General features: G+C 63.8%; 48 protein-coding genes. 15 read left to right on the forward strand and 33 right to left on the reverse strand.

Annotated features, from left to right (window positions below; all coding sequences use genetic code 11):
* Positions 1-356 precede the first annotated feature (356 nt).
* The gene (locus ACE1EY_RS06075; protein WP_291515090.1) at positions 357-836 is read left to right on the forward strand and encodes a cupin domain-containing protein; all 480 of its coding nucleotides are present in this window, start codon (positions 357-359) and stop codon (positions 834-836) included.
* A 54-nt stretch (positions 837-890) separates the two neighbouring features.
* Here ACE1EY_RS06075 and ACE1EY_RS06080 read toward each other — a convergent pair whose 3' ends face one another.
* Complete coding sequence (locus ACE1EY_RS06080) at positions 891-2147, reverse strand: peptidoglycan-binding protein (RefSeq protein WP_291515091.1); 1257 nt, start codon at positions 2145-2147, stop codon at positions 891-893.
* Between the two features lie 205 nt (positions 2148-2352).
* Between ACE1EY_RS06080 and ACE1EY_RS06085 the strand changes: the two genes are divergently transcribed.
* Entirely contained in the window at positions 2353-3675 is a 1323-nt protein-coding gene (locus tag ACE1EY_RS06085; RefSeq protein ID WP_291515092.1) for an MATE family efflux transporter, read from the forward strand.
* Positions 3676-3823: 148 nt separating this feature from the next.
* On the opposite strand, the gene ACE1EY_RS06090 is transcribed toward ACE1EY_RS06085, so the two are convergent.
* The 6 genes from ACE1EY_RS06090 to ACE1EY_RS06115 all read right to left on the reverse strand — a co-directional run bounded on the left by ACE1EY_RS06090 (position 3824) and on the right by ACE1EY_RS06115 (position 11215).
* Positions 3824-5245 carry a response regulator gene (locus ACE1EY_RS06090; protein ID WP_370299710.1) on the reverse strand — a complete coding sequence of 474 codons (1422 nt, stop codon included), beginning with the start codon at positions 5243-5245 and terminating at the stop codon, positions 3824-3826.
* Between the two features lie 55 nt (positions 5246-5300).
* Positions 5301-6464 (reverse strand): fatty acid desaturase, encoded by a 1164-nt coding sequence (locus ACE1EY_RS06095; RefSeq protein WP_291515094.1) that lies wholly within the window; start codon positions 6462-6464, stop codon positions 5301-5303.
* A gap of 129 nt (positions 6465-6593) precedes the next feature.
* Positions 6594-8207 carry a peptide chain release factor 3 gene (locus ACE1EY_RS06100; RefSeq protein ID WP_370299711.1) on the reverse strand — a complete coding sequence of 538 codons (1614 nt, stop codon included), beginning with the start codon at positions 8205-8207 and terminating at the stop codon, positions 6594-6596.
* Between the two features lie 95 nt (positions 8208-8302).
* Positions 8303-9427 (reverse strand): acyl-CoA desaturase, encoded by a 1125-nt coding sequence (locus ACE1EY_RS06105; RefSeq protein ID WP_291512635.1) that lies wholly within the window; start codon positions 9425-9427, stop codon positions 8303-8305.
* A 7-nt stretch (positions 9428-9434) separates the two neighbouring features.
* A complete protein-coding gene (locus ACE1EY_RS06110) occupies positions 9435-10523 on the reverse strand; it encodes a flavin reductase family protein (protein ID WP_370299712.1) in 1089 nt (362 codons plus the stop codon).
* Between the two features lie 134 nt (positions 10524-10657).
* Positions 10658-11215, reverse strand: coding sequence for an NnrU family protein (locus ACE1EY_RS06115; RefSeq protein WP_291512634.1), 558 nt, complete (start codon positions 11213-11215; stop codon positions 10658-10660).
* Positions 11216-11255: 40 nt separating this feature from the next.
* On the opposite strand from ACE1EY_RS06115, the gene ACE1EY_RS06120 reads away from it, so the two are divergent.
* Positions 11256-11672 (forward strand): hotdog fold thioesterase, encoded by a 417-nt coding sequence (locus ACE1EY_RS06120; RefSeq protein ID WP_291512633.1) that lies wholly within the window; start codon positions 11256-11258, stop codon positions 11670-11672.
* Here the strand turns inward: ACE1EY_RS06120 and ACE1EY_RS06125 are convergent.
* A complete protein-coding gene (locus ACE1EY_RS06125; RefSeq protein WP_370299713.1) occupies positions 11650-15891 on the reverse strand; it encodes an Ig-like domain-containing protein in 4242 nt (1413 codons plus the stop codon). The two genes, ACE1EY_RS06120 and ACE1EY_RS06125, sit on opposite strands and share 23 nt — an antisense overlap.
* Before the next feature lie 120 nt (positions 15892-16011).
* Here ACE1EY_RS06125 and ACE1EY_RS06130 point away from each other — a divergent pair, with 120 nt between their 5' ends.
* Both ACE1EY_RS06130 and ACE1EY_RS06135 read left to right on the forward strand, forming a co-directional pair.
* On the forward strand, positions 16012-17958 hold the full coding sequence (locus ACE1EY_RS06130; protein ID WP_291512631.1) for an acetyl-CoA hydrolase/transferase C-terminal domain-containing protein: 1947 nt from the start codon (positions 16012-16014) through the stop codon (positions 17956-17958).
* On the forward strand, positions 17955-18257 hold the full coding sequence (locus ACE1EY_RS06135) for a DUF2288 domain-containing protein (RefSeq protein WP_291512630.1): 303 nt from the start codon (positions 17955-17957) through the stop codon (positions 18255-18257). Before ACE1EY_RS06130 ends, ACE1EY_RS06135 begins: the two co-directional genes overlap by 4 nt.
* Before the next feature lie 11 nt (positions 18258-18268).
* Here the strand turns inward: ACE1EY_RS06135 and ACE1EY_RS06140 are convergent, their stop codons facing one another.
* Entirely contained in the window at positions 18269-18856 is a 588-nt protein-coding gene (locus tag ACE1EY_RS06140) for an HNH endonuclease (protein ID WP_291512629.1), read from the reverse strand.
* A 170-nt stretch (positions 18857-19026) separates the two neighbouring features.
* Between ACE1EY_RS06140 and ACE1EY_RS06145 the strand changes: the two genes are divergently transcribed.
* Positions 19027-19596, forward strand: coding sequence for a DNA-3-methyladenine glycosylase I (locus tag ACE1EY_RS06145; RefSeq protein WP_291512628.1), 570 nt, complete (start codon positions 19027-19029; stop codon positions 19594-19596).
* A gap of 81 nt (positions 19597-19677) precedes the next feature.
* Complete coding sequence (locus ACE1EY_RS06150) at positions 19678-22377, forward strand: fused MFS/spermidine synthase (protein WP_370299714.1); 2700 nt, start codon at positions 19678-19680, stop codon at positions 22375-22377.
* Between the two features lie 10 nt (positions 22378-22387).
* Here the strand turns inward: ACE1EY_RS06150 and ACE1EY_RS06155 are convergent, their stop codons facing one another.
* Positions 22388-23713, reverse strand: a complete 1326-nt coding sequence (locus ACE1EY_RS06155; protein WP_291512626.1) for a YhjD/YihY/BrkB family envelope integrity protein — start codon at positions 23711-23713, stop codon at positions 22388-22390.
* Between the two features lie 107 nt (positions 23714-23820).
* Entirely contained in the window at positions 23821-25620 is a 1800-nt protein-coding gene (locus ACE1EY_RS06160) for a peptide MFS transporter (protein ID WP_291512625.1), read from the reverse strand.
* A gap of 313 nt (positions 25621-25933) precedes the next feature.
* On the opposite strand from ACE1EY_RS06160, the gene ACE1EY_RS06165 reads away from it, so the two are divergent.
* Both ACE1EY_RS06165 and ACE1EY_RS06170 read left to right on the forward strand, forming a co-directional pair.
* A complete protein-coding gene (locus ACE1EY_RS06165; RefSeq protein WP_291512624.1) occupies positions 25934-26494 on the forward strand; it encodes a phasin family protein in 561 nt (186 codons plus the stop codon).
* Positions 26495-26630: 136 nt separating this feature from the next.
* On the forward strand, positions 26631-26930 hold the full coding sequence (locus ACE1EY_RS06170; RefSeq protein ID WP_291512623.1) for a hypothetical protein: 300 nt from the start codon (positions 26631-26633) through the stop codon (positions 26928-26930).
* 11 nt (positions 26931-26941) lie between these two features.
* Here ACE1EY_RS06170 and ACE1EY_RS06175 read toward each other — a convergent pair whose 3' ends face one another.
* From ACE1EY_RS06175 to ACE1EY_RS06195, 5 genes are all read right to left on the reverse strand, one after another.
* Positions 26942-27247, reverse strand: a complete 306-nt coding sequence (locus ACE1EY_RS06175) for a DUF6489 family protein (RefSeq protein WP_291512622.1) — start codon at positions 27245-27247, stop codon at positions 26942-26944.
* 83 nt (positions 27248-27330) lie between these two features.
* Complete coding sequence (locus tag ACE1EY_RS06180; protein ID WP_291512621.1) at positions 27331-28449, reverse strand: osmoprotectant NAGGN system M42 family peptidase; 1119 nt, start codon at positions 28447-28449, stop codon at positions 27331-27333.
* 18 nt (positions 28450-28467) lie between these two features.
* Positions 28468-30234, reverse strand: coding sequence for an N-acetylglutaminylglutamine synthetase (gene ngg / locus ACE1EY_RS06185; protein ID WP_291512620.1), 1767 nt, complete (start codon positions 30232-30234; stop codon positions 28468-28470).
* Positions 30235-30251: 17 nt separating this feature from the next.
* Complete coding sequence (locus tag ACE1EY_RS06190) at positions 30252-32018, reverse strand: N-acetylglutaminylglutamine amidotransferase (protein ID WP_370299715.1); 1767 nt, start codon at positions 32016-32018, stop codon at positions 30252-30254.
* 110 nt (positions 32019-32128) lie between these two features.
* Positions 32129-32989 carry an SDR family oxidoreductase gene (locus ACE1EY_RS06195; protein WP_370299716.1) on the reverse strand — a complete coding sequence of 287 codons (861 nt, stop codon included), beginning with the start codon at positions 32987-32989 and terminating at the stop codon, positions 32129-32131.
* Between the two features lie 83 nt (positions 32990-33072).
* Between ACE1EY_RS06195 and ACE1EY_RS06200 the strand changes: the two genes are divergently transcribed.
* A complete protein-coding gene (locus ACE1EY_RS06200) occupies positions 33073-34107 on the forward strand; it encodes a CDP-6-deoxy-delta-3,4-glucoseen reductase (RefSeq protein ID WP_291512617.1) in 1035 nt (344 codons plus the stop codon).
* Between the two features lie 51 nt (positions 34108-34158).
* The gene (locus tag ACE1EY_RS06205; protein WP_291512616.1) at positions 34159-36654 is read left to right on the forward strand and encodes an MMPL family transporter; all 2496 of its coding nucleotides are present in this window, start codon (positions 34159-34161) and stop codon (positions 36652-36654) included.
* Between the two features lie 4 nt (positions 36655-36658).
* Here ACE1EY_RS06205 and ACE1EY_RS06210 read toward each other — a convergent pair whose 3' ends face one another.
* From ACE1EY_RS06210 to ACE1EY_RS06245, 8 genes are all read right to left on the reverse strand, one after another.
* Positions 36659-37072, reverse strand: coding sequence for a DUF1330 domain-containing protein (locus tag ACE1EY_RS06210; protein WP_291512615.1), 414 nt, complete (start codon positions 37070-37072; stop codon positions 36659-36661).
* A 68-nt stretch (positions 37073-37140) separates the two neighbouring features.
* The gene (locus ACE1EY_RS06215) at positions 37141-37443 is read right to left on the reverse strand and encodes a ferritin-like domain-containing protein (RefSeq protein ID WP_291512614.1); all 303 of its coding nucleotides are present in this window, start codon (positions 37441-37443) and stop codon (positions 37141-37143) included.
* Between the two features lie 70 nt (positions 37444-37513).
* Entirely contained in the window at positions 37514-38698 is a 1185-nt protein-coding gene (locus ACE1EY_RS06220; protein WP_291512613.1) for a heme biosynthesis HemY N-terminal domain-containing protein, read from the reverse strand.
* A complete protein-coding gene (locus tag ACE1EY_RS06225; protein ID WP_291512612.1) occupies positions 38695-39825 on the reverse strand; it encodes a uroporphyrinogen-III C-methyltransferase in 1131 nt (376 codons plus the stop codon). Before ACE1EY_RS06225 ends, ACE1EY_RS06220 begins: the two co-directional genes overlap by 4 nt.
* Positions 39818-40603: a uroporphyrinogen-III synthase gene (locus ACE1EY_RS06230; protein WP_291512611.1), complete on the reverse strand. Its 786-nt coding sequence runs from the start codon at positions 40601-40603 to the stop codon at positions 39818-39820. Before ACE1EY_RS06230 ends, ACE1EY_RS06225 begins: the two co-directional genes overlap by 8 nt.
* The gene (gene hemC, locus ACE1EY_RS06235) at positions 40600-41523 is read right to left on the reverse strand and encodes a hydroxymethylbilane synthase (RefSeq protein ID WP_370299717.1); all 924 of its coding nucleotides are present in this window, start codon (positions 41521-41523) and stop codon (positions 40600-40602) included. Before hemC ends, ACE1EY_RS06230 begins: the two co-directional genes overlap by 4 nt.
* Before the next feature lie 87 nt (positions 41524-41610).
* Complete coding sequence (locus tag ACE1EY_RS06240; RefSeq protein ID WP_291512609.1) at positions 41611-42378, reverse strand: LytTR family DNA-binding domain-containing protein; 768 nt, start codon at positions 42376-42378, stop codon at positions 41611-41613.
* A complete protein-coding gene (locus ACE1EY_RS06245; protein WP_291512608.1) occupies positions 42375-43454 on the reverse strand; it encodes a histidine kinase in 1080 nt (359 codons plus the stop codon). Before ACE1EY_RS06245 ends, ACE1EY_RS06240 begins: the two co-directional genes overlap by 4 nt.
* 78 nt (positions 43455-43532) lie before the next feature.
* Here ACE1EY_RS06245 and argH point away from each other — a divergent pair, with 78 nt between their 5' ends.
* Positions 43533-44909, forward strand: coding sequence for an argininosuccinate lyase (argH, locus tag ACE1EY_RS06250; RefSeq protein WP_291512607.1), 1377 nt, complete (start codon positions 43533-43535; stop codon positions 44907-44909).
* Here the strand turns inward: argH and ACE1EY_RS06255 are convergent.
* Both ACE1EY_RS06255 and speA read right to left on the reverse strand, forming a co-directional pair.
* Entirely contained in the window at positions 44898-45788 is an 891-nt protein-coding gene (locus ACE1EY_RS06255; protein WP_370299718.1) for an NAD(P)-dependent oxidoreductase, read from the reverse strand. The genes argH and ACE1EY_RS06255 overlap by 12 nt on opposite strands.
* Positions 45785-47707, reverse strand: coding sequence for a biosynthetic arginine decarboxylase (gene speA, locus ACE1EY_RS06260; protein WP_370299719.1), 1923 nt, complete (start codon positions 47705-47707; stop codon positions 45785-45787). The genes ACE1EY_RS06255 and speA overlap by 4 nt, the downstream gene beginning before the upstream one ends.
* Positions 47708-47773: 66 nt before the next feature.
* Between speA and speE the strand changes: the two genes are divergently transcribed.
* Positions 47774-48625: a polyamine aminopropyltransferase gene (gene speE, locus ACE1EY_RS06265; RefSeq protein ID WP_370299720.1), complete on the forward strand. Its 852-nt coding sequence runs from the start codon at positions 47774-47776 to the stop codon at positions 48623-48625.
* Here speE and ACE1EY_RS06270 read toward each other — a convergent pair.
* The 6 genes from ACE1EY_RS06270 to glnK form a co-directional block, all read right to left on the reverse strand.
* Positions 48612-49112 carry a DUF4124 domain-containing protein gene (locus ACE1EY_RS06270; protein WP_373928055.1) on the reverse strand — a complete coding sequence of 167 codons (501 nt, stop codon included), beginning with the start codon at positions 49110-49112 and terminating at the stop codon, positions 48612-48614. The genes speE and ACE1EY_RS06270 overlap by 14 nt on opposite strands.
* On the reverse strand, positions 49109-49480 hold the full coding sequence (locus ACE1EY_RS06275; protein ID WP_291512602.1) for a DUF4124 domain-containing protein: 372 nt from the start codon (positions 49478-49480) through the stop codon (positions 49109-49111). Before ACE1EY_RS06275 ends, ACE1EY_RS06270 begins: the two co-directional genes overlap by 4 nt.
* Before the next feature lie 71 nt (positions 49481-49551).
* Positions 49552-49890, reverse strand: coding sequence for a P-II family nitrogen regulator (locus ACE1EY_RS06280; RefSeq protein ID WP_291512601.1), 339 nt, complete (start codon positions 49888-49890; stop codon positions 49552-49554).
* A 170-nt stretch (positions 49891-50060) separates the two neighbouring features.
* The gene (locus ACE1EY_RS06285; RefSeq protein ID WP_370299722.1) at positions 50061-52982 is read right to left on the reverse strand and encodes a PKD domain-containing protein; all 2922 of its coding nucleotides are present in this window, start codon (positions 52980-52982) and stop codon (positions 50061-50063) included.
* 248 nt (positions 52983-53230) lie between these two features.
* Entirely contained in the window at positions 53231-54502 is a 1272-nt protein-coding gene (locus tag ACE1EY_RS06290; RefSeq protein ID WP_291512599.1) for an ammonium transporter, read from the reverse strand.
* 50 nt (positions 54503-54552) lie between these two features.
* Positions 54553-54891: a P-II family nitrogen regulator gene (gene glnK / locus ACE1EY_RS06295; RefSeq protein WP_109720120.1), complete on the reverse strand. Its 339-nt coding sequence runs from the start codon at positions 54889-54891 to the stop codon at positions 54553-54555.
* A 168-nt stretch (positions 54892-55059) separates the two neighbouring features.
* Here glnK and ACE1EY_RS06300 point away from each other — a divergent pair, with 168 nt between their 5' ends.
* Both ACE1EY_RS06300 and ACE1EY_RS06305 read left to right on the forward strand, forming a co-directional pair.
* Entirely contained in the window at positions 55060-55311 is a 252-nt protein-coding gene (locus ACE1EY_RS06300) for an accessory factor UbiK family protein (RefSeq protein WP_291512598.1), read from the forward strand.
* A gap of 3 nt (positions 55312-55314) precedes the next feature.
* Positions 55315-56811, forward strand: a complete 1497-nt coding sequence (locus ACE1EY_RS06305) for a YifB family Mg chelatase-like AAA ATPase (protein WP_370299723.1) — start codon at positions 55315-55317, stop codon at positions 56809-56811.
* Between the two features lie 113 nt (positions 56812-56924).
* Here the strand turns inward: ACE1EY_RS06305 and ACE1EY_RS06310 are convergent, their stop codons facing one another.
* Positions 56925-57608, reverse strand: coding sequence for a TorF family putative porin (locus ACE1EY_RS06310; RefSeq protein WP_291512596.1), 684 nt, complete (start codon positions 57606-57608; stop codon positions 56925-56927).
* Positions 57609-57671 lie beyond the last annotated feature (63 nt).

A 57671-nucleotide genomic window follows, 5' to 3' on the forward strand; every position in this document is an offset into this window, starting at 1 on the left:
GCGGAGTGAGCGCGGTTTGGTCATTCCAAATTAGCGAACGACACGAATGCGTATGGAACGTATTCGGACGTCCGGAGGCCGGCCCGAAGGGCGAAGCGCATGGACGCGCTTCGCAACGCAGGCTTGAGGGAAAACCGGCCCGTTCCGTACGGATGGCGCCTGACACCAGGCCATGCGGCGTTAGTAGGCGCGTGCATGCGCCTCCCCCTGCGGGCCCGCCTTCGGCGGTTTCAATTCGCTCCCGGCGAATGGGTCCTCGTCGCTCATCTGGAATGACCAAACTTCACTTCTCGCGCCTTGCCTGGCCTGTTGTCAGGCGGCAAATTGGCGGCGTGAATAACTCAGTGGTTCCTTAAATGAACGGATACATCATCAAGCGCAGCGAAATCGAGACACTGGCCGGAACCGACAAGACTCATTTCCTGAACGCCAACGCACGACGGATCAACAAATCCTTGGGCGACCTCACGGGGCTCACCGGGCTGGGTGTCCATCTGATCGAGATTCCGCCCGGCGCTGAGTCCACGGAGTTCCACGTGCATTCAGATGAGGACGAATGCGTTTATGTGCTGGCCGGAACGGCCGACGTGGACATCGGCGACAAGCGTTACGCGGTCGAGGCCGGCGACTTTATCGGCTACCGCGCCGGCGGGCTGCCGCACAGCATGCGCAACACCGGATCAGACACGTTGCGCTGCCTGGTGGCCGGGCAACGGCTGGCGTTCGACGCAGGCGACTATCCGCGCCAGGGCAAGCGCATCTATCGACGCACCGGGCATCCACCCGACCTCGTCGAGATCGCACAGATTCAGCATCCGACCATGGGCGGCAAGTAATCAGGCATGAAAAAGCCGGGCAGTTGCCCGGCTTTTTCGTGTCGCTGCGCGACCCTACATCACGCCCAGACGGCGGATGGTTTCCATGGTCAGTCCGCCCGAGGACAGCCCGTTGTCACGCTGGAAACGACTGACCGCCGCCATGGTCTGCTGACCAATGCGCCCATCAATCGGACCCGGGTTGTAACCGCGGGTATCCAGCGCCTGCTGCAACTTGCGCACGACACCCGGCGTGGTGTTGGTTTCACAGAGAATCGAACGCCAGGCGATCTTGGAATCGGTCACCTTCACCGACTTGGTCACCGTGTCGTACTCGGCGGGGATCGTCTTGCGAATCTCGCGAGACGGCTCGACCAGGCGTCGGACACGCACGGTCTCGTACTCGGCCGGCGTTGCCACCTTCCTCACCTCAGCCGGGCGCTCAAGCACCTTCTTGCGCACTGTGGTGTATTCGGCAGGAATCGTGATCTTGCGCGTGGTTGCCGGTGTCACGAGAACGCGTTTTTCCACATTCTTGTATTCGGCGGGCACTTCAACCAGGCAGAGAATTTCGCCAGTGGATTCGTCTAGCTTCTCGATCGGACCCCGGCCCTTCTTCCATGTCGTATAAGCCGGCCGCACGAGCTGACGCTCGGTGACAGTCTTGTAGACGGCCGGGACGGTATCGACCTTTTCGGTCGCAGGCTTGACCAGGATGCGCTCCTCGACCGTGCGGTAGACCGGCGGTGACACCTCGACGATCTTTTCCCCGGCTTCCTGAATCACGACGCGTTGCTCCGCCCACTCGTAGCGCGCAGGAATCACATCGATCTGCTCACCGGATGGCTTGACCAGGACGCGCTCGTCACGCTCCTCGTACTTGGGTGGCGTGACGACGCGGGCATAGCACTCGCCTGGCTTGGGGTTGGGGGGCAGCATTTCGTTGCCACCGACCGGACTGCTGGTCTGCACGGCTGGCGACGGCTGCTCCGCGTAGCGGCGCGCGGTTTCGGCCTGCTGAGCCTGGACGCGGCGTTGCGCTTCCAACTCTTGAGCCAGCGCCTGATTGCGGGCCCGCTGTGTGGCCAACTCACGCTCCAGATCGGGATCGCGGCTAGCTGGCGGCATCTGCGGCGGTACCACCCGGCTCTGGCGCTCCTGATCCAGTTCGGCCGACAACGACCGATTGGCGGCGCGCTCGGCGGCGAGTTCGCGCTCCAACGCCGCCACGTCAGCGTCATCGCCGGTAGACGAGGCAAACGGATTGGATGCACATGCTGTGAACAAGGCAGTCGCGGACACGACTACCAGCAGACCTGCGTTACGATTCATTGTTACTCCCTGAAGACGGCTAACCGCATGCGTCGATTACAAATCGTACGCGGACCGGCGCTGATTATCTCGTTGTTCACGTGAACGCTTCGTTAATTCCCCGAGACACCTGGAAAATTTTCGTGAATGCCGCGCGAATCAGCCCTAGGGCACACGCTCGTGTCACCGCCTTGGTAGCCGTCGAAGGCTCGTCGCATTGCTCCACATGACCGCTGACCGACGGCGGATCATCCTGCGGCTAGCCTGGCCGATCATCGGCGGGATGACGTCGCAAAACATCCTCAATTTGATCGATATCGCCATGGTCGGTCGCCTCGGCGCAGCGGCACTTGCGGGCGTGGGACTGGCGGGCTTCCTGAATTTCATGGCGGTGGGCGCGATCATGGGGTTGTCGGCTGGCGTCCAGGCGACGTCGGCACGACGTGTAGGAGAAGGCCGGGACGACGAATCGGCCGTGCCGCTAAACAACGGCCTGTTGCTTGCCCTGGCAGCCGGTTTGCCGCTGTCGATCCTGCTCTGGTGGTTTGCGCCGATGATCGTCGCCACGCTGGTCGATGACCCCGCGGTCGTCGGAGAGGGCACCGCGTATTGGCAGGGGCGCCTGGTGGGGGTCGTGGCGATCGGCGCCAACTTCTGCTTCCGCGGCTTCTGGAGCGGCGTCGGCCACACCCAGGTCTATCTGCGCACGCTGGTGACGACCCATATTCTGAACGTGCCGATCAGCTATTGCCTGATCTTCGGCAAACTCGGTCTGCCGGAACTCGGCGCGCTCGGAGCGGGCATCGGCACGAGCCTCGCTGTGTGGATCGGCACGGGAATCTACCTGACCGTGGCTTGGCGTCACGCACAGCGACGCGGCTTTCTGCACGAACGAGGGCAACCCGGTGATTTCGCACGCCTGATTCGACTGGCCCTGCCGAACTCGCTACAGCAGTCGCTATTCGCCGCCGGGTTTGCGGTGCTGTTCTGGATGATCGGGCAGGTCGGAACGCCGGAGCTGGCCGTTTCCACGGTGCTGATCAACGTGATGCTGGTCGCCATTCTCCCGGCCATTGGCTTCGGGCTGGCGGCCGGGACGCTGGCCGGCCAGTCGCTGGGCCGCAAGGATGCCGACGACGCGCAGCGCTGGGCCTGGGATGTGATTCGCATCGGCTGTTTGTGGCTGGCCTTGCTGGGGCTGCCGATGTGCGTCGTCCCGAGGCTGTTGCTAGGCGTATTTCTCGACGAAGCTGCATTGGTCGAGCTTGGCAAGATCCCGCTGCAGCTGTTTGGCGTAGGGCTGATCATCGACGGAGCCGGAATCATTCTGATGCAGGCGCTGTTGGGCGTCGGTGCCAGCCGCAGCGTGATGTTTGTCGCGGTCGGCTTGCAGTGGCTGCTATTCCTGCCCGTGGTCTATGTCCTCGGACCCATCCTGCAATACGGCCTGATCGCGATCTGGCTGGCGATGTTCGTTTGGCGCGGCCTGCAGACCGGTCTGTTCATCTGGCTTTGGCAACGGGGTGGCTGGCGTCATTCGCGTGTCTAAGAAAACACTGATCTATGCACGCCGCCAAGCTGCTGCCTGAAAACGGGCCAGGCAAAGCGCGAGAAGTGAAGTTGGTCATTCCGAATGAGCGGCGAGTGATGCCGCATGGCCTGTTTTCAGGCGCAATCCGTATGGAACGGGCCGTGTTTCAGACAGCGATCAGGTGCACAGCGGAGGGGTTTTCGTCAGACCGTGCGATTTGCAGCGCGCGCTGAGCCAGATCAATGAATTCGGACACGCTGCCCAAGTCGCTAGGCTTGCCGACCGCGATGCCCGCATTGACCAGGGAGTGACCGACCGGAGACCGTGGGTCATGAATGCTTGCGGTGCGCACCTGCCCACGGAGGCGGTCCGCCAAGCCCCGAGCGGCAACTTCGTCTCCACCGGTTGCGATCACCGCGAACCGGCCGTCCTCCAGCCGCCCGACAAATTCATTCGAGCGCCGCACCGTCCCCAGCAACGCCTGCCCCACCTGCACCAACCGATCGGGCGTGGCCTCGCCTGCTTGCCCTGCAATGTCCGCCATCGCGAGCACGATCAACACCAGCGCGGTGTCATCGTTCATCGCCCAGTTCCAGCAACGGTCCAACTCGGCCTGGAAGGCATCCGCGGAGGGCAGCCCGGTCTCCAGGTCCGGATCTCGCAGGCGAATCACCTCCCTCGCCAAACCCCGCTCACGTGACACCTCGCGCCCCACGCAGATGATGTACTGACGCGGACCGTAGGTGACGCGACGTGCCCGAATCTCGATGGGCATCCGTCGTCCGGGCCCATTAAACATCTCGAGCTCCACGGTCGCGTGCCCGTAGTACTCGATCGATGCCCGAAGCCGCTGCCAGCCAACCGGCCCGGCCGCAAACAGACGTTGCGCGTTAAGCGACCCGCGGTGGACCTCGGGTCGATCGGTGCCCGTGATCCTGCGGACCTCGATATTGGCCTCGACGATATAGCCGGTGCTCATGTCGACAACAAACAGATAGTCGCGACACTCATCAGCCAAGGCGAAGAACAACTCCAGCCGCTGCGCGTGTTCGGCCATCTGCGCACGGACTCGCGCGCTGCCAACGGCCGCGTGAATTGATAGCGACAGACGGGCAGGGTCCAGGTCGTCCTTGGCCAGCACGTCGTGCGCGCCCTGCCGAATCGCATCGCGGGATAACGCGACGTCCATCCCGCCGGAGATCAGCACCAAACCGACTGGTTCGATGTTGGCGAGCATGTTGAGCAGGTCCAGGCCCGTCATATCTGGCAGCCCCTGATCGATCACCATGCAAGCGACACGGTGACTGCGCAGCAACTCCAGGGCATCCTGCGCGGTTTCCGCCTCGACAAGCTTAAGGCCGACGGTCGCACCATCGGCCAGCATACGGCGAATCAGCAGGCGGTCAGACGCGCTGTCGTCGACCACCAGAAGCTGATCGCGGTCTGCTGAATCCTCGCCAGATGGACCGGATCCGCGGCGCGGTCCGCGCTGCGCAGGCGCCTGAGAACTCGCGGTGGAATCCACTCGTTTCTGCATGGCCGCAGCATACATCGGCGGACGGGCATCACGGGCCGCGGCGCGAGACACCGAAGTGGTGTCGAAATCAGGCCGCCAGCAACGATTGCTGGCGGCCCGCAGGCAACTAAGCCGGTGTCGCCAACCGAGTGGAGACAGCCTCGCCCAGCATCAGCCGGGCGCGCAGCACAATGTCGTCCATGGATGGCGACCGCGCGAACATCTTGTGTGCCCGCGCGCGCACTTCGTCCACCGATGGCAACTCGGGCAGCTCGGGCAACTCGAAGTGCTGGATCGCGTCCCTACCGCGGTCGATACGGGCAGCCAGATTGCGCTTGAAGTCCTCGACGGCGATGCCGCTTTTCGTCAACCGGGCATGCACGCTGTCGGTGAGCGTGTCCGCGCAGAATGTGGCGGCCAGCTGCGCCGCCACCCGGTCCTTAAGCTCGGAGGACAGCTTGCGCTCGCCGGCGAGCACATGCTTTGGCGGCTGCTTGAGATCCCAGACGACCCCCACCCACGACAGCATTTTGAGGATGTAGAACGTCGGGTCCCACTCATACCAGCGGAAGCCCTGGCGGGTGCTGGACATGAAGTAGTGATGGTTGTTGTGCCAGCCCTCGCCCATGGTCAGGAAGGCCAGCACGGCGTTGTTGCGCGAATCGTCGCCGGTCAAATAACGCTGCCTGCCCCAGACGTGGCAAAGCGAATTGATCGTGAACGTCGAGTGATAGACCAGCACCGTGGAGAAGAAGAACCCGAACCACAGGCCGGACCAACCGAACAGCGCCAACACGGCCACACCCAGCACGATGGCGGGCATGAACCGGTTGTTGTCCAGCCAGACCAGCTCAGGGAACTTGGTCAGATCCTGCACGTTATCGTAGTTCGCATCCTGGGCCTGGTTGTTCCAGATCCAGCCCATATGGGAGAACCAGAACCCATACTGCCGCGGGCTGTGCATGTCCTTCGCGGTATCGGAGTAGCGATGATGATCGCGGTGCTTCGATGCCCACCAGATCAGTCCGGACTGCGCGGTCGACTGCGCCACGAATCCGAGCATGAACTGGAACACGCGACCGGTCTTGTAAGAGCGATGCGCGAAAAAGCGGTGATAGCCGGCGCCGATGGCGAAGATGCGCACCCAGTACAGGGTGACGCAGACCACGATGTCCGTCGTGGAAATGCCGGTAAAAAAGGCACCCAGCGCCGCGATATGCACGCCGAAGAAGCCGAGCATCGCGCCCACACTGGCGGGAGTGAATTTCTTGTCGTACGTCAGTTCAGCCATGAGTCTCGTCGTTTGTCTGTCCCCGGCCACCGCCCTGTTGCAGCGTGCCGCGCACCGGTAGGGACCTGCCATCGTCAGACAGGCAAGTTTGGTGCCCCGAACCAACCAGCACGTTTACTGCCGTGCTACTCAGTTCGTTCCGTGCTCACGAGTCGATGCGAACCGGATGCCGGGCCACCGCTCTTCCGTGAGCTGAAGATTCACGCGGGAGTTCGCGAGATAAACATGCGCGCCTGCGTGATCCACTGCGATTCTAGACACATTCTTGTTAAGGAAGTCTTTCAGTATCGACGGATCGGCCGCTGTAACCCAACGAGCGGTCGCCACCGGCGCCTGATCGTACTTGCAGTTCACGCCGTATTCGTCCGCCAGCCGCTGACGAACCACGTCGAACTGCAGCACCCCCACCGCGCCCAGAATCACATCGTTGTTGCTCTTCGGGCGAAAGACCTGGGTCGCGCCCTCCTCGCAGAGCTGATCCAGCCCCTTGTTGAGCGCCTTCGCCTTGAGCGGATCGGCCAACACCACACGCTGGAACAGTTCCGGCGCAAAGTTCGGCACACCGCTGTAGATCATCGCCGTGCCTTCCGAAAACGAATCCCCGATGGAAATCGTGCCGTGGTTATGCAGGCCGATAATGTCACCCGGCCAAGCCTCTCGTGCGGCCCCACGGTCGGAGGCCATGAACGTCACCGCGTCGGAAATGCGCACGGCCTTGCCCTGGCGCACGCTGTGCAATTGCATACCCGGCGTGTACTTGCCCGAGCAGACCCGCATGAAGGCGATGCGGTCGCGGTGGCGCGGATCCATGTTCGCCTGAATCTTGAACACGAAGCCGGTGAGTTCGCCGTGCGTCGGCACCACTGATTCCGGCTCGGCCTCGCCCACCGTGGCCTCACGCGGCAGCGGTGGCGGCGCCCAGTCGGCGAATCCGTTCAGCAGTTCGCGCACGCCAAAATTCGAGATCGCCGCACCGAAGAACACCGGTGTCAGCTCACCGGCGCGATAAAGCTCCAGATCGAAACCATGCCCGGCCGCCGAGACGAGTTCGATCTCTTCCAGCAAGGTCTGGTAGATCGAGCCGAAACGTTCGGCCATGCCTTCGGCCCGCAAGCCCTCGATGGTCTCGATATCGCTGATCCGTTCTTTCGGACCGTCGTACAGGTAGAAGCGGTCTTCGAGCAGGTGATAAACGCCAGCGAAGTCTCGTCCCATACCCAACGGCCAGGTGACCGGCGCACAGGCGATCTGGAGGACATCCTCGACCTCGTCGAGCAACTCCATCGGTTCACGGCCATCACGGTCGAGCTTGTTGATAAAGGTGATGATGGGCGTGGTCCGCATGCGGCAGACCTCCATCAGCTTGATGGTCCGCGCCTCGACACCCTTGGCTGAGTCGATGACCATCAGTGCCGAGTCCACCGCCGTCAAGGTGCGATAGGTGTCCTCCGAGAAGTCTTCATGCCCCGGCGTGTCCAGCAGATTCATCATGCAATCACGATACGGAAACTGCATGACGGAGGTGGTGATGGAAATGCCGCGTTCCTGCTCCATCTTCATCCAGTCGGAGGTCGCATGCCGCGCGGCCTTGCGCCCCTTGACCGTTCCGGCCAGCTGAATGGCACCGCCGAACAGCAGCAGCTTTTCAGTGACGGTGGTCTTGCCCGCATCGGGATGCGAGATGATGGCGAACGTGCGTCGGCGCTCGGCTTCTGCGCGCAGATTGGCAGGACTGCCGGACATGATCGGAACTGCTGGATAAAGGGCCGCGGATTGTAGCGGCTAGACCGGGCCCCGGTCGAAACGTCGCAGCGGCCGAAGGACGCGCCAGCGGCAGCCTAGCCGGCGGCGACAGCCCGCCGGCGCGGTCGCTTGCCACTGGGAAATGTCAGCCGCAGCAGCTTCCAAAGGACACTGCCAAACTGGCGAATGAACGGGCGACTGTTGTACGCCAGTCCATACTGCTCGCAAAGCGCGCGCACCTCCGGCGCAACGCGCACGTAGTGATTGCTGGGCAGATCGGGAAACAGATGATGCTCGATCTGATGCGACAGGTTGCCGGTGAGCAGGTGCATCAGGCGGCCGCCACGAATGTTGCAAGACCCGAGCATCTGACGCACATACCAGGCCCCGCGTGACTCGCCGGCAACAATGGACTTGCTGAAATGCGACACGCCTTCGGGAAAATGCCCGCAGAAAATCACCGCGAAGGTCCAGATGTTGCGCAACACGTTGGCCGCGAAATTCGCAGCGAGCACGATCAGGAAGAACGGCCCGGCCAGCAACGGCCACAGCACGAAATCCTTCAGCGCCTGACGCCCGGTCTTGGCGCCTGCCTCACGCAGAATGGCTCGGGCTTCGGCCTTGTTGCGCTGGCCCTTGAGCACCCGAGGGATCTCGAGGTCGTGCAGGGCGATGAACCAGTCGAAATAAACGGCCATCACCACAAGCCAGAGCGGCTGGAAGAGATAGAACGGATGCCAGCGCTGGCGTTCGGTCACGCGCATCATGCCGTAGCCGATGTCGCGATCCATGCCCAGCACGTTGGTCCAAGTGTGGTGCACCACATTATGCGTGTGCTTCCATTGTCGCGCCGGGCAGGCGTGGTCCCACTCCCAGGTGGAAGAGTGGATTGCCGGGTCGTTCATCCAGTCCCACTGACCGTGGATGACGTTGTGGCCGATCTCCATGTTCTCCAGGATTTTCGCCAGCGCCAGAGCGCCGACGCCCAGACACAGCACGACCCAGAACATCGGCCAGCTGCCCAGCGCGGCCGGCAACCAGGCCAGCGACGCAAAAATCCCCAGTCGACCGCCGATTGCGAGCAGTTTCTGCGCCCGAATCAGGCGCAGGATGTAGGCGCGATCCGCCTGCCCCAGCGAAGCCCGCTCCCGTGCCCCGATGGCGTCCAGTCGCTCGCCAATCGCATGCAGGTCCGCTTCAGTGAGATGTGAGGGAATCATCGATGGCCTAGAGGTCCAGGGAAACGGGGCCAACCGCTGCGTTCACACAGGGCTGGATCAGAACGCCGGGCGTTTGGGTCAGCTTGCCCGTGCGCAGATCACGCACGGCACCAGAGCGTAGCTGGCAATCGCAGCTGTGGCAGATGCCCATCCGGCATCCGTAGGCGGGATTCAGACCGGCCTGCTCGGCAACCTGTAACAGCGCCGCACCCGGCCGGGCCACGGCGCTGCGTCCGCTGGCAACGAACTCGACCTCACCACCACCGACAGCGGAATCATCCACCATTGGCAGAGAAAACCGCTCGATATGCAGGCGGTCACGTACGCCGGCCTCGGTCCAAAGCGCTTCGGCGGTGCCTAGCATGCGCTCAGGGCCGCACAGCCAGGTCTCGCGATCCCGCCAGTCCGGACATAACCGATCGAGCGTGTGGCGGTCGAGGTGAGGGGCACCGTCTCCGGTGAGCTGCTCACAGTAATGATAGCCGGGCCGGGCCGCGGCCATCGCCCGTAGCGCGTCGGCGAAGATGACGTCATCGCGATGACGTGCATAGTGCAGATGGCAAATCTCGCCGCTGTCTGCAGCACCGGAAGCGAGCATGCCCATGATCGGCGTGACCCCGCTGCCCGCGCTCAGGAACAGCCGGGGGGCGGCGATGTCGTTCAACACGAAATCGCCCGCCGCCGGGCTGATCTGCACCCACGCACCCGCGGCCAAGGTATCGACCAGATACCGCGAGACACCGGCATCCGATGCTGCGTGCACCGTCAGGCGAATGGTCTTCTGAACTCGGTCATCGGAGCTGATGGAGTAACAACGCGGCCGCCAGACGCCGTCGATGTTCACGTACAGGGTGACGAATTGCCCGGCACGGTGACCGCGCCAACCGCGGCCTGGCCGCAGGGTCAGGGAGCGTGTGCCAGTCGCCTCGGTGGTCGCGTCGATCACCCGCGCGGTAAACCGCGCCCCGGCCCGATCCGCCTTGGTCAGCCGCGGTGCCACCAGCGAGGTGTAATCCCGTGTCGTCCGCGGAAATGCGAACGCGCGGGCCAGCCGTTGCGGCCAAGCGGGTTTCGGAAGAGCGGCAGCTGAATTCATGACCGCGAATATACAGTTGTATATACACTTGTCAATTCATCGACCGCAGCGCATCCCGGCCCCGCTACGGGCCGTAGGGATGGACTAGGGAGAAACCGGCGCACCAGCGCCGCGGTAGGGGAAACGCCGAAGCGCTAGGCGATCACCGGCACGCCAAACAAATGCCCGTGTGCATGCATCAGGCCCATATAGGCCACGAGGCCGATGATCACGGTGAGCACATCCAGCATCGGATTCACCCGCGGGCGAACCGGCGCGGTGGCGCGTTTTTTTGCGGAGATCACGTCGACCACGGCGAAGGCCAGAAACGCCGCGAACAGCAGCATCGACGCGAGATCACCGTTGGCGAGCAAATGCACCAGCGCCCACAGCTTCACCGCCGCCAGCATCGGATGCTTGACCACCCGACGCAGATTGTTCGGTACGTACGCCGCAACCAGGAGGATCAGCGCGATAGGCATGAGCGCCAGGGGAACATGGCGCGTCCAGACAGGCGGATTCCAGATGGCGATGAAGGGGGCCTCGGCCTTGCCCCAAATGATGAGCACGAGGCCAATTGCGGCGACGATCGAGAACAGCCCCTTATAGCCGCCCTGCCCCAGCCGGTCTTGCAAGCCACCACGCAATGCCGGGCGGGTGGGCACGAGATGCACGCCGAGAAACACGACGAGCCCGATCAACAATGCAATCATTCCGTTCTCCCCTATTGCCCCGAATGGAGCACCCCTCACGATGGACGCGCCAGACTACTCGCTCGATGCCCTGCGGAAAACCTCGGTTGGAACCATTAACGAACTGCTCGGGGTGGAGGTCACCGAAGCCGAGCGCGGGCGGATTGTCGGGACGATGCCGGTCTCCGATAAGAACGTGCAGCCCTACGGAATTCTGCATGGCGGGGCCAGCGTGGTGCTGGCGGAAACCTTGGGTTCCATAGGCTCGGCGCTTGTCGCTGCCGAAACCGGTAAGCGCGCGGTCGGGCTGGAAGTGAATGCCAACCACGTTCGCCCCGCCCCCAAGGGCACGCTGGTCACGGGCGAGGCGGTGCTGGCCCATGAAGGCCGCCGAATCCACGTCTGGCAGATCACCCTGCGCAACGAGGCCGGCAAGCCCACCTGCCTTTGCCGGCTTACGGTCTCGCTGATCGACTGACGCGCCCGGCCCTGCGGACACGCAGGACACCGGCCGCCAGCAGCGCCCAGAGCGCCCAGAGCCCGAACGAACCACTGCTGTCATCGGAGTGCAGCCGGTCTGGCGAGCCGACCGTATCGGAGAATTCGAGCCCGCCCTGATTGAACCAAACCTGCACGACACCGGCGTCGGTGAGCAGCACCAGATCGCTGTCGCCGTCCCGATCCATGTCAGCCAACACCAGATCGATGGCATCGGCTTCGATCGCCATGCTGTGGACCAGCAGCCGGCCGTTGCCATCGTTGCGGTATAGCTGCACGACACCGTTCGGGCTGGCGTTCACTGCATCCATGTCGCCGTCTGCATCCAGGTCGGCCGCCGCGAGACGGCGGGTCAAACCCAGATCAACCCGTGCGTCCTGCTCGACGACGTTCCGCGGCTGGCTGCGCAACAGGCGCAGTTCAGGTGCCCTGGGCGAACCCATCGCCATCTCCGGCCGGGCGGCAAGCAGATCGCCATCCTCATCGCCGTCGAAATCGGCGCCCAACCAGTGGGTCACCCCCGCGGTCGGCAAGGACAGGCGAGCACCAAAACTGCGTCGACCGATGGTGGGCTGAAAGACATCGCCCTCTGCCACGCCGAACACCGGCTCCGGCCGACCATCCCCGTCGATATCCGCAAGTCCCAGTGACAACGCCTCGGCCGGCTCCAGCGTCGCCGTGAAGAAGCCGTCACCACCCTCGGAGAAGTAGACGCGCGGCACGGCATCCGACTCGAGAATCACGATGTCGGCCACACCGTCTTCGTCCAGGTCGGTGGCCAGCGCATCCAGGGCCGGACCGTCACCCAGATCGTTCGGTGCCAGGGCAAACGCGCCATTGCCCGTGTTGCCATATAGCGCATGGCCGCCACTAGCATTGACGACAACAATATCTTCGCCCGCCTGGCCGTCGAAGTTGCCGGCCAGCAAGGCGCGCACGTCACCGACGTCGCCCAGGCTGCCGGCGGCTGCGAAGGCCTTGTCAGCGGTCTGCACAAACAGGCGGGTGGCGCGGCCTGCGCCGGTGCCCACGGCGATATCCAGCGCCCCGTCGCCATCGGCATCCAGCACGGCAAGCCGCGTGCCGTCGACAACCTCGAACTCTGCGCCAGGAATTTCGGCCAGCAGGTCGGTGACGACCACCCCGATCGAGGCGACATTGTCATCCGGATTCACATCGGTGGCGGGCTCGCCCACGCTGGCCTGCAACCAGACGCCGCCGGCGCGATCCGCCTCCGACTCAATGGCCACCGTCTGCTGATCGCCAGCCGCCAAGGTTTCGAGAACGCAGTCCAGCGTTACCACCGAAACCGCAACGCTTCGAGTGCAGCCGTCCGGAACCGGAACCGACAGCCCGGCGCCGCTGATACGCAGCGTCAGCGTGCCACCGGCCAGGCTGCCGCCAGGATTCGACACGGTGGCGCTCCACTGGAACGGCACCTCCGGCGCGGCCACGGCGCGCTCTGCCTGGACTGTCACCGCAAGATCGCGCTCCGGCTCGGTGATGGTCAGGCTGAACGCCGTATCCGTGCCCTCATCGAACGGATCCGTCGCCGTCAGTACTACGTTGTAGGATCCGGCCGTTCCCAGTTCCGCAGCACCGGCGATGCTGTCACCGGTGAGCGTGAGACCAGCCGGCAGCCCGGTGGCCGCATAGGTCAGCGCATCACCGTCCGGATCTTCGAAGATCTCGCTGAGCACCAGCGTCCATTCCTCCCCTTCGTCGAGGCTCAGATCCTCCACCGGCGCGACGATCAGCGGCGCATCGTTGCCAACACGCTCGATCACGAGCACGAGCTGTGATGTCGCCGAGTCTCCGGCCTCGTCGAATGCCGACACGTTGAGCGCATAGCGCCCGACGTCACTTTCGGTCGGCGTGCCACTGATCACCCCGCTGGTCGTACCCAGCGCCAAGGAGCTTGGCAGGCCGGGCGCGGTGTAGGTCAGCACATCGCCGGCATCGGCATCGGTGAACGCCGCGGCGATCGACAGGCTGGCCGCCTCATCGACGAACAGACGCTCCTGGCCCAGCGCGACGGCCACCGGTGCGTCGTTGCGACCCTGGATGTCGAAGCGAAGCTGCCCGGTGGCCTGCAATCCGGCGTTGTCCGCGACGGTGTAGGCCACGGTTTCGAGTTGCACCTGACCTTGGCGCAAGCCCTGGACTTGTGCCGAGCCACTCGGATCGAAGACGACTGCGCCATCCGTGGCGACGCTAACGGCAAGCCCGGAACTGGTCGTCTCATCGACACGGACAACGGTGAGACTGTCGCCGCTATCCGGGTCGATGTCATTGGCGAGCACTCCGGGTGCAGGACTGGTCACCACGCCGTCCTCGGTGAGCACAAAGCGATCATCGGTCGCGACAGGCGGATCGTTGACGCCGGTCACCGTGATCACCACCCGGCCCTGGTCGCTGCCGCCGGCACCATCTGAGACGAAGTAGTCGAACCCGTCTTCCGCGACAACACCGTCCGCGAGTCCGGCATAAACCGAGGTTGGGTCAAAGGACAAGCGGCCGTCACTACCGACCACGACCGCCGCACCGCCCTCCGACACCGCTGGCGCCGAGGCGGTAAGCGTTTGCGCATCCGCGTCGCTGTCATTGCTCAGCAGGCCGGGTTCGGCCACGGTCAACACCTGGTCCGCCGGGGTCGCGAAGGCGTCGTCCGACGCGATCGGGTCGTCGTTGATCGGTTCCAGCCGGAATGCGATGGTGCTGACGGAGGAATCAAGCGTCTCTCCGAAGGCCTGCACGCTGATGAGGCGGTCAGGATCGCCGAGAATCTCGCCAGTGTACTGGTAGCTCAGACTGGTCAGCACAGCGGTGTAGTCCTCCGGAGCGGCATCACCGGTGATGTCCAGCCGGCCTGCGGTGCCGTCGTAATTTGCCGTGAGTCCCGTTGCGCCAACGTCGACAGCCAGCGATTCGGCCGCAGCATCCTGGACCACGTCGAGCTGAACCCGCAGCGCCTGCACCAATGCCAAGTCACCTCCCGTGACAACGGCATCCGGCACCAAGGTCTGTTCACCGGCCCCTTCCGCGTATGCCGCGCTGGCATTCTTGCCGGCAGCATCGCCATTGAGATCGACGACCGGCCGGGAGACATCCAGTTCGATGGCGCCGACGTCGCAGGCTTCCGACGATGGTCGAGCCTGCCCCAACTGGTCGACTGCGGCGACCAGCGCTTCGCCGCAGACGGCATCATCCCCGGCATCCAGCAGGACGGTGGGAAGCGCCGGCGTGTATACGATGTGGCTGAAGCCGCTCTCGGAGAGCCGGGTTTCGGCTGCCACCAACCCCAGCGCCTCGGCTGCGGCCACCTCGAATCCTCCACAGGATTCATCCGAGGAATAACTCGTGACGACCTGAGTGATTGCCCCCGGCAGAAAGCACTGGTCACCCGCACCGTTGCCCGTGATAACGGTATTCCGTATCGCGAGAGAACCCTCCGCGTCGACAAACAGACCGGCGGTTCCGGCTGCGGTCTCGTCGCTCAGCCGATTGTTGACAAGGGTGACGTGGGACAGTTGCGAGCCGGCACTGGATTCCCGATTGATGAAGATGGCACCGATCGCAGCCGTCTGGTTTCCCGTAACGGTCGCGTTCACCAGCGCGAGGCGACCGATATTGGCAATGGCGCCACCAACCCCCTCGGAGGCATTGTCCGCCACCGTGGCGCGCGCGATCTCGGCCACGCCGCTGTTGTAGAGCCCACCACCCACCGACCCGGCGCGGTTACCGATCAGACTGATATCGGTGGCCGACAGCACGCCGAAATTGGCAATGCCGCCGCCGAGCGATCCCGCGACACTGTCGCGGATGGCGACCGCTTGCAGGGTCAGCGTCCCGAAGTTCCGGATCGCTCCCCCTTCTTCGTCTGCACTTCCGCCCACAAGGGCCAAGTTGCGTAGTGACACGGTGGCAGAATTACGAATACGGATAAGCCGCGTGGCCGTCCCGGGCGCCGCCACAAGACGCAGCGGACCTTGATCCGTTGCCCCATCGATCGACACCTCGGTCTCGGCGAGATCGAGCTCCGTGGAGAGTTCGATTTCATTCCCGCCGCAATCAAAGCTGACGTCGCCCCCACCTTCCAGTGCAGCGACCAACGCAGTCTGCGTGCATTCGGTGACCACGCCGGCGGCATTAAGCCCCCCCGGGATCAGCAGGCAAACCAAGAATGCCAATCGCGCCACTACGTTATGTCCGCTCACCCTGATCCCCATAAAAAGCCGTTCGCAAGAATACCGTGGCCCCGCAGCGCGGCGCACGACTGACTATCATGCCTGCTGATTCGCCCAGTCCATTGACCCCGCATGACAACCCTGACCCAGAGCTTCAACACGGCCATCGATACCGTGGTCGACAAGGTCGGCAAGCAAATCGTCCTCGGCGTACCGCTCGGGCTTGGGAAACCGGTGGGCTTTATCAACGCGCTATACGCTCGAGCCAAGCGCGACCCTGACTACAACCTGGTCATCTTCACCGCGTTGTCGCTCAATCGTCCCCGGGTGTCCGGCCTGGCCGGCCAATTCGTCAACCCCATGTTCGATCGGGTGATGGGCGGCTGCGAAGACCTGGACTACCTGCTGGACCGCGACCGCGGCGCACTACCTGGCAACGTCACCGTGCGCGAGTTCTTCTTTCAGGCCGGCTCGCAGCTGACCAACGCCAACGCGCAACAGAACTACATCAGCACCAACTACACCTTCGTCGCCCGCGACATGCTGGATGCCGGTGCCAATGTGTTCGCCCAGCTGGTGGCGCCACACCCCGACCCGGCCGCCGAGCGCGTGAGCCTGAGCTGCAACCCGGATGTCAGCCTGGATGTGGTGCCGGCGGCCCGGGCGCGCTGGCCCATCGCGGTGGTCGGCGAGCTGCATGACGAACTGCCCTACATGCCGGGCGACAGCGAGCAGTCGCATGCCGAATTCGATGTTCTGATCCGCCGCCCGACCCCGCGGCAAAGCCTGTTCGCAGTGCCCAAACAGCCGGTTACCCTGGCCGATCACGCCATCGGTCTGCACGCGAGCACGCTGGTTCCGGACGGCGGCACGATTCAACTCGGCATCGGCGCGTTGGGCGACACGGTGGCCCACGCACTCGGTATGCGTCATCAACGCAACGCCGCCTGGCGCGAGCTGGTCGGGGTCCCCGCCGCAGTGGCGAACCAGATCGGCGGGACCGAGCCCTTCGAGATCGGCCTGTACGGCGCCACCGAGATGTTCGTCGATGGCTTCCTGGCCCTGTACGACGCGGGTGTGCTGAAGCGTTGCGTTGTCGATGACATTAACCGCCAGCGCGCCATCAACGCTGGCGAAGCCATTAGCGACGACGAACAGGCGCAACGGCTCCACGGCGGTTTTTTCCTCGGGCCACGCTGCTTTTACGACCGTCTGGCCAGCATGCCGCTAGACGAACGCCGTCAGTTCCACATGACCTCTGTCGGGCGGATCAATCAGCTTTATGGGTCCGAAGAACTGGATCGCCTACAGCGCACGGACGCCCGGTTCATTAACACCGGGCTCAAATGCACCCTCACCGGCGCCGTCGTCTCCGACGCGCTGGACAATCACCGCGTGCTGTCCGGCGTTGGCGGCCAGTACAACTTCGTCGCCCAGGCCCATGCGCTGGACGGTGGCCGCTCCATCCTGCTCGTCAAGGCGGTGCGGGGCGAGGGCAAGAATGCCGAATCGAACATCGTGTGGGAGTACCCGCATACGACCATCCCGCGCCATCTGCGCGACATCCTGATCACGGAATACGGTGTCGCCGACCTGCGTGGCGCAACGGATCGCGATGTGATCGCCCGCCTGCTCAACGTGACCGATTCGCGCTTCCAGGCCAAGCTGCTGGCGCGGGCCAAATCGGCCGGAAAAATCGAGGCCGACTACGTCATCCCGCCCGCGCACCGGCAGAACACGCCGGAGGCACTGGCCAGCTGGCTGGACCCGGCTCGGGCGGGTGGCCTGCTGCCGTATTTCCCCCTGCCAACCGACTGGACCAACGACGAGGAGGTGCTGGCCGTCGCGCTCTCGCAACTCAAAGCCTTGCAGGCCGCACATCACCCGGTGACGTTGGCCGCCAAGGCCTGGCGCACGGGCGCACCCAGCGCGCAGGTGCGGCAGTTGTTGCAGCGCGTGGGCCTGGCGGCACCGGATTCGCTACAGAATCGAATCGCGGCGCGACTGCTCGCCCGCGAACTGCTGGATGTGCTGCAACAAGGCGAACGCGCATTGCGCCCCGGACTGGACCAACGATGACATTCGAAGACATGCAGGCCGAACTGGCCACCCAGACGGCAAAAATGCCCTGGACAGAACTGCAACGTTTTTTCGCCACCGGTCAAGCCTTTGCCGTCGCACCGGGCGTGGATCTGGTCGACGTTGCTGCCCGCATCGCGACTGACGACAAGGCCGTGATCGAAACCTTGATCGCCGAGCAGCAGTTCGGGCCGGTGAGCGACGAGCAGGCGCTCGCCTGGGTGGAGACGGATGCCAGCGTCTGGGCAGTGGTGGTCAAACCCTGGGTGCTGGTGCAGGCGGTCCAGCCATCCGCATAAACACGGCCGGGTTACGCGGCGACGAGCTGCCCGCGATTGCGCTTGGTGACGAACTGCTCCAGAAACGCCTGCTGATCCCCGAGAATGCGTCGATTCGACAGGATGAGATATTCCGCTCGATTCGGCGCGTAGGGGATCGCCAGCAACGGGCGTCCGGCCTCCTCCGGGGTACGGTTGCTCTTGTGCCGGTTGCAGGAGCCGCAGGCGGTGACGCAGTTGGTCCAGTCATCCGGGCCGCCGCGCGAGGTCGGAACCACATGGTCCCGGGTGAGCTCGGAATGGCGGAACCGCAGACCGCAGTACATGCAGATATGACCGTCGCGCTGAAACAACGCCCGATTGGTCAGCGGCGGCACCAGCGACATCAATCGGCCACCGCGACTGTCATTGACGGCAATGATCGTGTCCAGTTCCAGGAACGACCGGCGCCCTGTTTCACGGTTGGTGCCGCCACGAATGCGGATGCGCTCGGCACCACCTTCCCAGGCGACCTTTTCGTTGCAATAAAGCGTCGCGGCATACTCCCAGTGCACCCAATCCAGCGGAATGCCGCCGACATCCAGTTTCAGGATCAATGGGTGGATCTGCTGGTCGTTCACCGTTCGATCTCCTCTAGGGAAACACTTAGTGAGCACGCGGCCCGCTCGGGCCATCCAACGCTATCTCCGCGACATGACGCCGCGTTGACAAAACCGACGGTCCGTTACCGCTTGCGGAACTATCCTTGAACTGGCAAGGATTTGCCACTTTCGCGCAAGGTAAAGAAGCCATGAATGATCGTCCACGCTGTCCCTGGGTCGACCTCAGCAAGCCGGACTATGTCGCCTACCACGATGAAGAGTGGGGCGTGCCCGTCCACGACGATCAGCGCCAGTTCGAGTTTCTGACCCTGGAGGCCGCCCAGGCGGGCCTTTCCTGGTACACGGTGCTTCGCAAACGGGATAACTACCGCCGGGCATTTGCCGGCTTCGATCCCGCGGTGGTCGCGAATTTCGACGACGAGGACGAGGCACGCCTGCTGGCCGACGCCGGGATCATCCGCAACAAGTTGAAGATTCGGGCAGCGATCAACAACGCGGCGCGCTTTCTGGAGGTCCAGTCGGAGTTCGGTCAGTTTTCGAACTACATCTGGGCATTCGTCGAAAACGCGCCGACGCGACCACCGCCGAAGCGGCATGAGGACTATCGCGCAACCAGCCCGGAATCGGATGCCTTGTCGAAAGATCTGAAAAAACGCGGGTTCAAGTTTGTCGGCAGCACCATTGTCTACGCGCACATGCAGGCCGCCGGGCTGGTGAATGACCACAGCGCCGATTGCTTTCGCCGCCACGAAAGCTGATCCTTTCCAGCGTTCGTCTGGTCGGGGGACAGCGAACACGCGGCGGTTGCCCCAAGAGCCCCCCTCAGGACTCACCGCAGTTTGCTAGATCAAACCCAGGAAACCCTACCCGGCCACGCGCTGAATCGGCTGCAGACTGCGCTGTTGTGCTCCGGCGCCGGCGCCTTGCTGCTCGAAGCCATCTGGTTCCGGCAGCTGGGCTGGGCGCTAGGCAACACGGTCCTCGCTGGCGCCGCGACGCTGGCGGCATTCATGCTCGGCCTCGCCCTCGGCGCCACGCTTTGTGTGTGGCTCACGCACCGCATTCGGCATCCAGCACGCGGCTTCGTGCTCGCCGAAACGCTGGTGGCGGTGTCTGGCGCCCTCGTCATTCTGTTGCTCAGCGTCGGCGAGACCACGTTAGCTGGCTGGCTGCAGCCGTTGCTCGATCGTCACCTGCTACTTCAGTCCCTGCGCTTCTGGCTCAGCGTCGGCCTGTTGCTACTGCCCGCCCTGGCCATGGGCGTTGGCTTGCCGCTGCTCACCTGTGTCTGGGGCGATGCCCCCCGTCTCGGCCCACTGCTCGGCCGCCTCTATGCCGCCAATACTCTGGGTGGCGTACTCGGCCTGGTGCTCGGCGAGTGCCTGCTGATTCCCCTGCTGGGCCTGCCGATCAGCGCGGCTGTCGCACTGTTGCTGATACTGGCATCGGCGGCATTGGTCTGGCCGCTGCGCGACCTGCGATACGAACCGCCGCGGCAACCCGTCACACTCGCGCCTTGGACGTTGCTGCTCATGGCGGCCGGCATCGGCGCCGCGATGCTAGCCATCGAGGTCGTCGGTTTTCGGGTGATCAGCCTGCAAACCGCCGGCACCACACGCACGCTCGCGCTGGCGGTTGCCTGCGTGCTGGCCGGCCTCGCACTCGGCAGCCGTGGGGCAGCGCTGTGGACTGAACGCGACCCAAGGTCGACGAACGCGATCAGCCTGCTTGCCGTGGCGGCCGCGGCGGCGTGGTTGTCGGGCATCGGGCTGGCGAGCCTGGGCGCGCATCTAGAGCATCCGATGGCGCGCTGGGGTTTGGCACTACCGGGCCTGTTTCTGCCTGCCAGTCTTTGCTCTGGCGCGTTGCTGACGCTGATCGCCGAACGCCTGCGTCAGGTCAACCTCTACAACGGCCCCGCCACCGCCCAGCTGCTCGCGGCAAATGCGGCCGGCGCCGCGTTAGGCGCCGGGCTCGCGGGCAGCTGGCTGCTGCCCGCGCAGGGCCCCGCCAACGCCGCGATCTTTCTAGCGCTCGGTCTGGTCGTCCTGGCCCTGGTGGCCGCGCTGGCGCGCCGATCCAAACTGCAGTTGGTGACTCCGGTGCTGGGCCTGGCCGTGGCGGCCATGGGAATACGCAGCATCCCGGCGCTTGTCGACGGTCAGGTTGCTGCGGCCGCCCGGCCCTATCAGACCCTCGATGACAGCCAGCGCGTGGCCATAGAACACGGTCGCAACGAGACGCTGCAATTGCTGCGCTCTGACTTTCTCGGTGAGCCGAACACCTGGCGTCTGGTCACCAATCGGTACTCGATGAGCAGCACCGCCCGCGATTCCGAACGCTACATGTCGCTGTTTGCCTGGTGGTCGCTGGCGCTGCAATCGCAGCCGGTCGACAGTCTGCTGATTTCCTACGGTCTCGGTACCACGGCCAAGGCCTTGCTGTCGGACCAACGCCTGGGCCGCGTCGACATTGTCGACATCTCGCCGGAATCCTTCTCGCTGGCGAGCCAGATCCACAATCTCGACCCGCTGGACGATGCGCGCGCGCAGCGGCACGTCACCGATGGCCGGTTCTATCTCGCCGCCGTGGAAGCGCAGTACGACGTCATCACCGGCGAGCCCCCTCCGCCGCGCATGGCGAGCGTCGTCAATCTGTACACCCGCGACTATTTTCAGCAGATGCGCCAGCGGCTCGCGCCACAGGGTGTCGCCACGTACTGGTTGCCGGTCGATCAACTCTCGCCGGCGTCCGCAAAGGCCATCACGGCTGCGTTCTGCGATGCCTTCGAACACTGTTTTCTCGCCGCCGGCAGTCACTACAACTGGATCTTGATCGCCGCGCCGGCCAAGCCCGCATTCAATGACGCTCTCTGGGATCAGCGATCGTCGCTGTACCAACTGCGGCGCACCGGAGTCGAGTCGCCGGCCATGCTGTGGACAGGCTTTCTTGCCGATGCGCAGCAGCTACGCGACTGGGTCGGCGACACCCCGGCGCTCACCGACCACCACCCCGGCCGTCTACGCCTTCGCAATCCCGACGCCGAAGAACTGTTGGCCTACGCCAACTGGGCCTCGCCATCCGAAGCGCGACGCCGCTTCTTCGCCTCGGCCTGGGTCGCCAACACGCTGTCGGCGGAACAGATTCAGGCGGTCGCGGAACTCTGGGACTGGCAACCGATACTCAACGGCTTTATCCACGATGCGCCCATCGCCTTGATCGACGGCCTGCTGGATACGGACCTGATCACCCCCGTGCTGTGGGGCCTTGGCAGTGGTTGGAATGAACAACGGATCGCGGCAATGGACACATTGACGCCGGATGGCGATGCGGCGCGGGGACAGCAAGCGTTTCATCAGGGCGTGGGCAGCCTTGCACGCCGTGAGCCGCGGAAGGCGAAGATGCACTTTCTGGATGCACTGGCCTTCGACGTCGAGCGATCGCGGGAACTGGCGGTCTACGCCGCCTGCCGTGCGGGTCAGCGTGACGAGGCCAAACGCATCGCCGGACCAGCACGGTTCGCATTCCGCTGCTGGTGACGACGATCGTCTAGTCCGGCCGCCGGATCACCAGATCGCGAATGGTCTTGTCACCCAGCGCTTCGCGGATCGCCCCCTCGTACTGACGGATTTCACGGCGCACCGGTCCCTGAATCGACTGGCGCTCAGCGGCATCCGGCTCATCTGCGCGATCGGACCGGACGGTTTCGATGATCTCCGACAAAGACATGGCATCCAGATCACGCGCGGGCAGCAGGCCCAGGGCAGGCGCCTCCACCTCCACCAACACGCTGGCTGCGAGCAGACGGTCCACGACCGAGTAAACCGCCTCCGGCCGCTCGCCGGTTTCATTCGCCAGCTCACTGACCGGCAGCGGCGGTTCGCCGGCGACAAAGCGACGCGCAATGATCCCCATGACATGCAACGCCAGATGCTCACGGGTGCGATTGCCGATGAAACTGCCCGTGGTGCTCGGCCGCACATAGTTCGGGTACTGCAACAGAAACGCGAGTTGGCAACCCACCAGCAGAATCAACCATCCGACATAAAGCCAGATCAGCAAAAACAGCAGGATCGCGAAACTCGAATAGACAGCGTTGTAACTGGGCACGGCGGTGGCGAATTCGGCAAACGCCAGACTCGCGCTTTCCCAAAGCAGGCCTGATAACACACCGCCGCCCAAGGCCGATGTCAGACGCACCCGTGTATTGGGAATAAACGAATACATGAATGTGAAGGCCGCCATCACCAGCAAATACGGAACCAAGCGACCCGCGAAGGTGATGATCAAGCCGAGCGGCTCGATATGCGACAGATGCACCAGTAGAGCGTTGCTGGATGCCGACGCTGTGACCCCCACGGCTGAGAACACCAGCACGGGACCGACAATGAGCACGGACAGATAGTCACCAAAGCGGCGCGCCAGCGGCCGGGATCGCTCTATGCGCCAGATGCGATTGAAGCTGGCCTCGACCTTTTGCAGCATCGATATCGCGGTGTAGAACAACATCGCAATGCCGAGGAATCCCAGCACACCGACATCGACGTTCTCGACAAAGCCGATGATGGTGGCGGTAATTTCTGCGGATTTCTCACCCAAGGGCGCCAACACCCGCTGCAGCACGGGCTCCATCGAATTGTGGACGCCCAGTGCCTTGAGGACAGAGAAAGCAAGCGCCAGCAGCGGGACCAGTGACAGCAGGGTGGTGTAGACCAGGCTCATTGCCCGCATCGACAACTCGCCACGAGACAGCTCACGCGCCAGTGCCGCGAGCAGCTGCGCCAGACGCCAGAGTTGTTGCCGCCACCATGGCCACGCCGGATTGATCGGCTGCCAGAGCTGTTGACGGATGCGGTCAATCAGATTTTCAGGCATGTCGAGTCCTTCGCGAACGGGCGGTGATCGGACGCGCAGCAGTGGACATCCGCGGCATGCCCGTGGTGCCCGCGCCAGGGATGCCCCGGCGTTCCGGCACGCGTCGGTTACCCGCCAATCTTCTCGGGCCGGTTCATGCCGTGCCCCTCGGCGTTAGCCACCGAAGCAGCTGGATCACCCTTGAGCGTATCGAGCCGCATCATCCGCTTGATGAGCGGCGAGATCACGACCATGACGACGGCGATCGCCATCGCCACGTAGGCCACATTGGTATAGACCTCCGCGTAGGTCGCCTTGGCGGCGGCGACATTCGTCAGCTGGCCACCGATGGTCTCGGCGCCGGTCGAGCGTGCGATCACCCCGGCCAAGTAATTGGACAGACCCGAGTACAGAAACCAGGCGCCCATGCTCAGCCCGACGACGCGCGCCGGGGCCAGCTTGGTCACCGTCGACAGGCCGACCGGCGACAGCATCAGCTCCGCCATGGTGTGTATCCAGTAGATCAGGAAGATGTAGTAGACCGCTGTCAGCCCGGTTGGCCCGCCCGCCTTCATGCCGGCGACCAGCGCCAGGAATCCAAGCCCGACGCCGAACACACCGAAGGCGAACTTAAGCGGAGCCGCCGGCTCGCGGCCCCGGCGCGCCAGCGCCACCCACATCCAGGCGACAATCGGCGCGAAGATCACGATGTAGCCGGCGTTGAGAAACTGGAACACCGGTGCCGGCACCGACCACCCGAACATCGTGCGGTCGACGAGTCGGTCGGTGAACAGGTTCAGCGACGAACCGGCCTGCTCAAACAAGGCCCAGAACGGAATCTGCGCGAGGATGAAATAAAGCGCCGCGAGCATGCGCGGCCGCTCATCGCCGTCGAGCCCGAATACGGCATAGCCGATGAACGCGACGACGATGACAATCCCCAGCGAACCGACGAACCAGTCCGGAATCACGTGGGCCTTCATCACCAGCAGCATCGACACAGCAATAATCACCAGCCCCACGAGATAGCAGGCCAGCTCGACCGTGACCGGACCGAACACGCGCTCGCGCAGCTTGGCGGGATCCGGCGGCTCGGCGCGGCCCTCCAGCCACTGCTGGCCCCAGAGGAATACGGCGAGTCCCGCCAGCATGCCAATACCCGCCAGGCCGAACCCGTATTTCCAGCCGTAGACGATGCCGAGGTAGCCGCAGAGGATCGATGACAGAAACGAACCCAGGTTGATCCCCATGTAAAAGATGGTGAAGCCCGAATCCCGACGCTTGTCTTCCAGCGAGTACAGCGACCCGACGATGGTGGAGATGTTCGCCTTCAGGTAGCCGACACCGGCGATGATCAAGGCCAGCGACAGATATAGGATGTTGACGTACAGCGGCTCCTGTTCGATGCGCGTGCTGTAGTCCGACACTGCGATGCTTGCGGGCAGGCCGACCGCGGCCGGCTCCTCAATCACCATCCGTGAGGCCTCGTCAACAAAGCGAATTCGCGACTGGCCGGACTCCGATACGATGATCTGTGGGGCATCCCCGCCGCGGCCGTCCAGCGTCACCTGATACTCCTGACCGGCATAGGTCAGGATCTCTCGCGACCCCGCCCCCTCGAAGGCCATGCCGAAATGGCCCAGCACCAGGAGGATGGCACCATAGGTCACGGCCTTTCTCTGCCCCAGATAGCGGTCGGCGAGCGTGCCGCCGATGATGGTCATCACATAGACCAGCGCCGTATAGGCACCGTAGAGCAGCGCCGAACGCTCGTCGGAGAACAGAAAATGCTGCGTCAGGTAGAGAATCAGCAGTCCTCGCATCCCGTAGTACGAAAAGCGTTCCCACATCTCGGTGAAGAACAGGATGGCCAGGCCGCGCGGATGACCAAAAAAGGTCTTGTCGCCAGCGGGTGCTGATTGCGTCATGAAGAGTCCAACAAGCGATTGATTTGCCACGAGTATACCCACCGTCGCGTGAGGCTGAGTGCCCTACCCGCACGAAGGTGGGACGGGTTGAACCCGTGATCCGGCTTGGCGTCAGACGAGGCCCGCCCCGCGCCGTTCGGCGACATGATTCCTGCGCGAAAACCCGCTACGGCGCCACCAGTCACCGTCCGACAGACGGTAGCAATGTTGCAGTGCAACATATTGACACTCTTCCGGGCCATCCTTATGATGCGATGCAGCAAATGTTGCAGAGCAGCATAATCGCAAGACCCGCTCCCAGGAGGAATTCATCATGGAAATTCAAGTCGTCATCAATGACGTGAAAGGCAAAGCCGAGACCTATGCCGGTCAGGCTCAAGGCGTAATCAAGACCTCCGTTGAGGTTGCCAAGCAGGCCAACGGTATCTTCGTCGGCAGCATGCAGACGCTCGCCAAGACCGAAGGCGCAGCCGCCAAGGATCTTTACGATGCGGCGCTGGCCAGCTTTGAAAAGGCCAAGAAGGCAGGCGTGAAAGCCGTTGCCAACAAGCCCGCCGAATATGTCCCGAATGGTCGGGATCGCATCGTCACCGCTTACTCCGATTCCGTGAAGGTCGTCACCAAGGCCCGCACCGATCTGGAAAAGGTGCTCGAGAAGGGTTTCGACACCATTCAGGTTCAGCTGGGCCTGAAGAAGCCGGCCCCGAAGAAACGCGCCACGTCGACGGCCAAGAAGGCTCCGGCTGCGAAGAAGGCTCCGGCCAAGGCGACTGCCGCCAAGAAGACCACGGCGGCCAAGACCACGACCGCAACCAAGCGCACGACGACGTCCGCCGCCAAGAAGCCGGCGACCAAGACGACGCCGAGTGCCTGAATCGGTCAGCCTGGCCGATTTGATACGGAATGCTGATTATTCCGATCCACGAAAGGGGGGCGACTTGCCCCCCTTTCGTCGTTCTGAGCGGAGGGTAAAAGGGATGCGTCTCCCAATTCCACAACGCGTGAGAGACATGGCATCAATCATCGGTGATGCCGGCCACGTCGTGTTCGGAACCGTCGCGGAATTATTCTGGGTCGAAGTCGACGCCGTCAGCGGTCATCGCAGTGCGCTGCGCGAGCGCCTTGATGTACTCCGATCCAGCGATGGCACGGCCGACATGGTCGCCAAGCAAATTGATCTGATGCCGGAATCGGCGCGCCGCATGCAGCGCACGCGGGCCGAGCGCCAGCACACGGTGTCGAAGTTCAACCGCGGGGTTCGCGAATTGAGCACGCGGTTGCGCGCCTCGCTGACACCGACCAGAGGCTAGCTTTTCGTCGACTAGTCGTCGGCGTTCGGCTTCTTTGAACTCCGGCGCCGGGTCCGCCGCTTGGGGGGTTCCGGCTCATTTTCCGGATCGATGTCGTCCGCGGCACGCGCGAAGGCGGTGGCCAGCACACGCTGCCAGGCACGGCCGCCCCGCTCCACGTTCTCGCGAACAAAGCTCGACGGGTCAAACCCCTCGGCCGACGTCATCCGCTCGCGCACGTATTTGATGATGTCTTCCTGAATGCCCACCACATCGGGCAATCCGAGGAATGAGCGGAGCTCTTCCGGCTTGACGTCGATTTCGATTTTGATGATCACGCGGCGCTTGCCTCGTAGATGACGGACCCGTGTTGTCGCCCGTCACCGAGGCGACGTCAACCTGCCCACGGGTCATCGCCTCGCTATTGTTCGAGCGAATGCTCCGGAAACCCTTCCAGCGGCGCGAGTTCTTCCCGATCACGCAGAAAGGTCGGCTTGCTCTGGATATAGAGCGCCAACAGTTCCGCCAGTGACCGGAGGGAGTGCAGATGCGTGCGCTCGTAACCATGCGATGCGTCCACACCAAAACACAGCAGGGCGGTGCGAATGTCATTACCGGCCTCGATGGCCGACGCGGAATCCGAGCGGTAGTAGCGGAACACATCGCGCTGATAGCGCACTTCGTGTTCTTCGCAGATCTCGATCAGCTTGCGGGTCAGATGGAAATCGAAGGGACCAACCTGATCCTTGATCGCGATCGTAACCCCGGTCTCCTTGGAGTTTTGCCCCGGCGCCGGTGTCGCGTTGTCGATGGTCACCATCTCGGCGACATCCTGATGCAGCACGGCCGAGGCGCCGTAGCCCACCTCTTCTGAAATCGTGAACAACAGGTGGCAATCAACAGGCGGCCGCAGACCGGAGTCGACAATGGCCTTGGTCGCCGCCAACAAGGCCGCCACGCCGGCCTTGTCATCCAGGTGCCGGGAATTGATGAAGCCGGACTCCGAGATCTCCGGGCAGGGATCGATGGACAGGAAGTTGCCAATCTGGATCCCCAGCTTGCGCAGATCCGCCTCGTTGTAGGCGAACTCGTCGACGCGCAGTTCCAGGTTGTCCCAGCTCGTCATCTGGGTGTCGACCTCTTCGTTGAAGGCGTGACCGGATGCCTTCAACGGCAGGATGGTGCCGCGCAGGCGCTGCCCGTCGTCGAGCAAGATCGAACAGCGTGCGCCTTCGGCGAACCGCGCGGACCAGGTGCCGATGGGCGTGACTTCTAGGCGGCCGTTGTCCTTGAACGCACGGACCATCGCGCCGATGGTGTCCAGATGGACGACGACCGCGCGGTCAGGACTGCCAACGTCGCCCGCGATGGTCGCGCGAATCGCCCCTCGGCGGGTCAGCTCCAGCGGCACGCCCAACCGCTCGAGTTCCTTGCCCACGTAGGTGGTGATCTCGTCCGTGAATCCGGTTGGGCTGGCGATGTTGAGCATGTTGAGCAAATGCTCACGCAGGTAATCATTGTCGATAGGAAGTCGTTTCACTGGTGTCTTTTCTCGTGTTCAAGCTTGATGCGCGTGCATGTGCCGCGCGGATTCCGCTGTTTCGGGGAACAGCAGATCGACGAAGCGCTGCGCCGTGGGCTGCGGTTCGTGGTTTGCCAGTCCGGGCCGTTCGTTCGCCTCGATGATGACGTAGTCCTCGCCTTCGGGCCGATCGATGAGCAGGTCCAGACCGACGACGGGAATCTCCAGCGCGCGGCTGGCGGCGATGGCGACATCGCGCAAATGCGCAGACAGCAGGTCCGTCACATCGTGCAATGTGCCGCCGGTGTGCAGATTGGCCGTCTTGCGCACGGGCAGCAGATCACCTTCGTCCAGTACGGATTCCATGGTCAGACCGGCATGCTCGACACAGCGCAAGGTTTCGGCATCGGTCGGAATCCGGCTTTCGCCGTCGGTCGCGGCCGACCGTCTTCGTGACAGCTTGTCGATCAACTGCTCGACGGTGTGACGGCCGGTGCCACGCACCACCGGCGGCTTGCGCAGCGCCGCGGCCACAACCCGGTGGTCGATGACGATAATGCGCAGGTCATCGCCCTGATGGAACGATTCCAGCAGCACGGTCTCGCAAACCTTGCGCGCCTCCTTGACGCTGGCGCGCAACACCCGAGGCGTGCGGACATCGACGGCAATCCCCGCCCCCTGCTCGCCCCGCGCCGGCTTGACGACGACGGAGCCATGCTCGGCCAGAAAGGCAGCGTTTTCCGCCGGGTCGCCAGCCACTTCCTGCACCGGCACCTGCAGCCCGGCATTCCGCAGCAGACGCGATGTCACACGCTTGTTGTCACAGCGACTCATGGCGACGGCGCTGGTCAGATCGCTTAGCGACTCGCGGCAAACGATGCGCCGCCCCCCATGCGACAGGCTGAAGTAAGCCTCATCGGCATCCAGCACCTTCACGCGGATACCGCGCCGCTTGGCCTCGGTGGTGATGATGGTCGCGTAGGGGTTGAGCCGCTGCTCTTCATCCGGGCCGATGAACAGCTTGTGATTGATCGGGTTCTTGCGCTTGACCGTGAACACCGGGACGCGCTGGAAACCGAGCTTCTCGTACAGCGCAATCGCCTGTGCATTGTCGTGCAACACGGATAAGTCCATGTACGCGCGACCACGGGCGAGAAAGGTTTCGGCCAGCTGCAATACGATCGCCTGCCCCACGCCGGGCACCTGACAGTCGCGATCGACAGCCAGACACCACAGGCTGGAGCCGTTTTCCGGATCATTAAAGCTCTCGGCATGATCGACGCCGGTTGCGGTGCCGATGATCTGCCCGGTGCCGACCTCCTCTGCAACCAGATAGACCAGACGGCGGTTCTTGCGGTTGTCCCACAGAAAGTCCGGCGGTGTCGGCACCATGTGCCGCTGCTTGTAGAGCCGGAGAATGCCCTCGGCATCGGCCGAGGTGGTCATCTGCCGGACGGTAAAGCCGCGCGGGCTGGTCGGCTGCCGGGGAACATGGTTCAGCCACAGACGAAAGGTGTGCGACGGGTCCAGAAACAGTTCCTGCGGCGCGTAGGCCAGCACCACGTGGGGATCGCGAATGTAGAACGCGATATCGCGGCGCCCGGTGCGTTCATCGCGCAGCGCCTGCGCGACGGCTTCGGGATCAGCGAAGGTGTGGGCAAAGATCAGACGCCCCCATCCGCAATCGAGCACGATCCCGGCTGGCGGCACCTCGCCGTCCGGCCCTCGCCGCTGCCCCCCCCATTGCAGCGACGGGGCGCGCGAGCGGTCGAACCGATGATCAACGCGCTTGCGATCAGACATCAGGACTCCTCGGGCCTCTACAGACCGTGCGTCTGCAACCAGAATTCGAGCAGCGCGCACTGCCAGAGTTCCGAGCCGCCCAGCGGGGTGATGTGATCGTCTGGCGATGACAGCAGCGTGTCGAGGTAGTCCTGGCGGAACAGCGCGCGCTCCCGCGCGGCGGGCTGTGACAGGATGTCCTGGACCATGGTTTTGACCGGCCCCTGGATGTACTTGAGTGCAGGGACGGGAAAATACCCCTTGGGCCGGTCGATCACCTCCTTCGGTATCACCTCGCGAGCGATCTCCTTGAGGATGTGCTTGCCCGGCACCTTGTGCTCCGCCGGCACCTGCGCCGCCAGTTCCACCAGCTCGTGGTCGAGAAAGGGCACGCGTGCCTCCAGACCCCAGGCCATGGTCATGTTGTCCACCCGCTTGACCGGGTCGTCAACGAGCATGATCTGGGTGTCCATCCGCAGGGTCTGATCGATGGGCCGCGTGGCGCCGGCCCGAGCGAAATGCGCCTCGACAAAGGCACGGCTGTAGTCATCGCCCAGCCACTGCGGATTCAGTGCCCGGCCCATGCCGGCGTGGTCGCGATCGAAGAATACCTTGGCGTAGTCCGACACCGGATCGCGAGATTCCAGCATCGGCGGATACCAGTGATAGCCGGCAAAGACCTCGTCGGCCCCCTGCCCGCTCTGCACCACCTTGACGTGCTCCGACACCGCCTGGGAGAGCAGATAGAAGCCCACGACATCATGGCTGACCATGGGCTCGGACATCGCCGCGACCGCCTTGGGCAGCTCGCGCAGCATGCGATCAGACTCGATGAACAGCTTGTGGTGCTCGGTATTGAACCGCTCGGCGACAATCTTGGAGTACTTGAACTCGTCGCCTTCCATGTCGCCGACGCTCTCGAACCCGACCGAAAAGGTCTGCAGCCCGGTCTGACCCGCTTCATCGAGCAAACCGACGATCAGACTCGAGTCCAGCCCGCCCGACAGCAGCACGCCGACCGGCACATCGGCAACGAGCCGGCGATCGACCGCCTGACGCAGGCTGGTATGCACGCGGTCCTTCCAGTCATCGAAGCTCAGGTTGCGGTCAACCTCCGGCGTGCCGAAGTACGGCCGCCAGTATTCGGCCAGTTCGCGACGGCCATCCGGATGAATCCGCATGGTGTGCGCCGGCGGCAGCTTGCGCACCTGCTTGAGCATGGTGTGTGGCGCCGGGACGACCGCGTGAAAGCTCATGTAGTGATGCAAGGCGACCGGGTCCAGATCGCTGCTGATACCGCCTGCTGCGACCAGTGCCGGCAGCGAGGAGGCGAAACGCAACCCGCCATCGACTTCGGCGTAATACAGCGGTTTGATGCCCAGCCGGTCGCGCGCAGCGAAGACCTCGCCGGTATCGCGCGAGACGATGACCACGGCGAACATGCCGTTTAGCCGCTGCACGAACTCCGGCCCCCAGGCGTGGTAGGCCTTGAGCAGCACTTCGGTATCGCCCTGGGAGAAGAAGCGGTAACCCTTGGCTTCCAGCTCCGCACGCAGCTCGCGAAAGTTGTAGATCGCGCCGTTGTAGACACCGGCCAGACCCAATGCGGCGTCGATCATCGGCTGCTGGCTGGCATCGGACAGGTCGATGATCTTCAGCCGGCGATGGCCCAGCGCCACCGCACCTTGAGACCAGACACCGCCCGAATCGGGACCACGCGGCTCCATGGCATCCACCATGGTGCGCACCGCGCCGAGGTCCGGCTGTCGGTGATCGAAACGAATCTCACCGCACAGTCCGCACATAGAGGCTCCTTGAGCGCAGGTGATGCAGGCATCACCTATCTGAAATGGCCTCCTAGCATAGCCAAGCCACTGCCAACGATCAAAATAAGAGCGTTGATTTTAAAGCGTTTTTAACCTTGCTGCGCTGCAATACTGGCTCCAATCCCCGCATCCAGATCCGGATATTTCGGTTCAAATCCAAGACCTTCGCGCATTCTGCGGATATCCAGCCGACGCGACTCGCGAACAAACGAGGCCGCCTGCGCGCCCAGCCGCTGTTCAGCTTCGGCCAGCGGGATTTGCGGCGGTTCCGGAAGGCCGAGATGCCGGGCACAGCGCAGGAAGTAGTCGGTCATGCTGGTCGGGGTGCCGTCGCTGACGTTGTAGACGGACTCCACCGCTGCGGCCGTCATCGCGGTCCACGCCACGCGAGCGAGGTCCTCGACGTGAATACGATTGCTCCAGGGGGCTTCTGCGGGACGGATCACCGGCAGGCCGCGCTGAAGGCGCTGTATCGGCAGGCGGCCCGGCCCATAAATGCCCGGAACCCGCAGCCGCACCAGTTCGACGCCACGGTCCTGTGCCCAGTCGCTCAATCGGGATTCGGCATCGACCCGCCGCTGCGCTCGGGGCGTGAGCGGGCGCAGCGGCGCATGCTCATCCACCCAGGCACCGCCGCAATCACCGTAAACGCCGGACGTGCTGATGTAGACCAGCCGGCGCGGTGGCGGTAACGCAGACAGTACGCGGACCAACCGGGTGTCCTGCGTGCCCTGTTTGGGTGGTGGCGCGGCGATAAGCACCTGGTCTGCAACCGGCAGCGACAGCCCCTCGCTATCCAGGTCCTGTTGCAAGGCCTCCACGCCTTCGAACCGCAGGCGGGCAACCGAAGCCGCCTGCCGAACCAGGCCGCTGCACCGCACCCCGGCGTCCAGGGCCATCCGCGCCACACGCAGGCCCGTATCCCCGCAACCGATCACCAGAACACTCACGCTGCCAATCCCCCTGGGGCTGAACTTGGCCGCGCGCTACCGCGGTCCGTTACCATCGCTCGCTCACTTGCGCGGATTATGTCGTGCCGCATCAGGTTTCCATCGACAGCAGTGACATCGAGTTTACCGTTGAGGACGAGGAATCGATTCTCGACGCCGCGCTGCGCCTCGGCCTGCCGGTCCCCTACGGCTGCAAGACCGGCGGCTGCGGCGCCTGCCGCGCCCGCATCATCAGCGGCGACATTCATCACGTCCATAACCCACGTGCGCTCTCCGACTCCGAGCGTCAGGCGGGGCTGGCGCTGCTGTGCCAGGCCCAGCCGGAATCCGATCTGCACATCGATGTCCAACTGCTGGCCCGCGATGGCCGCCATCAGGTCCGCAGCGTACCGGCGCGCGTTGACCTGAGAGAGCGTTTGTCGCACGACGTGGTTCGCATGGTGCTGCAGCTGCCCAAGGCGCGCACATTCGATTACCTGCCCGGCCAGTACGTGGATATCCTGCTGCGGGACGGGCGCCGTCGCAGCTTCTCCATTGCCAGTCCGCCAAGTCCGGACAACCGCATCGAAATGCAGTTGCGTCACGTGCCCGGCGGCAGCTTCGTGAGCTATGTAATCAACGAAATGCCGGACTGCTCGGTGCTGCGTATCCAGGGCCCGCTAGGCGGCTTCTACCTACGCGATGCCCCGGAACGTCCCGCGATCTTCATCGCCGGCGGTACCGGGTTCGCCCCGGTGCGCGCCATGCTGATGGAAGCACTGGCGCGCGGTGAATCCAAGCCGCTGCATCTTTACTGGGGTGTCCGTGCAGCCCGCGATCTGTACGAAGACGCCCTGGCCCGATCCTGGGCGCAGGAGCATCCCAACCTGCGATACACGCCGGTGCTATCAGAACCGGCGGCGGGCGACGACTGGCAGGGCGCGACGGGTTTCGTGCATGAACAGGTGATCCGCGATTTTCCCGACTGCTCGGGCTGTGATGTGTACCTCAGCGGCCCGCCGGTGCTGGTCAACGCTGCGAAACGCGATCTGGCCGATCGCGGGCTCAAGCCGGAGCGCACGTTCTACGACGCCTTCGAGTACGCCTTCGTGACCTGGCCGGATGACGAAAACACGTAATATCGGCGTCATTGCCTGAACACCACAACGCCGCCAACCGGAAGTTACCGCATGCGCAATGCCTTGTTCTCCGCCTACCTTCGCGTGACGGTCGGCCATCCGTTGCTGGCAGCCCTGGCCGTCGTCCTGCTGTTCGCTGCCGCGATCTTCTACGCGCAGGACTTCCGGCTCGACGCCTCGTCGGATTCGCTGGTGCTCGAAAACGATCAGGATCTGGCCTATTACCGGACGGTCACCGATCGCTACGGCTCGGAAGAATTCATCGTCGTCACCTACACGCCGCATGGTGATCTGTTCTCCGACGCCACCCTTCAGGACGTGCAGGCGCTGAAGCAGGACCTGCTCGACGTAGACATCATCGCGTCGGTGACCACGATTCTGGACGTGCCGCTCATCCAGAGTCCGCCCGTGACCCTGTCCGAAGTGGCCCAGGACACGCGCACGCTGCTCGACCCCGGCACCGACCGGGAAATGGCCCGGCAAGAATTCAAGACCAGCCCGCTTTACCGCAATCTGCTGGTCAGCCCTGACGGCAGCACGACCGCGATCCAGGGCACCTTGACCACCGTGCCTGATCTGGGCCGCCTGCTGGAGGAACGCAACCGGCTGCGTCAGGCGGCCGCCCAGGGCGAGCTCACGGCGGATCAATCGGAGCGGCTGGCCGAAGTCTCGCAGCGCTATGACCAGCTGTCGGAGACACGTCAGGCCGAGATCTCCGACGGCATCGCGCAGATCCGCACGATCATGGACGGGTACCGCGACAACGCGGATCTGTTCCTGGGCGGCGTGCCGATGATCGCCTCGGACATGATCGACTTCGTCCGCTCCGACATCGAAATCTTCAGCGGCGTGGTCGGTGTGCTGCTGGTGCTGCTGCTGGCGCTGGCGTTCCGGCGGCTGCGCTGGGTCGTGCTGCCGACCACCATCTGCGCCGTGGTGGTCATCAGCATGGTCGGCCTGCTGGGCTTCATGGACTGGCCGGTCACCGTGGTGTCGTCCAACTTCACCGCACTCACGCTGATCATCACGCTGTCGCTGACCGTGCATCTGGTGGTGCGCCACATGGAACTGCATGCCGAACATCCGGATGCCAGCCAGCGCTGGCTGGTGTCCGAAACGCTGCGCAGCAAGTTCGCGCCGTCGGTCTTCACGACGGCAACCACCATCATCTCCTTCGCCTCGCTGATCATCGCCGACATCCGCCCGGTCATCGACTTCGGACTGATGATGGTCTGCGGTGTGGCGCTCGCCTTTCTGGTCACCTTCCTGCTGTATCCGGCCGCGCTGACACCGCTGAAGACCGGCTCGCCGTCGATTAGCTCGCGCGACATCACCGCGCATATCACCCAGGCCTTCGCCGGCGTCATCGAGCGTTTCGGCAAGCTGACGCTGGCGCTGTACGCCATCCTGCTGGTCGCTGCCGTCATCGGCATCACCCGCCTGGGCGTGGAGAACCGGTTCATCGATTACTTCAAGCCGTCGACCGAGATCTACCAGGGCATGGTGCAGATCGACAAAAAGCTGGGCGGCACCACGCCGCTGGACATCATCATCAATGCGCCGCAGGACTTTCTCGATGATCAGGCCGCGTTTGAGGAGGAATTCGGCGGTGCGTTGGGTAGTGGCGGGCTGTCGGCTGACAGCTACTGGTTCAACAGCTACGAGCTGGAGACGGTGCAGGCCATCCACGACTACCTGGACGGGCTGCCGGAAACCGGCAAGGTGCTGTCGCTGGCGACGACCATGGACATGATGACCCAGCTCAACGGCGGCGAGCCGCTGTCGAACTTCATCCTGTCGATCATGTACAAGCGCCTGCCGGCCGACATCAAGTCGATCCTGATCGATCCGTACATGTCCGACGACGGCAATCAGATTCGCTTTTCGATCCGGGTCATCGATTCGGACCAGAACCTACGAAGAGACGCCTTGCTGAAAAAGGTCCGCACGGACCTGATCGAGCAGTTCGAACTGGAACCGGAACAAGTCCATCTGTCCGGCCTGCTGGTGCTCTACAACAACGTGCTGCAAAGTCTGTTCGATTCGCAGATCAAGACCATGGGCACGGTGTTCATCGTCATCGCGCTGATGCTGGCGGTGCTGTTCCGGTCGATTCCGCTGGCGTTGATCGGCGTGGTGCCCACGCTGTTCGCCGCCGCCAGCATCCTGGGACTGATGGGTTGGCTGGGCATCCCGCTGGATATCATGACGATCACGATCGCGGCGATCACCATCGGAATTGGCGTGGACAACACCATCCACTACACCCACCGCTTCGTGGAGGAAGTGACCGGCGATGGTCCCGCGCATGGCGACTACTGGGCCGCGATGCGCAATACCCACGGCTCGGTCGGGCGTGCGATCTACTACACGTCGATCACGGTCACCGTCGGTTTCTCCATCCTCGCCTTGTCGAACTTCGTGCCGATTACCTACTTTGGATTGTTCACCGGGCTGGCGATGCTGCTGGCGCTAATCGCCAACCTGACGCTGCTGCCGCTGCTGTTCGCGCTGGTCAAGCCAATCCGGGTCCCGGCCACAAGCTGACGCGTCAGGCCGGCGTGCGCGTGACGATCAGCCGCGCGTCGGCCAGCGCCGCCGTGCGGTGGATGGTCGCCGCCTGGTAGTCGGGGTTGCCGATCATGGCGAGAAAAGCGGACAGGCTCGGATAGCGAACAAGCAACATCTCGTCCCAGTCCTCGTTGTCCGGGCCGATGAAACGCCCGAGAACCTCGGCGATCACCACCGGCTCGCCGCCGACCGCTCGCACATGTGCCAACGCCTGACGGGAATAGCGAGCATAGGCGTCGCGGCCGGAACAGGGCTTGGCATCGTCGGTGGCCGGGTACGCGGCCTGATCGCGAAAGCGCAGCAGATTCAGCATGGTCACCGGCGTGTCGGCGGCCACGGTGGCGACGATGCGCTTGAGATCATCACCGGTGGGGTCAATGGTGCGTGTAGTCATGGGCTGGGCTCCGGCTGAATGCAAAACGCCACCCGCAGGTGGCGTTCTGGCGTCGATCACTTCGCTGACTAGTCGTGATCGTCTTCGTGATGCGCGATGGGCTTGTCGGTGAACAGGTAGTCCTTCAACTCCTCGTCCATCTTCGGGTCACGGCGGCGAATCCACTCCAGCGTCATCGCGGCGTGTTCCTTCTCTTCGTCACGGTTGTGCTCAAGAATCGCCTTGAGCTCGGGGTCTTTGCAGGCCGCTACGCGCTGGTTGTACCAGTCGACGGCTTCCAGCTCTTCCATCAGCGATTCGATCGCCCGGTGCATGTCCCGCACTTCGTCGGTCAGCTTGTCGTATGGTTCGTGATAGCCCTCATGGGACATCGTTCACTCCTTGGTCAGACGAACTCCATGTGCCGATCGTAACGCGCCGAGCGCATCTGATGGGCGCCACTCAGTGCACCAGGACCAGTTCCAGACCTTCTCGGTAAAGCCCCCTGGCCCGGTCGGTTTCCTTGGTTTCTTCAGCCAGCCGCGCCAGTGCAAACAGCGTATCCGGTGATTTTCGCTTGCCCAGGCTGGCCTCGAGGTAACTGCGTGCACGCCCCCAGAGCCGGGCACGCAAACAGAGACGCCCGGCGACCAACAGGAGCTCCGGTCGCTCGTCGTACTGTCGCAGCCATTGCTCGACCACCGCCAGCTGGCTCACGTCGTCGCTGGCGCGAAGTTCGCCGAACAACAGCACCAGCTGTTCATCCCAGTCATTCTTGAGCGCCTGCGTAATCCAGGAGATCGCCTCGCCGTCAGCCCCGCAACGAGCCAACTGCTGAATGTAGGCGCGCCGTATCGCGCTGTCGCTGCGAAAACGCTTGGCCACGGACTCCCAGGCACCGTGCACGCTGTCGAGGCGGCGGTGTTCACCCGCTGATTCCAGCAGGCGCATGTAGCAGGTCTGCATCAGTGCCTGCCACCGTTCTGCCGGAATCACCGACTCGCGCTCGATGCGTTCCAACAACGCGCGCAGGGGCTCCCAATCACCCGCCTGTTCGTAGACATCGACCAGCCGGCGCAACACACCGGGGTGATGGGGATGCAGGTCACGCAGGCGGACCAGAGTGGCCAGCGCTTCGGCCTGTCGGCCGCGGCGCGACTGCAGGTCTGCCTGCTTCATCAGCACCGACAACTCGGCATCAGGCCGGGTGGAGAACGCGAGTTCCAGATAGCGGTCACGACGATCAAACGCGCCGATCGCATCGGCGGCTTCCGCCGCCCCGAGGTAGTTGAGCAACGCGTAGTCGTGATGCGCGGCATGGCGGACCAGATCGACCTCGGCGTCCTTCGGACGGCCCTGGGTGAGCCTCAGCGTACCGCGCAGGTAGGAAGTCCGCGCCCGCTCGACCCGGCGCTGCCGAAGGTTTCGGCGGATCGCGCCCGGTGCGCGAATCCCGCCGCGCAAAGCCCGCCAACCCAGCAACAGCAATAGCCCGCCGCCCAGCGCGACAACAACCAGCGTGACCACCGATGTTTCGACCATGTACGCGCCGAGATTGATCAGCACATAGCCACTGTCGCCGAGCAGGTACACGCCCGCAGCAGCCGCCGCCGCGAATACCAGCACAAGAAGCAGTATCGGCATCATGGTGTGCGTCGACGCTCCATGACCGAGCGGACAGCCTCCAGGCTGGCCGAAATATCCGGCTGGTTCACGCGAATGCGCTCACCGGCCAGCGCGTCGAGCTGCTCGATTGCCGTGGTTACGCTGCGGTCCCGGGCGTCGAAATATCGCTCTGTCCAGGCCCGCGCCTCGTTGACTGCATCGCGAAAATTCGCCCCATCAGACTGCAGCACCGCGAGCCGCGCCGTTTCCAGCTGCAAAATCAGGTTCTGCTTCAGAAAGTACGATTGCTCTGGCGGCAGCAGAGGGTGCACCGCTTGTTCGGTGCGGTGAATCACGAACATCTTGTTCGCGATCTCCTTGATTTTCTGCCACGCCCGGCGGCCTGCATCGGCCACGGGGCCTTCGATCGGCGGACGTCCGTCGCTGGGCTGGAAGGCATCCGGCACATTCCGCTCCACGGGCAGGCCGGGCACCTGCCGGATCAGGCTGCTAATTCGCAGCGCGATGGATTGCCGATCAATGCGCGGCGCGTTGCGCAGGGCTGCGATTTCGCTGGCAATCAGGTTTCTGGCGTCGAACAACGCCGGATCGTTCATCGCGGCAGCACGTTCCTCGGCCAGCACCAGCGCAGCCTGCGCGGCGTCGAAATCACGGGACAGCTGCAGCCGCTCGTTGGCGATCAGCAGCAGGTGTTCCAGTTCATTGAGCTGCCAGATGCGGCGACCACCCTCGACCCGGGTGGTCAGCGAATCGACGGCGGATTCCATGGTCTCCGTCCGTTTGCCGATGGCGTCGAGCCGGCGCTCGCGCTGTTGCTGTCCCTGACGGAATTCGCCCTGGCTGGCCTCCAGCGACGCCAGTCGCTCGCCGTGACGCTCCAGATCACGCGACTGGTCGGACACGCGCTCGCGCATGCTGTCCACCCGGACTCCGGAGCGCTCGAGATAGGGCAGGCCAAACTGCCACGTCAGGGCTGCCCCAAAGCCGAGAATCACCAGGTTCAACAAGGTGATGATCAACGCCGTCCAGGCGATCGGGCGTCCGGTCTTCCGGGGTGCCGCCTGCGCGGCCTGCGCCTCGGGCGAATAGGGCACCAACTCCGAGCCTTGGGCCTTCGGGCTGTCTGCGTCAGCGGCGCTGTCAGTCATCGTCTCTCGCACATTGGTTTGGCGGTTGCACCCAGTGCGCGCGCAGTGCTTCAAGCACGGCAGCGTCGCCAAACGGAGCCGCCAGCCAAGCCGGTGCGTTGGATCCCAGGGTGCGAATGTGTTGTATCACACGCTCGCTTGGCGCGACCACTGGGCAGCCCAGCAACCGTCGACCAATCTGCGCGTCGCATTGGATCAGCGCGGTGTAGGTCTCGGCGCTGGGCGCCAGCACGACGTTGACCCAATCGGCGATGGATGTCAGGCGCGCTGGCAACGCGGCGCCGGGCCGCCGACGGTACAACTCGATGACGATCAGGCGCGTGGTCTGGTCCAGACGCTCGCGCAGCGCCCCGCGGCCGCCCTCGCCGGTCAGCAATAGCACCGACGACGCGCCCAGCAGCTCCGATTCCGCCAGCAGGCCCTCGCTGTCCTGACGCTGCGGTGCCCGTGCCGCGACACCGTGCTGGCCCAGCGCATCCACGGTGGCCGAGCCCACGCCGAAAACCGTTCTCGGCAGCCGGGGCACCCCGGTCAGCGCAAACCAGTACGTCACCGCGTTGACGCTGGTGAACACCGCGGCGTCCAGGTCGCCCGTCTCACCAAGTTGTTGCTGCACCGCAGAGGCGTTGGTGATCGGCACGATGTCCAGTGCCGGGACGCAGCGGGCTTCCCCGCCCAGGGCCTCGATCAGCAGACGGAGCCCGTCCCCCCGGTCCGGCGCCCGGGGAACCAACATGCGCAGACCGCTGAGCGCGTGGGCAACCGGCTCGTCACTCATCCGCCGGCCCGGACCAGCTCCAAGATGCGATCGGCGCCCTTGGCGCGCAGCCCATCCGCCGCGGCTTGGCCCAGGGTCTCCGGGTCCGATGCCGCCCCTCGGCCCCGCCAACGGGCATGGAGACTGCCATCAGGCAGGCCGATGAAGGCCTGCAAATCCAGTTCCTCGCCGTCCAGCGTGGCGTAGCCCGCCAGCGGCAGCGTGCAGTCGCCACCCAGTGCGCGGCTAAGCGCTCGCTCGGACCGAACGCGGATGGCCGTGGGCTCATGCATGAGTGGTGCAAGCCATTGTGCGGTACGCGAATCACCATCGCGGTATTCGATGCCGACCGCGCCTTGCCCGGCTGCGGGCAGCATGTCCCGCGGATCCAGACGTGCAGCGATCCGTTGATCCAGCCCCAGACGGTCCAACCCCGCCGCTGCGAGAATCAACGCATCGAATCGCCCTTCGTCCAGCCGGCTCAGGCGCGTGCCGACATTGCCACGCACCGACCCGATCTGCAGGTCCGGCCGCCGTTCGGACAACTGCGCCTGCCGGCGCTGGCTTGCTGTGCCGACTCGGGCACCCTGCGGCAGACCATCCACCCCGCTGGCGACATCGCAGACCAATGCGTCGCGCACGTCGGCACGCTCCAGAATCGGCCCCAGGGCGAAACCCGGCGGCAGGCTCACCGGCACGTCCTTCATCGAGTGCACGGCGAGATCAGCGCGCCCGTCGATCAGGGCCTGCTCCAGCTCCTTGATGAACAGACCTTTGCCGCCGAAGGCCGCCAGCGGCTGATCCAGCCTGCGGTCGCCCTCGGTGGTGAGCTTGAGCAGCTCAACGGACAAATCGGGGTGTACCGCCCGCAGACGATCGCGAACGTGCTCGGCCTGCCAAAGGGCCAATGGACTCTGCCGGGTTGCGATAACAAGCTTCATGGGCGGGTCGGAAACAAGCGGGAGGCGGGAGAATACCGGTTCTCAGGCTGCAGGCGAGCCAACGCTCGATCGCGAATCCGCCAGTTCTCAGACGTCGTCGAGATCATCCAGCGACGGAGCGCCGCCGCCGTCGGACAGGACCCGACGCACCTCGGCCAGACGCCGCCGACTGACTGGCAGGGGCTCCTTGCAATGTTGCAGGTGCACCCAGTGATGGCCTTCGCGGCTGCGCTCAAGGCCGGTGATGTAGTTCTTCGCCACCAGGGCCTTGCGATGAATGCGCACGAATAGCGGCGCGAAATCTTCTTCGAGCTGGCGAAGCGATTCCTCGATCAGCACCTCGCCGTGCAGATGAAACACGGTGACGTACTTCTGATCGGCCAGAAAATAGAGAATGTCGCGCGAGGGCACGCGAAGCAGGCCCGAGCGCGTCGACGCCACGATATGCGCCCGCGCCGGCTCGGCATGCTGCGACCAGGCTGTTTCCAACTGCGCACGGCTGGGCCGACGCGCACGCTGCAGGGCATCGCGCAGCTTCTCGGCCCGGATGGGCTTGAGCAGGTAGGCCACTGCGCTGGATTCGAACGCCGACAATGCATGTTCGGCGAAGGCGGTCGTGAAGATGATGGCCGGCGGCGTGGATTCCTCGGCAAGCTTCCGGGCGACCTGGAGGCCGTCGACTTCGCCCATGCGAACATCCAGCAGGACGACATCAGGCTCGGTCTGCCTGATCACTTCCAGGGCCTTGCGTCCGTTCTCGGCCTCTCCGGCGACCTCCCATCCGGGAAAATCCGACACAAGTTGCCGGACCCGCTCGCGGGCAAGCGCTTCGTCGTCGACGATAACCAGCCTCATGCCACCCCCTGCCGCACTTCGGTTACGACGGGAAGTCGCATCTCGATGCGGAAATGGTCGTCTTTGCGTTCGCCGTGCAGGCTTGCACGCCCATCGTAGGCGATTCGCAACCGTTCGGTCAGATTCGTCAGCGCGAGCCGAGAACCCTGACTCGGAACCGGCACCTCGGGCACCGGGTTCACGACGGTCAGAAGCAAATAGTCCACTCCCGAGCCGTGTTTTTGCAACTCCGTTGAAATCCGAATGGTTCCGCCCTCGTCCCGATGCATCACGCCGTGATGCACTGCGTTCTCCACCAATGGCTGGAGCGACAACACCGGAACCGGCACATCCAGCGTGGCGTCCGCGATCGCCCATTCCACGATCAAACGGTCGCCAACCCGGACCTGTTCGATATTCAGGTAAGAGCGAGCGGTGTCGATTTCATCATGCAAGGGCACCAGGCGGTGACGCTTCTCCAGGCTGACCCGGAACAGATCGGACAAATCATCCACCATCGATTCGGCGAGCCGGGGGTCCTTGCGGATCAGGGCCGACAGCGTGTTCAGGGTGTTGAACAGAAAGTGTGGGCGGATACGCGCCTGCAGCGCCAGATAACGCGACTCCGCCTGCGCCTGGATTTGCACCCGCCACTGGTACTGAACCCAGAAGTAACGGAATACGAAGGCGATGAAGATCGCAGCGACACCCAAACTGCCGACGACGAAACTCGACCGCCCGCGTATCTCCAGCATCGACGACCAGCCCAGCACACGAATCAGCATCCACGACAGCTCGGCTAACAACGCCGTCACGCCTAACAGCAATACGTAGCTGGTGAACAACACGAACCAGATCGGCATGCGCGACAACCATGATCGCGCCTGACAGAGCACGGCGGCGCCACACAGGCCGTTCCATTGCAGATAGAGCGTCAGCAGGGCAAAGCGCTCCCAGAAGAATGCGCCCACCGGTTGGGTGACGAACATGATCAGCATCGCGACCAGTTGCGTGATCAGCGCCACCGAGAGCAGCACCGGGCCGGAACAAAAGTCCGGCAGGAGTTCGGGCGCGGGTCGCGTGGCGAGGGTGTCCATTGTTGCAGTCTTGGCGGAGCACGGTGGCGGGTCAAGCTATACTGCGCCGCCCCGCAACCCTCGCAGCGCCGCAATCGTATGAGTGCAGACAAACCCTGGGCCGGACGGTTTACCCAGGCCACCGATCCCCGCGTCGAGATCTTCACCGAGTCGGTGAGCTTCGATCAGCGCCTGGCACCGCACGATATTCGCGGCTCCGTCGCTCACGCCACCATGCTCGGCCGATGCGGCGTGCTGACGGCCGACGAAGCGAGCACCATCGTCAGCGGCCTGGAGCGGATTGCCGAGCAGATCGGGGCCGGCAAATTCCAGTGGGATACGGCGCTGGAAGATGTGCACATGAACATCGAACGCCGCCTCACCGAGCAGGTTGGGGAGGTCGGCAAAAAGCTCCACACGGCGCGCTCGCGCAATGACCAGGTCGCCACCGACCTGCGGCTGTTCATGCGGGATGCCATCGACGAAACCGGCGCCGCGCTGGACCGGCTGTCCGAAACGCTGCTGGACCTTGCTGAACGCGAGGCCGATACGATCTTTCCTGGCCATACCCACATGCAGGTGGCGCAGCCGATCAGCTTCGGACACCACATGCTCGCCTGGCGCGAAATGATTCAGCGCGACGCCGAGCGTTTCGCCGATGCCCGCCGCCGGACCAACCGCATGCCGCTCGGCGCCGCCGCCCTGGCCGGCACCCCGCATCCGATCGACCGCCACATCACTGCTGAGTTGCTGGGCTTCGATGGCGTTTGTGAGAACTCGCTGGACGCCGTGTCGGACCGCGACTTCGCCATCGAGTACTGCAGCTGCGCCAGCCTGTTGCTCGTGCACCTGTCGCGCATGTGCGAGGAGCTGGTGCTGTGGACCAGCGCGGCCTTCGGGCTGATCGAATTGCCGGACGCCTTTTGCACCGGCTCGTCGATCATGCCGCAGAAGAAGAACCCGGATATCGCCGAACTGGTTCGCGGCAAGAGCGCACGCGTGATCGGTAGCCTCCAGACGCTGCTGGTGCTGATGAAAGGTCAGCCGCTCGCCTACAACCGCGACAACCAGGAAGACAAGGAGCCCTTGTTCGACAGCGTCGACACGGTGCTGGCCTGCCTGCGCGTGTTCACGCCGATGGTGGCCGCGCTGGTCGTGCGCAAGGACAGGGCACTGGCCGCCGCCGCGCAGGGCTTTGCCACTGCAACGGACCTTGCAGACTATCTGGTGATGCGAGGCGTGCCGTTCCGCGATGCCCACGCTGTGGTCGGACGCTGCGTACGCCGGGCCACCGATGCCGGTTGCGATCTGGCCGACCTGCCGCTGACGGACCTGCAGGCCGAATCCGATGTGATCGCGGACGATGTCTACGCGGTGCTGACGGTTGAAGGCTCAGTCGCCGCACGTGACCACATTGGCGGCACCGCCCCGAATCAAGTCAGGGCGGCAATCGCCCGGGCCCGCTCAGACGTCTGAGTCCGGGGCTGCGCCGGGGCGGACAAGGCGATAGAGGGCGGAGATATCCTCGTCGCCAAAGCCATCGGCCATGAGCCGGTCGTAATCGGCGCGGGTCTGCTCGGTCAGCGGGATCGCCGCGTTGGCAGCCTGCGCCATCGCCGAGCAAATCCCCAGATCCTTGGCGTGCAGAGCAACCTTGAATCCCAGCGGGTAGCGTGACTGCAACATGGTCTTGCCGCGGTGATTGATGAACCAATTGCCGCCCGCGCCGCTGCCGACCACGTCAACCACCGAGTCCATCGGCAATCCCAATGCCTCGCCAAAGGCCAGCGCCTCGGTCACGGCGCGATTGATGCCGGCGCAAAGCACCTGATTCACCGCCTTGGTGGCCTGCCCGGCGCCGACCGGGCCCATGTGATGAATCCGCTCGCCCAGCCGGTCCAGAACGGCGGTTGCCCGTTCGAAGTCCGCGGCCTGGCCGCCGACCATGATCGTCAGGCTGCCCTTGCGTGCACCCTCCGTTCCGCCGGATACCGGCGCGTCGACAAAGCGGATACCGGCGGATTCCAGTCGCTGCGCCACTGCGACGGCGGTCTCGCGAGCCACCGTCGAACAATCAATGACCAGCCCGCCGGCCGTCATGCTGTTTGCCAGATGCTCGCAGACCGCTTCGACATCGGCATCCGCCGAAACGCACAGCACGACGACATCACAGTTCCGGCCCAGAGTGTCGACAGAATCCGCGGCGGCGACGCCATGCCGGTCAGCAAAGGCTTGGGCGCGCGACAGCGTGCGGTTGTAGACCGAGACCAGCTGTCCCGCGGACGCCAGATGGGCTGCCATGTGCTCACCCATCGCGCCCAGACCGACAAAGCCCGCTCGCGTCGTTTGGCTCATGTCACCGCTCCCGTCGGCGGGTTCAACCGCCGCAAATCCAGCGGGTCAAGATAGGTGTAACCCTGCATTGCGTGCTGGTAGTCGGCGAGAATCGCGGCCTGCTCGCCGGCGTTGAGGCCAGAGCGCTCGAGGCGAGCCCGATACCGCTCCAGCAGACGTTGCGGTTCGTGATGCACAACGCTGAGCAGTTCATCGGTGCGGTCGCCGGGCTCGGGCTGCTCAAACCGCCACGCACCGGTTTCGTCCACCTCGATATTCACGGTGTCGGTATCACCGAACAAGTTGTGGAGATCACCCAGAATTTCCTGGTAGGCGCCGACCATCGCAATCGCCAGGCAATAGGTTTCGCCTTCGCGCAACGCATGCGCGGGCAGGGTTTCGGCCAGCCCCGCCTGCTCCACGTACTGGTCGATCCGCCCATCCGAATCGCAGGTCAGATCGCACAACGTGACCCGCTCGGCGGGTCGCTCGCTTAGCCGGTCGATGGGCACGATGGGAAAGACCTGATCGATACCCCAGACGTCCGGCAAGCTCTGAAACACCGACAGGTTCAGGAAGTATTTGGTCGCCAGACGCACGGCCAGATCCTGGATGGCCTCACGATGGGCCGCCACGTCCGGGCTCAGCCGCTCCAGCAGCCGGCGATTCACGGCAGACGCCAACCGCTCGGCCTGCGCGCGCTCGGTCAGGCTCATCTGGCCGTGGTTGAACGCGGCATGCGCCTCGCCCAGGCAATATCCCGTGTCGTGGTAGACCTCCAGCGGCGGCAGCTCATCGATGCCGTCGTAGACACGCCACAGGTCGGTGAGAGGCAAGGGCGCATCGGTCGGCCGGTCGCCCGGCTCGGGAAGAATGCCCGCATCGGTGTCGACGACCGAGGTTACGAGCACCGCATGGTGGGCCGTGAGGGCGCGCCCGGATTCGCTGATGATATGCGGCGCGGGCACGCCAGCCACGGCGCAATGCTCAGCCAGCGCCCGAACGATGTTGTGCGCGTATTCGTGCACCGAATAGTTCAGGGAACAGAAGCTGCGCGAACGCGTTCCCTCATAGTCCACGCCGAGGCCGCCGCCGACGTCGACACAGTCGATCGGCGCACCCAGTGCGCGCAGTTCCACATATAGCCGTGCGGCCTCGCGCATGCCGTTCTGGATGTCACGCACGTTGGCAATCTGGGACCCGAGATGCAGGTGCATCAAATGCAGGCAATCCAACATGCCGGCTTCGCGCAGCCGCGTCACGGCATCCAGCAACTGCCCCGCAGGCAGGCCAAACTTGGATTTCTCGCCGCCGGTGTTCTGCCAGTTGCCAGCGCCCAGCGTGGCCAGGCGCACCCGCAGCCCGATTCGGGGCTTGACGCCGATGGCGCTGGCCTCGGCGAGAATGATCCCGAGTTCCGAGAGTTTTTCGACCACCAGCGTGACCTGGATACCGAGGCGCTGACCTTGCAAGGCCAGCCGCACGTACTCGGGGTCTTTATAGCCGTTGCAAATGACCGTGCCGCCCTCGCGCACCATGCCCAGCACGGCGAGCAATTCCGGTTTGCTGCCGGCCTCGAGCCCAACCCGCTCGCCACCGCAATCGACGATCTCCCGGACGACGCTGTACTGCTGATTCACCTTGATCGGATAGACCGCGGTGTAACCCGCCGTGTAGTCAAGGTCATCGCAGGCGCGGTCAAACGCCTCGCATAGCCGACGGACCCGATCGCGCAGTACGGCGGAGAACCGCAGCAGCACCGGCAGGCGCAGCCCGGCTGTCGCCAACTGTTCCACGATCTCGGGCAGCGCGACCCGATGATCGGCATCGCCCCCCACCGCAAGCTCACCCTGCTCGGTGATATCAAAGTATCCGTCTCCCCAGGTGGAGAGATTGTAGAGACGACGACTGTCGTCCACCGTCCATGCTGATTGCGGCATCCGGCCTGATCCGAAGGTGGGTCATCTCGGGGTTACAATGCGCACCCCGTCTTGAAACGCATCGCGATGTTAAACGCAGACCAGTGGTTTACCGAAGTCGACGAGTCCGCCGCGAGCGCGTTCTCGCTTAAGGGGCGCCGCGTTCACGCCGAGCAAACCCCTTTTCAACACATCGAAATCTACGAGACCGAGCGATGGGGTTATCTCATGGTGATCGATGGCTGCACCATGGTGAGCACCCGCGACAACTTCTTCTACCACGAGATGATGTCGCATCCGGTACTGGCGACCCACCCCAAGCCTGAACAGGTCGCGATTATCGGCGGTGGTGACTGTGGCACGTTGCGCGAAGTCCTGCGTCATGCCGAGGTCAAGCAGGCCACCCAGATCGATATCGACGAACGCGTCACCCGTCTGTCCGAACACTATTTTCCCGAACTGTGCGAGTCCAACGACGATCCGCGCGCGACGTTGGCCTTCGACGATGGCATCGCCTGGATCAAGAATGCGCCGGCCAACAGCCTCGATGTGATCATCGTCGATTCCACCGACCCGATCGGCCCGGCCGAAGGGCTGTTCAATGTCGCGTTTTATCGGAGTTGCCGCGAGGCGCTGGCCGACGGCGGATTATTCATCCAGCAATCGGAATCACCGCTAATGCACGGCCCCATTTTCAAGGCCATGGGTGAGGCAATGCGCGAGGCCGGGTTTGCGACCACGACCCCGTTGTTCTTTCCACAGCCGATCTATCCGGGCGGCTGGTGGAGCGCCACGATTGCGCACATGGAGCCGCTGCCCGCCGCGCGATCAACGGCCACGGATGCGTTTGAATCCACGCTTCAGTACTACAACGTTCAGACGCATGCCGGCGCGTTCGCCGTACCGCCGCTGGTGAAACGTCTGGTCAGTTCCGACTGATCGGCCCACCTCGGATACGCAAGGCTTCCGCGTCCGTCGGCGCCGAAGCCTGCATCGCCTTCGCCTGCTCCACTCGCTTGTGCCAGAGGCGTTCCGCCGCTCTCGGTGAGCAGTATTGATCACGCTGGTCGCGAAAATCGCGAAGCCGGTCACGACGCTGTTCGGCGCTCAGGCGATAGGTCACCCCGGTGGCGGTCTGGCCGTAAACCACCGCGGCACGCTCGTACGTGGCAATGCGATCCTTCACTGCGTCGCATTGTCGACGAACGCGCTTGTGAAAATGGTCAGGCGCGGAGCTGGTCGCAACCGCCTTGATCTCCCGCGAGGTCAGCAACGCCGCATTGACCCGCTGTGCGCTGGCGATGGGCTGGTCGGAGTAATGAACCTGGCCGGCGGCATCCACCCAGCGATATACACCCACTGCTGAGCCGGTTGCCGGTAGCAGGGCTAGAACGATCGCCACCGTAATGAGGGCCGCTGCCTTCACCGGGACACCTCGCAGTCCGCATCCACCCTGGCCTGGGCGGTCTCAACCAGCGATGCACGTTCGTCCGCGTTCAATTCGCGCTCGTTTCCGTCGGGGTCGCGCTCGACCAGCCGACCTGCGGACTGGTACTGCGCCAGCTGCGTTCGTGCCGCCGCACAGGCTTCGTCACGAGCGGCCGCCGCGCTTTCCTCGGCCAGCAACTGCTGACGGCGAGCCGCCTGCGCCGCCGTGCCGGGCGCGAATTCCAGGACTTCGGTATGCGAGGCCGGCGGCGTGTCGCTGAAATGCACACGCCCCGCGTCATCAACCCAGCGATAAACCGCCGCGGCTGCGCCGGTCACAACGCCGCAGCCTGCGAGTACACACATTGCCAAACCCGTGCGTCGGATGTCGGTTCCCCTCGTGAGCATCCAGAACGGCGCTCGATGCGACCAATCGGCTAGACCGCTTCGGGCCCCTGCTCGCCCGTGCGAATACGCAGCACCTGCTCCAACGGCTGAACAAAGATCTTGCCATCGCCAATCTGGCCGGTCTTGGCGGCCGCCATGATGGCCTCGACCGCGTTGTCGACCAATCCATCGTCGACAGCGATTTCGATTTTCACCTTGGGTAGAAAGTCGACAACGTATTCAGCACCCCGGTACAGCTCGGTGTGGCCCTTCTGCCGGCCGAAGCCCTTGACCTCGGTCACCGTCATTCCCTGCACGCCCACCTCGGACAATGCCTGACGGACATCGTCGAGACGAAACGGCTTGATAATCGCACTGATCATCTTCATCTGAGCGGCTCCTTGTCGCGCATGAATGACTCGTCAGCCCGGTCGCGGGCTGTTCGCAGCAGTGTAGCACCGTCTTTTGCGCTAACGACCGCCACAAAAAACGCCCCGCCGGTTCACCCGGCGAGGCGTTGTTCAGATCGGACGCCAACCGGCGCCCGGCGTGGCCAGGCCTAGACCCGACGCCGACCTGCCAGACCAAAGCCCAGCAGGGGCAACAGGAACAGGCCGCCCAGCACGCCCGATCCACCACCGGACTGAGAAGCCGGATCAGCCGGCGTGCCCGGGTTGGCCGGATCGCTGCCGACCGCGACGGAGGCCTTCGCTGTCGCCGTCGACGCGTCGCTGGCGGTGACGGTCAGACTTGGCTCGTAACTCCCCGGCACGGTGTAGACATAGGTCGCGGTTGGCTGATCGCCACACTGTGGAGACCCGCCATCCACGCCGAAGTCGAAGCAGTACTCGTCGATAGACTGACCCTCGGCTGCGAAGGAGCGGCTGCCATCGAAGTTGACGGTCAGCGGTGCCGGGCCATCGGTCTCGTCGACCGTCAGCTGCGCCACCGTACCGTTGCCTCCGCCGACGGTGATCAGGATCGTCGTCTCCACCACGACTTCATTGGACTTGTCCTGATTGCCGAATGCGTCGGTCACGACCACATATGCGGTATAGGTCCCGGCGGCGTCGTACTCGTGCTCGACCACAGCGGAGGTCGTCGGTGCGGCAAACTCGTCCTCAGTCGCTTCGTCGCCAAAGACGAAGGTGTATTCGAACGCGTTGCCTTGTGCATCTGCATAGGCGGTCGCGGACGCGTCGAATGTCAGCGTCACGGGCGCTTGCGCCTCCACACGTTCGGATTCACCACCCACGGACAGCGTGGCTTCGATAGTGGAACCCGGGCCGGGGTCATTGCCGCCCGTTTCGCCATCAACCACAGTGATCACGTGCGTGGCCGCATCCATCGCGCCGGAGGTGTCGGTCACGGTCACGGTCACGGTGAAATCGGCGGCCATGCTGTATGCATGATCCGCTACCGCGGTAGCCGTGGCGTCGGTAACCGTCCCATCGCCAAAATCGAAACGATAGGTCAGCGCGTCTCCGTCCGCGTCGCTGGAGTCCGTTGCAGAGAACGTCACCGTTTCCCCAACCTCTGCGGTCGTCGGACCGGTCAGAACAGCCAGCGGTGCGGCATTGTCACCACCGGTATCGATCTGCCCCGAACCGCCTGGGTCATTGGATTCCGGGTGCGTCGGCACCAACGACTCACAGAAGATGAATGGGTCTTCCTCGGGTGTCTGGCCGGTCAGCTCGCCGCCCAGCAGTCCGGGCAAATTCGGAGCGATGTCGTTCCAGTAGATCTGGCGCTGCAGCAACAACTCTGTCTGGAACTCGCAAAACCCGGTGTCCTTGATGCGGTCTTCGCCGTCGAAACCCAGATGCGCCAACGCGGACGCAACAACGGCTTTGGCGGGAACCGCAGAGAGTTCACCCCAGGCAATCTGCAGCCATGGCGCCAGCGGATTGATGGGTGTCGAAGTCGAGAGAGGGTCGGAGATCGAGCCGACGATGCCAAAGTCCCCGCCGGACGGGATGTAGGCCGCCTGTTCCATGGCGCGCCGCAAGAACCAGTTGCTGACGCCAACGCCGCTCGCATTGACCATCAGGGGCAATCCATCACCGCTGGTGTCAATACCGCCACCATGACCAAGGCGCTTGCGTGCTTCGAGCAGCACCGCCGAAGTCACCCCCGCGGCCAGCGGTGTCGAGAAGCTGGTCCCCGGGACGCTGGAATCAACTTCGCTCTCGCAGTTCATGCAGTAGGGCAGAGCCTGCGTGTAGTCCGACACGAAGTCCGGCAGGATCCCCGACAGTAGCTGGTCCGACTCGCTGCCCGGCTCAGCATCGGGATCTTCCTCAATGCCAGAGACGCCGATGGACCACCATGGGCCCGCGCCTGCGCGCAGGTTCGAGAAGCCAACGTTGTTTCCGGCCGAGCTGAAGTGAAGCTTGCCCTGGCCCACCACCGACTCGTAGGTATGCTCGAATGCGCGATCTTCAGGCAACTGAAGGCCGGTTCCGGGAACCGATACCCCGTAACTGGTCGTCACGATGTCGACCGCAGGCTTCAGGAACGCGGCGCGATGGGCTTCTTCGCTGCCAAGCGCACCTTCGGATTCGACAAAGTAGATAACCGCTTCCGGGTTCCCAGCGATGACGGAGGAACTCGTCCCCACCCCATGCGAACTCTTGCTCGACTCCGGCAGCAACGGGTTGATCCCCGAGCCGGCGTGAGAGATCGCAATGATGTTGGTGCCGAGGAAGTGGTAGGGCGTCTGAGACTCCACGCTTCCCCAGAACTCGGCATCAGCTGCCAGGTCGGCAGCGAAATCACCCGTGCGGGTCAACGACACCACATTTTCGGGACTGACACCCAACTCGGCCAGGATTTCCTTGGTGACCGTCGACCCATTGCTGTAGTAGCCGTCATGGTAGGGATTAATCGCCGAATCGATGACTGCAACGACGACCCTGGGCTGACCGGGGACCGAAGGGACTTGCGAATAAGCGTCGCCTCCGCTGCCGCCTGTGTCGCCGCCGCCCGTATCGCCACCGCCGGTATCACCAGGCTCGCGAACGTTCAGTTCGACCGTGCCGGCATACCCAGCTAGCGGAACGCCCACCCAAAGATTGGTCTCGACAACATAGGTTGTGGACCCGTCCTGCGCGACGAAGGCTGCCGTTTCCGGGTTGCCGGCGGTGACCGCCGACGTCACCGTGTCGCCAGATTCGGCCTCGCGCACCACGAAATCGTAGTCCGAGCCCGAATCAAGACTGATTTCGACGGTCGTACCGGGATGCAGTGCCGTGAAGCCTTCCGGCAGGGTGACCGTTAGCGACAAGGTATCGCAATCGATGGTATTGGTCAGACATAACGCCACAGGATTCGGCGCAGAGGTCGCGCCACCCGAGAACTCGGCGAAGGTCGCTGAGGGTGTCAGCTCCACCTCGGCGGGGGAGGTGTCAAAGGCGTGGGCAACAAAAGGCACACACAACAGCAAGCACGGCCAGAAGCCGGACTGGATTGGCTTAAACATGTTTTCCCCAGAGAGAGCGGAACGCCCTCGTTAAACCAAGATACAGTCGCAGCAGCCGCTCCGTTTGAGCTGAAACTATCGCTGCCACGACGGACTCATTTCACGTGGCCTTCACCTTAGCAAGAACCACGCCTACCGCATAACGGCGGGTGCTTCTAGCTGTGAGCGAGCATAAAAAAAGCGGGCCAAAAGGCCCGCTTTTCGTCACCGGTCCACCGGCTGCTCGCCGGTGGACCGTGTCCAGCTAACTACTTGCCCGTGGGCGCGAACTCCGGATAGGCCTCCATGCCGCACTCGGAGATGTCGACACCTTCGGCTTCTTCCTCTTCCGTCACGCGGATGCCGAAGATCAGCTTGAGGAGGAACCAGACGATCAGGCTGGTGATGAAGACCCAGAAGAAGATCGTCGCGGCACCGACCAGCTGACCCACGACGCTGGCGCCGCCGGTCACGCAGACGGCCATGACACCGAAGAATCCGACCACGCCATGCACCGAGATGGCACCGACCGGATCGTCGATCTTCAGCTTGTCCAGCCCGATGATGGAGAACACCACGATCACGCCACCCACGGCGCCAACGATGGTGGACATCAACGGCGACGGGGAAGCCGGATCAGCGGTGATCGCAACCAGACCGGCCAGGGCACCGTTCAGGGCCATGGTGAGGTCAGCCTTGCCGAACAGCAGCTTGGCGACGATCAGAGCACCGACGAGACCACCGGCCGCAGCAGCGTTGGTGTTCAGGAACACATTAGCCACTTCGTTGGCGACGGCGATACCGCCGAGCTTGAGGGTAGAACCACCGTTGAAGCCGAACCAGCCCAGCCACAGGATGAACGTACCCAGCGTCGCCAGCGGCAGGTTGGCCCCTGGAATCGCGCGGGCCTTGCCATCTGCGCCGTACTTGCCGGCACGCGGCCCCAGCAACAACACACCCGCCAACGCCGCGGCTGCACCTGCCATGTGGACGATGCCCGAACCCGCGTAGTCAGCGTAATCCAGTTCGTACAGACCGAACACGGAATCACCGTTCCAGGTCCAGGAGCCTTCCATCGGATAGATGAAACCCGTCATCACGACGGCGAAGCCCAGGAACGCGAACAGCTTCATGCGCTCGGCAACTGCACCAGAGACGATGGACATCGCGGTTGCCACGAACACAACCTGGAAGAAGAAGTCCGATGCACCGGCGTATTCCCCCATGTCCCCGAAGCCGGCTTCGTTGGAGGCCGCCAGAATTCCGGCAATCGCCTCTTCATCCATGCCGGCCACCGTGGTGACACCGGACAGGAAGAAGCCACCGTCGTACATCAGCTGGTAGCCACAGACCAGATACATGATCGAGGCAACCGCAAACAGCGAGATGTTCTTGGTGAGAATTTCGGTAGTGTTCTTGGAGCGAACAAGACCCGCTTCCAGCATGGCGAAGCCCGCGGCCATCCACATGACCAGCGCGCCGCACACCAGGAAGTAAAAGGTGTCGATCGCGTATTGCAGCTCAAAAATTTCGTTTTGCATTATTCAGTCCTGTGCTCAGGGTTGAATGAAAACAGCCTGATCGCGATCGATCAGAGTGCGTCCTTGCCCGTTTCGCCAGTTCGGATTCGAATGGCCTGTTCCAGTGGCACAACAAAGATCTTGCCGTCGCCGATCTTGCCCGTGTGGGCAGACTTGCTGATCGCTTCGATGGCCGGGTCGAGCTGGTCGTCATCGACGGCAACCTCGATCTTGACCTTCGGCAGAAAATCGACGACGTATTCCGCGCCGCGGTACAACTCCGTGTGTCCCTTCTGACGACCGAATCCCTTTACTTCCGTGACCGTGATTCCCTGGACCCCGACTTCGGAAAGAGACTCGCGCACTTCGTCCAGCTTGAAGGGCTTGATGACTGCTACGAGTAATTTCATGGTTATGACTGCTCCTTTCGTGTGGTGGTAGAGCCGTCATCCCGCCGGCTCCGAACAGCAGCGACGATGAACGCAACGGGCGTGCCAGAGTTTTAAGGTGGCGGAAACGGCCTGTGGCGCCCAGGCTTCTGTAAACTTGCGAAATCACACGATTGCGGAAACACCAGCGTGGACACGCGACAGATAGACCAAATCGCCCAGCGGCTGGCGATGACATTGCCGCCCGGGCTCAAGAGCCTGCGCCACGAGCTGACGGATAATTTCCGGGCAATCCTGCAGAGCCAGCTCGAACGACTGGATCTGGTCAGCCGGGACCAGTTCGAAGCCCAGGCCGCACTGCTCTCTCGCACCAGCGAGCGCCTGAAGGCGCTGGAGACCCGGCTGGAATCACTGGAGTCCCAGCAGCGCGGGCGAGGCTAGGCCTTGGGGCTGGCAACCGTTGCATCCCGCGCCCAGAACGGGCTGGATGCCACACCGGTTGCCGTCGAGGTCCACGTGGCCGGCGGACTGCCGGGCATGACCATCGTCGGGCTGCCCGAGGCGGCGGTCCGGGAATCCAAGGATCGCGTCCGCGCCGCACTGGTCAATGCCGGCTTTCAGATGCCGGCCAGCCGGATCACGGTCAATCTCGCCCCGGCTGATCTGCCCAAGGAGGGCGGCCGCTTCGATCTGGCCATCGCGATCGGCATTCTGGTCGCCAGCGGTCAGATCAGCGCCGACCGCCTCGCGCACTGCGAGTTCCTAGGCGAGCTGTCGCTATCCGCCGAGTTGCGACCGATTCGCGGCGCGCTGTCGTCGAGCGTGCGAGCCGGTCGCGATGGCGCGACGCTCATCGTCCCCAGCGAAAATGCCGAAGAGGCCGCATTGGCCACGGACACCCAGGTGCGCTTTGCTGCGCATCTGTTGGAGATCTGTGCGTGGTTGCAACAGGAGGGCGAGCTGCCGCTGGCGACGCCAGCCCTGCCGATCGCCGCCGAAACCGAAGGGCCCGACCTAGCAGACGTGTTGGGCCAGCATCAGGCCCGGCGCGCACTGGAGATCGCGGCCGCCGGGGGTCACAGCCTGTTGATGATCGGCCCACCTGGCAGCGGCAAGTCCATGCTCGCCAGCCGCCTGCCCGGCGTTCTCCCACCCATGGCCGAGACGGAAAAGCTCGCGGCGGCGCAGGTGCTGAGCATTGGCCGCGACGGTTTTTCCGCCCGGTGCTGGGGACAGCGCCCGTTTCGAGCTCCGCACCACACGGCGTCGGCGCCTGCGTTGGTGGGCGGTGGCGCCCCGCCTCGGCCGGGAGAGATCACACTCGCGCATGCCGGCGTACTCTTTCTCGACGAATTACCGGAATTCCAGCGGGCCGTGCTCGAAGCCTTGCGCGAACCGCTGGAAAGCGGACGGGTCGTTATCTCGCGGGCATCGCAGCAGGTGGAATATCCCGCGGCGTTCCAGCTCGTTGCGGCAATGAATCCCTGCCCTTGCGGCTACGCCGGTGATCCCGAGCAACATTGCCGCTGCACGCCAGACCAGGTCGCCCGCTACCGCGGCCGCATCTCCGGACCATTGCTCGACCGCATCGATCTGCAGATTCACGTGGCGCGGGTTTCGACACGTGAATTGACCGATCGCAGTCAGACCGGCGAGCCGAGCGCCTCGGTTCGCCCCCGAGTGATTGCGGCCCGATCCCGAGCGATTCAGCGGCAGGGATACGCCAACCACCAGCTGAGCGGCGCCCAGCTGGATGAGCACACGCGCCTGGATTCGGGAGATCGGCAGTTTCTGATCACAGCCGCCGAGCGCCTCAAGCTATCCGGACGCGGCCTGCATCGCAGCCTGCGTGTCGCTCGCACCATCGCGGACCTTAGCGGCAGTGAGCGCCTGGAACGCACGCACCTTACTGAGGCGCTGGCGTACCGAAATCACCTCTAACGGGACAGGTCAGCCCGGAGCGCCCTTAAATGGTGCAATTGCCCGCACCGATCTGGACGCACAAAAAAGGCCCGTCGCAACGGGCCTTCTCTTCCTGCGATATCAGTGCTGCCCTAGTTGATCGGCAACGCCCAGCTGTAGCCCACCACCGTGGAGAAGCCGCCTCGGGAACCGTCCAAATAGGTCAGCGCCAGGAAAAAGTCCGACACATTCAGCGATACGCCGAGATCAAAGTCCGCATCCTGAGGATCATCGCCTGGTTGTGGAAAGGGATCGCGATTGTTCGCGTTGTCGCCAATCGGCTCCAGATAACCCAGATGCGCGCCAATAGAGGTGTTCTGTGTCAGCGGAATATCGAGGTTCAGGTCAAGATAGGCATATTCATCATCATCCGGCCCGTCGACGCCCGCCGGGGCGTACCAGATGTAGCCCGCGAAGTGACCAATCCCTATGCCGCCGTATATTTCGGTGATGCCCGACCCGCCCTGACTGGGCTGCGACGGATAGGCGTAGTAGATGGCGCCCACGTCGAACATATCGTTGCCCCAGCCGACGTAGTAGTCGACCTCTTCATTGCCTTGCGTGGACGTGCTCGACACCCACGTTCCGGCATAAACGCCGTAGTCGGAACTCCAGTCGACCCCACCCCAGACCTGCGGCGAACCGGAGGCGACACCGCGAAACACGTATTCGCTCGCCGCTCCGACACTGGCCTCGAATTCGGCATTGGCGGGTGCGCTGGCGAGCAAACCCAAGCCGGCCAGCGCGCCGGCGGCGATCATTTTGTTGGTACCCATGCGACGTTGACTCCCCTTGGAATCGGCCTAGATCGAGATTGATCGGAGCGAATTGACAGGATC

This window comes from Abyssibacter sp., assembly GCF_964229365.1.
Lineage (GTDB): Bacteria > Pseudomonadota > Gammaproteobacteria > Nevskiales > OUC007 > Abyssibacter.

Excerpts from the sequence above, each read along its gene's own strand:
- speA (WP_370299719.1), bottom strand. The coding sequence starts at position 47,707 with ATGCCGCAATCAGCATGGACGGTGGACGACAGTCGTCGTCTCTACAAT.
- ACE1EY_RS06100 (WP_370299711.1), bottom strand. The coding sequence starts at position 8,207 with ATGTCCGGCAGTCCTGCCAATCTGCGCGCAGAAGCCGAGCGCCGACGC.
- ACE1EY_RS06075 (WP_291515090.1), top strand. The coding sequence starts at position 357 with ATGAACGGATACATCATCAAGCGCAGCGAAATCGAGACACTGGCCGGA.
- ACE1EY_RS06115 (WP_291512634.1), bottom strand. The coding sequence starts at position 11,215 with ATGATTGCATTGTTGATCGGGCTCGTCGTGTTTCTCGGCGTGCATCTC.
- ACE1EY_RS06225 (WP_291512612.1), bottom strand. The coding sequence starts at position 39,825 with ATGACTGACAGCGCCGCTGACGCAGACAGCCCGAAGGCCCAAGGCTCG.
- ACE1EY_RS06080 (WP_291515091.1), bottom strand. The coding sequence starts at position 2,147 with ATGAATCGTAACGCAGGTCTGCTGGTAGTCGTGTCCGCGACTGCCTTG.
- ACE1EY_RS06285 (WP_370299722.1), bottom strand. The coding sequence starts at position 52,982 with ATGTTTAAGCCAATCCAGTCCGGCTTCTGGCCGTGCTTGCTGTTGTGT.
- ACE1EY_RS06220 (WP_291512613.1), bottom strand. The coding sequence starts at position 38,698 with ATGATGCCGATACTGCTTCTTGTGCTGGTATTCGCGGCGGCGGCTGCT.
- ACE1EY_RS06255 (WP_370299718.1), bottom strand. The coding sequence starts at position 45,788 with ATGAGCCAAACGACGCGAGCGGGCTTTGTCGGTCTGGGCGCGATGGGT.
- ACE1EY_RS06215 (WP_291512614.1), bottom strand. The coding sequence starts at position 37,443 with ATGTCCCATGAGGGCTATCACGAACCATACGACAAGCTGACCGACGAA.
- ACE1EY_RS06085 (WP_291515092.1), top strand. The coding sequence starts at position 2,353 with ATGACCGCTGACCGACGGCGGATCATCCTGCGGCTAGCCTGGCCGATC.
- ACE1EY_RS06145 (WP_291512628.1), top strand. The coding sequence starts at position 19,027 with ATGAATGATCGTCCACGCTGTCCCTGGGTCGACCTCAGCAAGCCGGAC.
- ACE1EY_RS06230 (WP_291512611.1), bottom strand. The coding sequence starts at position 40,603 with ATGAGTGACGAGCCGGTTGCCCACGCGCTCAGCGGTCTGCGCATGTTG.
- ACE1EY_RS06205 (WP_291512616.1), top strand. The coding sequence starts at position 34,159 with ATGCGCAATGCCTTGTTCTCCGCCTACCTTCGCGTGACGGTCGGCCAT.
- ACE1EY_RS06210 (WP_291512615.1), bottom strand. The coding sequence starts at position 37,072 with ATGACTACACGCACCATTGACCCCACCGGTGATGATCTCAAGCGCATC.
- ACE1EY_RS06190 (WP_370299715.1), bottom strand. The coding sequence starts at position 32,018 with ATGTGCGGACTGTGCGGTGAGATTCGTTTCGATCACCGACAGCCGGAC.
- ACE1EY_RS06245 (WP_291512608.1), bottom strand. The coding sequence starts at position 43,454 with ATGGACACCCTCGCCACGCGACCCGCGCCCGAACTCCTGCCGGACTTT.
- ACE1EY_RS06160 (WP_291512625.1), bottom strand. The coding sequence starts at position 25,620 with ATGACGCAATCAGCACCCGCTGGCGACAAGACCTTTTTTGGTCATCCG.
- speE (WP_370299720.1), top strand. The coding sequence starts at position 47,774 with ATGTTAAACGCAGACCAGTGGTTTACCGAAGTCGACGAGTCCGCCGCG.
- ACE1EY_RS06165 (WP_291512624.1), top strand. The coding sequence starts at position 25,934 with ATGGAAATTCAAGTCGTCATCAATGACGTGAAAGGCAAAGCCGAGACC.
- argH (WP_291512607.1), top strand. The coding sequence starts at position 43,533 with ATGAGTGCAGACAAACCCTGGGCCGGACGGTTTACCCAGGCCACCGAT.
- ACE1EY_RS06275 (WP_291512602.1), bottom strand. The coding sequence starts at position 49,480 with ATGTGTGTACTCGCAGGCTGCGGCGTTGTGACCGGCGCAGCCGCGGCG.
- ACE1EY_RS06310 (WP_291512596.1), bottom strand. The coding sequence starts at position 57,608 with ATGGGTACCAACAAAATGATCGCCGCCGGCGCGCTGGCCGGCTTGGGT.
- ACE1EY_RS06110 (WP_370299712.1), bottom strand. The coding sequence starts at position 10,523 with ATGAATTCAGCTGCCGCTCTTCCGAAACCCGCTTGGCCGCAACGGCTG.
- hemC (WP_370299717.1), bottom strand. The coding sequence starts at position 41,523 with ATGAAGCTTGTTATCGCAACCCGGCAGAGTCCATTGGCCCTTTGGCAG.
- ACE1EY_RS06120 (WP_291512633.1), top strand. The coding sequence starts at position 11,256 with ATGGACGCGCCAGACTACTCGCTCGATGCCCTGCGGAAAACCTCGGTT.
- ACE1EY_RS06240 (WP_291512609.1), bottom strand. The coding sequence starts at position 42,378 with ATGAGGCTGGTTATCGTCGACGACGAAGCGCTTGCCCGCGAGCGGGTC.
- ACE1EY_RS06105 (WP_291512635.1), bottom strand. The coding sequence starts at position 9,427 with ATGATTCCCTCACATCTCACTGAAGCGGACCTGCATGCGATTGGCGAG.
- glnK (WP_109720120.1), bottom strand. The coding sequence starts at position 54,891 with ATGAAATTACTCGTAGCAGTCATCAAGCCCTTCAAGCTGGACGAAGTG.
- ACE1EY_RS06130 (WP_291512631.1), top strand. The coding sequence starts at position 16,012 with ATGACAACCCTGACCCAGAGCTTCAACACGGCCATCGATACCGTGGTC.
- ngg (WP_291512620.1), bottom strand. The coding sequence starts at position 30,234 with ATGTCTGATCGCAAGCGCGTTGATCATCGGTTCGACCGCTCGCGCGCC.
- ACE1EY_RS06155 (WP_291512626.1), bottom strand. The coding sequence starts at position 23,713 with ATGCCTGAAAATCTGATTGACCGCATCCGTCAACAGCTCTGGCAGCCG.
- ACE1EY_RS06095 (WP_291515094.1), bottom strand. The coding sequence starts at position 6,464 with ATGGCTGAACTGACGTACGACAAGAAATTCACTCCCGCCAGTGTGGGC.
- ACE1EY_RS06170 (WP_291512623.1), top strand. The coding sequence starts at position 26,631 with ATGGCATCAATCATCGGTGATGCCGGCCACGTCGTGTTCGGAACCGTC.
- ACE1EY_RS06290 (WP_291512599.1), bottom strand. The coding sequence starts at position 54,502 with ATGCAAAACGAAATTTTTGAGCTGCAATACGCGATCGACACCTTTTAC.
- ACE1EY_RS06280 (WP_291512601.1), bottom strand. The coding sequence starts at position 49,890 with ATGAAGATGATCAGTGCGATTATCAAGCCGTTTCGTCTCGACGATGTC.
- ACE1EY_RS06135 (WP_291512630.1), top strand. The coding sequence starts at position 17,955 with ATGACATTCGAAGACATGCAGGCCGAACTGGCCACCCAGACGGCAAAA.